This window comes from Mycobacterium sp. NPDC049093 (assembly GCF_040704635.1).
Taxonomy (GTDB): Bacteria; Actinomycetota; Actinomycetes; order Mycobacteriales; family Mycobacteriaceae; genus Mycobacterium.
In genome coordinates, this window is the sequence record NZ_JBEZJS010000005.1 from 502,779 (window position 1) to 556,329 (window position 53,551).

At 65.0% G+C, this 53,551-nt stretch carries 65 protein-coding genes, 11 tRNA genes, 1 pseudogene and 1 other annotated feature (2 of these 78 only partly in view); of the genes and pseudogenes, 32 read left to right on the forward strand and 45 right to left on the reverse strand.

Annotation, left to right across the window (positions count from 1 at the left end):
* Positions 1–827, forward strand: partial view of a serine hydrolase domain-containing protein gene (locus tag AB0876_RS22645; RefSeq protein WP_526043052.1) — the 3' portion only. The gene continues 691 nt to the left of window position 1, outside the view; only the last 827 of its 1,518 coding nucleotides appear in the window; its start codon lies beyond the left edge, outside the window; the stop codon is at positions 825–827.
* On the opposite strand, the gene AB0876_RS22650 is transcribed toward AB0876_RS22645, so the two are convergent.
* The gene (locus AB0876_RS22650) at positions 824–1,195 is read right to left on the reverse strand and encodes a DUF2834 domain-containing protein (RefSeq protein ID WP_526042983.1); all 372 of its coding nucleotides are present in this window, start codon (positions 1,193–1,195) and stop codon (positions 824–826) included. The two genes, AB0876_RS22645 and AB0876_RS22650, sit on opposite strands and share 4 nt — an antisense overlap.
* A 106-nt stretch (positions 1,196–1,301) precedes the next feature.
* Here AB0876_RS22650 and AB0876_RS22655 point away from each other — a divergent pair, with 106 nt between their 5' ends.
* Positions 1,302–1,898: a TetR/AcrR family transcriptional regulator gene (locus AB0876_RS22655; RefSeq protein WP_055111709.1), complete on the forward strand. Its 597-nt coding sequence runs from the start codon at positions 1,302–1,304 to the stop codon at positions 1,896–1,898.
* Positions 1,899–1,932: 34 nt separating this feature from the next.
* A complete protein-coding gene (locus AB0876_RS22660) occupies positions 1,933–3,144 on the forward strand; it encodes an acyl-CoA dehydrogenase family protein (protein ID WP_491842147.1) in 1,212 nt (403 codons plus the stop codon).
* A gap of 10 nt (positions 3,145–3,154) precedes the next feature.
* Here the strand turns inward: AB0876_RS22660 and AB0876_RS22665 are convergent, their stop codons facing one another.
* The gene (locus tag AB0876_RS22665; protein ID WP_491842148.1) at positions 3,155–3,421 is read right to left on the reverse strand and encodes a YdeI/OmpD-associated family protein; all 267 of its coding nucleotides are present in this window, start codon (positions 3,419–3,421) and stop codon (positions 3,155–3,157) included.
* Between the two features lie 199 nt (positions 3,422–3,620).
* Between AB0876_RS22665 and AB0876_RS22670 the strand changes: the two genes are divergently transcribed.
* Positions 3,621–4,289: an SDR family oxidoreductase gene (locus AB0876_RS22670; protein ID WP_491842149.1), complete on the forward strand. Its 669-nt coding sequence runs from the start codon at positions 3,621–3,623 to the stop codon at positions 4,287–4,289.
* A gap of 12 nt (positions 4,290–4,301) precedes the next feature.
* On the opposite strand, the gene AB0876_RS22675 is transcribed toward AB0876_RS22670, so the two are convergent.
* The 3 genes from AB0876_RS22675 to AB0876_RS22685 form a co-directional block, all read right to left on the reverse strand.
* Positions 4,302–5,396: a tartrate dehydrogenase gene (locus AB0876_RS22675; RefSeq protein ID WP_526042984.1), complete on the reverse strand. Its 1,095-nt coding sequence runs from the start codon at positions 5,394–5,396 to the stop codon at positions 4,302–4,304.
* Between the two features lie 83 nt (positions 5,397–5,479).
* The gene (locus tag AB0876_RS22680) at positions 5,480–5,647 is read right to left on the reverse strand and encodes a hypothetical protein (protein WP_088305190.1); all 168 of its coding nucleotides are present in this window, start codon (positions 5,645–5,647) and stop codon (positions 5,480–5,482) included.
* 189 nt (positions 5,648–5,836) lie between these two features.
* On the reverse strand, positions 5,837–6,580 hold the full coding sequence (locus AB0876_RS22685; protein WP_526042985.1) for a helix-turn-helix transcriptional regulator: 744 nt from the start codon (positions 6,578–6,580) through the stop codon (positions 5,837–5,839).
* A gap of 109 nt (positions 6,581–6,689) precedes the next feature.
* Here AB0876_RS22685 and AB0876_RS22690 point away from each other — a divergent pair, with 109 nt between their 5' ends.
* Positions 6,690–7,853, forward strand: a complete 1,164-nt coding sequence (locus tag AB0876_RS22690; RefSeq protein WP_526042986.1) for an LLM class flavin-dependent oxidoreductase — start codon at positions 6,690–6,692, stop codon at positions 7,851–7,853.
* A gap of 154 nt (positions 7,854–8,007) precedes the next feature.
* Entirely contained in the window at positions 8,008–8,559 is a 552-nt protein-coding gene (locus AB0876_RS22695) for a VOC family protein (protein WP_526042987.1), read from the forward strand.
* A gap of 9 nt (positions 8,560–8,568) precedes the next feature.
* Here AB0876_RS22695 and AB0876_RS22700 read toward each other — a convergent pair whose 3' ends face one another.
* Positions 8,569–9,732, reverse strand: a complete 1,164-nt coding sequence (locus AB0876_RS22700) for an aromatic ring-hydroxylating oxygenase subunit alpha (protein WP_526042988.1) — start codon at positions 9,730–9,732, stop codon at positions 8,569–8,571.
* A 69-nt stretch (positions 9,733–9,801) separates the two neighbouring features.
* On the opposite strand from AB0876_RS22700, the gene AB0876_RS22705 reads away from it, so the two are divergent.
* Positions 9,802–10,422: a TetR/AcrR family transcriptional regulator gene (locus AB0876_RS22705; protein WP_491842154.1), complete on the forward strand. Its 621-nt coding sequence runs from the start codon at positions 9,802–9,804 to the stop codon at positions 10,420–10,422.
* Here AB0876_RS22705 and AB0876_RS22710 read toward each other — a convergent pair.
* Positions 10,398–10,904, reverse strand: coding sequence for a hypothetical protein (locus tag AB0876_RS22710; protein WP_526042989.1), 507 nt, complete (start codon positions 10,902–10,904; stop codon positions 10,398–10,400). The genes AB0876_RS22705 and AB0876_RS22710 overlap by 25 nt on opposite strands.
* Before the next feature lie 486 nt (positions 10,905–11,390).
* Here AB0876_RS22710 and thiD point away from each other — a divergent pair, with 486 nt between their 5' ends.
* Positions 11,391–12,197: a bifunctional hydroxymethylpyrimidine kinase/phosphomethylpyrimidine kinase gene (gene thiD / locus AB0876_RS22715; protein WP_055110875.1), complete on the forward strand. Its 807-nt coding sequence runs from the start codon at positions 11,391–11,393 to the stop codon at positions 12,195–12,197.
* A gap of 6 nt (positions 12,198–12,203) precedes the next feature.
* Here the strand turns inward: thiD and AB0876_RS22720 are convergent, their stop codons facing one another.
* Positions 12,204–13,085: an LLM class F420-dependent oxidoreductase gene (locus tag AB0876_RS22720; RefSeq protein WP_526042990.1), complete on the reverse strand. Its 882-nt coding sequence runs from the start codon at positions 13,083–13,085 to the stop codon at positions 12,204–12,206.
* Positions 13,086–13,245: 160 nt separating this feature from the next.
* Between AB0876_RS22720 and AB0876_RS22725 the strand changes: the two genes are divergently transcribed.
* Entirely contained in the window at positions 13,246–13,911 is a 666-nt protein-coding gene (locus AB0876_RS22725; RefSeq protein WP_526042991.1) for an FMN-binding negative transcriptional regulator, read from the forward strand.
* Here AB0876_RS22725 and AB0876_RS22730 read toward each other — a convergent pair.
* Together AB0876_RS22730 and AB0876_RS22735 are read right to left on the reverse strand one after the other, a co-directional pair.
* Positions 13,892–14,176 (reverse strand): hypothetical protein, encoded by a 285-nt coding sequence (locus AB0876_RS22730; RefSeq protein ID WP_491842157.1) that lies wholly within the window; start codon positions 14,174–14,176, stop codon positions 13,892–13,894. The two genes, AB0876_RS22725 and AB0876_RS22730, sit on opposite strands and share 20 nt — an antisense overlap.
* Positions 14,177–14,272: 96 nt before the next feature.
* Positions 14,273–14,854: a TetR/AcrR family transcriptional regulator gene (locus AB0876_RS22735; RefSeq protein ID WP_526042992.1), complete on the reverse strand. Its 582-nt coding sequence runs from the start codon at positions 14,852–14,854 to the stop codon at positions 14,273–14,275.
* 117 nt (positions 14,855–14,971) lie between these two features.
* Between AB0876_RS22735 and AB0876_RS22740 the strand changes: the two genes are divergently transcribed.
* Positions 14,972–15,910, forward strand: a complete 939-nt coding sequence (locus AB0876_RS22740) for an SMP-30/gluconolactonase/LRE family protein (protein ID WP_526042993.1) — start codon at positions 14,972–14,974, stop codon at positions 15,908–15,910.
* Here AB0876_RS22740 and AB0876_RS22745 read toward each other — a convergent pair.
* Both AB0876_RS22745 and AB0876_RS22750 read right to left on the reverse strand, forming a co-directional pair.
* Entirely contained in the window at positions 15,903–16,190 is a 288-nt protein-coding gene (locus AB0876_RS22745) for a RidA family protein (RefSeq protein WP_526042994.1), read from the reverse strand. The two genes, AB0876_RS22740 and AB0876_RS22745, sit on opposite strands and share 8 nt — an antisense overlap.
* A 170-nt stretch (positions 16,191–16,360) precedes the next feature.
* Entirely contained in the window at positions 16,361–16,843 is a 483-nt protein-coding gene (locus AB0876_RS22750) for a VOC family protein (protein WP_491842161.1), read from the reverse strand.
* A 188-nt stretch (positions 16,844–17,031) separates the two neighbouring features.
* Between AB0876_RS22750 and AB0876_RS22755 the strand changes: the two genes are divergently transcribed.
* Positions 17,032–17,661, forward strand: a complete 630-nt coding sequence (locus AB0876_RS22755; protein WP_491842162.1) for a hypothetical protein — start codon at positions 17,032–17,034, stop codon at positions 17,659–17,661.
* Between the two features lie 6 nt (positions 17,662–17,667).
* Here AB0876_RS22755 and AB0876_RS22760 read toward each other — a convergent pair whose 3' ends face one another.
* The 3 genes from AB0876_RS22760 to AB0876_RS22770 form a co-directional block, all read right to left on the reverse strand.
* Entirely contained in the window at positions 17,668–18,645 is a 978-nt protein-coding gene (locus AB0876_RS22760) for a glycoside hydrolase family 6 protein (protein WP_491842163.1), read from the reverse strand.
* A 63-nt stretch (positions 18,646–18,708) separates the two neighbouring features.
* Positions 18,709–19,971 carry a sulfotransferase gene (locus AB0876_RS22765; protein ID WP_526042995.1) on the reverse strand — a complete coding sequence of 421 codons (1,263 nt, stop codon included), beginning with the start codon at positions 19,969–19,971 and terminating at the stop codon, positions 18,709–18,711.
* Complete coding sequence (locus tag AB0876_RS22770) at positions 19,968–21,077, reverse strand: DUF1214 domain-containing protein (protein ID WP_491842165.1); 1,110 nt, start codon at positions 21,075–21,077, stop codon at positions 19,968–19,970. Before AB0876_RS22770 ends, AB0876_RS22765 begins: the two co-directional genes overlap by 4 nt.
* A gap of 67 nt (positions 21,078–21,144) precedes the next feature.
* Between AB0876_RS22770 and AB0876_RS22775 the strand changes: the two genes are divergently transcribed.
* Positions 21,145–21,807 carry a TetR/AcrR family transcriptional regulator gene (locus tag AB0876_RS22775; protein ID WP_491842166.1) on the forward strand — a complete coding sequence of 221 codons (663 nt, stop codon included), beginning with the start codon at positions 21,145–21,147 and terminating at the stop codon, positions 21,805–21,807.
* Here AB0876_RS22775 and AB0876_RS22780 read toward each other — a convergent pair.
* Complete coding sequence (locus tag AB0876_RS22780; protein ID WP_491842206.1) at positions 21,747–22,310, reverse strand: TetR/AcrR family transcriptional regulator; 564 nt, start codon at positions 22,308–22,310, stop codon at positions 21,747–21,749. The genes AB0876_RS22775 and AB0876_RS22780 overlap by 61 nt on opposite strands.
* 117 nt (positions 22,311–22,427) lie before the next feature.
* Positions 22,428–23,687, reverse strand: a complete 1,260-nt coding sequence (locus AB0876_RS22785) for a lipase family protein (RefSeq protein ID WP_491842207.1) — start codon at positions 23,685–23,687, stop codon at positions 22,428–22,430.
* Positions 23,688–23,859: 172 nt separating this feature from the next.
* Between AB0876_RS22785 and AB0876_RS22790 the strand changes: the two genes are divergently transcribed.
* The 3 genes from AB0876_RS22790 to AB0876_RS22800 are packed head-to-tail and all read left to right on the forward strand — an operon-like array spanning position 23,860 to position 25,209.
* A complete protein-coding gene (locus AB0876_RS22790) occupies positions 23,860–24,552 on the forward strand; it encodes a DsbA family protein (protein WP_526042996.1) in 693 nt (230 codons plus the stop codon).
* Positions 24,553–24,598: 46 nt separating this feature from the next.
* Positions 24,599–24,829, forward strand: coding sequence for a type II toxin-antitoxin system Phd/YefM family antitoxin (locus AB0876_RS22795; RefSeq protein WP_491842168.1), 231 nt, complete (start codon positions 24,599–24,601; stop codon positions 24,827–24,829).
* An 11-nt stretch (positions 24,830–24,840) separates the two neighbouring features.
* Positions 24,841–25,209: a type II toxin-antitoxin system VapC family toxin gene (locus AB0876_RS22800; protein WP_526042997.1), complete on the forward strand. Its 369-nt coding sequence runs from the start codon at positions 24,841–24,843 to the stop codon at positions 25,207–25,209.
* Between the two features lie 8 nt (positions 25,210–25,217).
* Here AB0876_RS22800 and AB0876_RS22805 read toward each other — a convergent pair whose 3' ends face one another.
* On the reverse strand, positions 25,218–25,595 hold the full coding sequence (locus AB0876_RS22805) for an ArsR/SmtB family transcription factor (protein WP_526042998.1): 378 nt from the start codon (positions 25,593–25,595) through the stop codon (positions 25,218–25,220).
* Between the two features lie 67 nt (positions 25,596–25,662).
* On the opposite strand from AB0876_RS22805, the gene AB0876_RS22810 reads away from it, so the two are divergent.
* On the forward strand, positions 25,663–26,082 hold the full coding sequence (locus AB0876_RS22810) for a DUF5313 domain-containing protein (protein WP_491842170.1): 420 nt from the start codon (positions 25,663–25,665) through the stop codon (positions 26,080–26,082).
* A 7-nt stretch (positions 26,083–26,089) separates the two neighbouring features.
* Here the strand turns inward: AB0876_RS22810 and AB0876_RS22815 are convergent, their stop codons facing one another.
* The 4 genes from AB0876_RS22815 to AB0876_RS22830 all read right to left on the reverse strand — a co-directional run bounded on the left by AB0876_RS22815 (position 26,090) and on the right by AB0876_RS22830 (position 29,059).
* Positions 26,090–27,028, reverse strand: coding sequence for a M56 family metallopeptidase (locus AB0876_RS22815; protein ID WP_491842171.1), 939 nt, complete (start codon positions 27,026–27,028; stop codon positions 26,090–26,092).
* Positions 27,025–27,399, reverse strand: a complete 375-nt coding sequence (locus AB0876_RS22820; RefSeq protein WP_491842208.1) for a BlaI/MecI/CopY family transcriptional regulator — start codon at positions 27,397–27,399, stop codon at positions 27,025–27,027. Before AB0876_RS22820 ends, AB0876_RS22815 begins: the two co-directional genes overlap by 4 nt.
* Before the next feature lie 86 nt (positions 27,400–27,485).
* Positions 27,486–28,325, reverse strand: a complete 840-nt coding sequence (locus tag AB0876_RS22825) for a cytochrome c biogenesis CcdA family protein (RefSeq protein WP_526042999.1) — start codon at positions 28,323–28,325, stop codon at positions 27,486–27,488.
* Positions 28,322–29,059 (reverse strand): DsbA family protein, encoded by a 738-nt coding sequence (locus AB0876_RS22830; protein WP_526043000.1) that lies wholly within the window; start codon positions 29,057–29,059, stop codon positions 28,322–28,324. Before AB0876_RS22830 ends, AB0876_RS22825 begins: the two co-directional genes overlap by 4 nt.
* A gap of 107 nt (positions 29,060–29,166) precedes the next feature.
* On the opposite strand from AB0876_RS22830, the gene AB0876_RS22835 reads away from it, so the two are divergent.
* A complete protein-coding gene (locus tag AB0876_RS22835) occupies positions 29,167–30,081 on the forward strand; it encodes a L,D-transpeptidase (protein ID WP_526043001.1) in 915 nt (304 codons plus the stop codon).
* Here the strand turns inward: AB0876_RS22835 and AB0876_RS22840 are convergent.
* Positions 30,073–31,677 (reverse strand): FAD-binding protein, encoded by a 1,605-nt coding sequence (locus AB0876_RS22840; RefSeq protein WP_526043002.1) that lies wholly within the window; start codon positions 31,675–31,677, stop codon positions 30,073–30,075. The two genes, AB0876_RS22835 and AB0876_RS22840, sit on opposite strands and share 9 nt — an antisense overlap.
* A 90-nt stretch (positions 31,678–31,767) precedes the next feature.
* On the opposite strand from AB0876_RS22840, the gene AB0876_RS22845 reads away from it, so the two are divergent.
* From AB0876_RS22845 to AB0876_RS22870, 6 genes are all read left to right on the forward strand, one after another.
* The gene (locus AB0876_RS22845; RefSeq protein ID WP_237165885.1) at positions 31,768–32,367 is read left to right on the forward strand and encodes a TetR/AcrR family transcriptional regulator; all 600 of its coding nucleotides are present in this window, start codon (positions 31,768–31,770) and stop codon (positions 32,365–32,367) included.
* Between the two features lie 54 nt (positions 32,368–32,421).
* Positions 32,422–32,931, forward strand: coding sequence for an RNA polymerase sigma factor (locus AB0876_RS22850; protein WP_526043003.1), 510 nt, complete (start codon positions 32,422–32,424; stop codon positions 32,929–32,931).
* 56 nt (positions 32,932–32,987) lie between these two features.
* A complete protein-coding gene (locus AB0876_RS22855) occupies positions 32,988–33,539 on the forward strand; it encodes a methylated-DNA--[protein]-cysteine S-methyltransferase (protein ID WP_526043053.1) in 552 nt (183 codons plus the stop codon).
* Positions 33,536–34,258, forward strand: coding sequence for a 2OG-Fe(II) oxygenase (locus tag AB0876_RS22860; protein WP_526043004.1), 723 nt, complete (start codon positions 33,536–33,538; stop codon positions 34,256–34,258). The genes AB0876_RS22855 and AB0876_RS22860 overlap by 4 nt, the downstream gene beginning before the upstream one ends.
* Complete coding sequence (locus AB0876_RS22865) at positions 34,255–34,536, forward strand: Ada metal-binding domain-containing protein (RefSeq protein ID WP_491842178.1); 282 nt, start codon at positions 34,255–34,257, stop codon at positions 34,534–34,536. The genes AB0876_RS22860 and AB0876_RS22865 overlap by 4 nt, the downstream gene beginning before the upstream one ends.
* Before the next feature lie 119 nt (positions 34,537–34,655).
* Positions 34,656–36,125 (forward strand): glyceraldehyde-3-phosphate dehydrogenase, encoded by a 1,470-nt coding sequence (locus AB0876_RS22870; protein ID WP_526043005.1) that lies wholly within the window; start codon positions 34,656–34,658, stop codon positions 36,123–36,125.
* On the opposite strand, the gene AB0876_RS22875 is transcribed toward AB0876_RS22870, so the two are convergent.
* The 17 genes from AB0876_RS22875 to AB0876_RS22955 all read right to left on the reverse strand — a co-directional run bounded on the left by AB0876_RS22875 (position 36,101) and on the right by AB0876_RS22955 (position 42,402).
* Positions 36,101–36,793, reverse strand: coding sequence for an MspA family porin (locus tag AB0876_RS22875; RefSeq protein WP_526043054.1), 693 nt, complete (start codon positions 36,791–36,793; stop codon positions 36,101–36,103). The genes AB0876_RS22870 and AB0876_RS22875 overlap by 25 nt on opposite strands.
* A 63-nt stretch (positions 36,794–36,856) precedes the next feature.
* Positions 36,857–37,537, reverse strand: coding sequence for an MspA family porin (locus tag AB0876_RS22880; RefSeq protein WP_491842180.1), 681 nt, complete (start codon positions 37,535–37,537; stop codon positions 36,857–36,859).
* A 317-nt stretch (positions 37,538–37,854) separates the two neighbouring features.
* Complete coding sequence (locus AB0876_RS22885) at positions 37,855–38,421, reverse strand: hypothetical protein (protein WP_526043006.1); 567 nt, start codon at positions 38,419–38,421, stop codon at positions 37,855–37,857.
* Between the two features lie 82 nt (positions 38,422–38,503).
* A complete protein-coding gene (locus AB0876_RS22890; protein WP_526043007.1) occupies positions 38,504–39,418 on the reverse strand; it encodes a ribonuclease Z in 915 nt (304 codons plus the stop codon).
* Between the two features lie 50 nt (positions 39,419–39,468).
* Positions 39,469–39,542, reverse strand: a tRNA-Arg gene (locus tag AB0876_RS22895).
* A gap of 11 nt (positions 39,543–39,553) precedes the next feature.
* Positions 39,554–39,627, reverse strand: a tRNA-Arg gene (locus AB0876_RS22900).
* An 11-nt stretch (positions 39,628–39,638) separates the two neighbouring features.
* Positions 39,639–39,715 (reverse strand) — tRNA-His (locus AB0876_RS22905).
* Positions 39,716–39,717: 2 nt separating this feature from the next.
* Positions 39,718–39,806: transfer RNA gene (locus AB0876_RS22910), tRNA-Ser, on the reverse strand.
* An 11-nt stretch (positions 39,807–39,817) separates the two neighbouring features.
* Positions 39,818–39,888: transfer RNA gene (locus AB0876_RS22915), tRNA-Glu, on the reverse strand.
* A gap of 10 nt (positions 39,889–39,898) precedes the next feature.
* Positions 39,899–39,969 (reverse strand) — tRNA-Glu (locus AB0876_RS22920).
* 4 nt (positions 39,970–39,973) lie between these two features.
* Positions 39,974–40,047 (reverse strand) — tRNA-Gln (locus AB0876_RS22925).
* Between the two features lie 7 nt (positions 40,048–40,054).
* Positions 40,055–40,139 (reverse strand) — tRNA-Tyr (locus tag AB0876_RS22930).
* A gap of 107 nt (positions 40,140–40,246) precedes the next feature.
* The gene (locus tag AB0876_RS22935) at positions 40,247–40,741 is read right to left on the reverse strand and encodes an HNH endonuclease (RefSeq protein ID WP_491842183.1); all 495 of its coding nucleotides are present in this window, start codon (positions 40,739–40,741) and stop codon (positions 40,247–40,249) included.
* 35 nt (positions 40,742–40,776) lie between these two features.
* Positions 40,777–40,852 (reverse strand) — tRNA-Gly (locus AB0876_RS22940).
* 8 nt (positions 40,853–40,860) lie between these two features.
* Positions 40,861–40,935, reverse strand: a tRNA-Lys gene (locus AB0876_RS22945).
* Between the two features lie 54 nt (positions 40,936–40,989).
* Positions 40,990–41,074 (reverse strand) — tRNA-Leu (locus tag AB0876_RS22950).
* 518 nt (positions 41,075–41,592) lie between these two features.
* Positions 41,593–42,402, reverse strand: coding sequence for an alpha/beta fold hydrolase (locus AB0876_RS22955; protein ID WP_526043008.1), 810 nt, complete (start codon positions 42,400–42,402; stop codon positions 41,593–41,595).
* Positions 42,403–42,607: 205 nt separating this feature from the next.
* Between AB0876_RS22955 and AB0876_RS22960 the strand changes: the two genes are divergently transcribed.
* Positions 42,608–43,156: an orotate phosphoribosyltransferase gene (locus tag AB0876_RS22960; RefSeq protein ID WP_526043009.1), complete on the forward strand. Its 549-nt coding sequence runs from the start codon at positions 42,608–42,610 to the stop codon at positions 43,154–43,156.
* 29 nt (positions 43,157–43,185) lie between these two features.
* On the opposite strand, the gene AB0876_RS22965 is transcribed toward AB0876_RS22960, so the two are convergent.
* A complete protein-coding gene (locus AB0876_RS22965) occupies positions 43,186–43,710 on the reverse strand; it encodes a hypothetical protein (RefSeq protein ID WP_526043010.1) in 525 nt (174 codons plus the stop codon).
* A gap of 88 nt (positions 43,711–43,798) precedes the next feature.
* On the opposite strand from AB0876_RS22965, the gene AB0876_RS22970 reads away from it, so the two are divergent.
* The 4 genes and pseudogenes from AB0876_RS22970 to AB0876_RS22985 all read left to right on the forward strand — a co-directional run.
* The gene (locus AB0876_RS22970; RefSeq protein ID WP_491842188.1) at positions 43,799–44,494 is read left to right on the forward strand and encodes a response regulator transcription factor; all 696 of its coding nucleotides are present in this window, start codon (positions 43,799–43,801) and stop codon (positions 44,492–44,494) included.
* Positions 44,487–45,617 carry a sensor histidine kinase gene (locus AB0876_RS22975; protein WP_526043011.1) on the forward strand — a complete coding sequence of 377 codons (1,131 nt, stop codon included), beginning with the start codon at positions 44,487–44,489 and terminating at the stop codon, positions 45,615–45,617. The genes AB0876_RS22970 and AB0876_RS22975 overlap by 8 nt, the downstream gene beginning before the upstream one ends.
* Before the next feature lie 34 nt (positions 45,618–45,651).
* Complete coding sequence (locus AB0876_RS22980; RefSeq protein WP_526043012.1) at positions 45,652–45,867, forward strand: HVA1 family protein; 216 nt, start codon at positions 45,652–45,654, stop codon at positions 45,865–45,867.
* Positions 45,860–46,360, forward strand: a pseudogene (locus tag AB0876_RS22985) (DUF488 domain-containing protein); the annotation flags it as partial. The gene AB0876_RS22980 and the pseudogene AB0876_RS22985, both read left to right, overlap by 8 nt.
* Positions 46,361–46,397: 37 nt before the next feature.
* Here AB0876_RS22985 and AB0876_RS22990 read toward each other — a convergent pair.
* A protein-coding gene (locus tag AB0876_RS22990) for an IS3 family transposase (protein ID WP_526043013.1) occupies positions 46,398–47,650 on the reverse strand; the annotation gives its coding sequence in 2 pieces (ribosomal slippage) (positions 46,398–47,368 and positions 47,368–47,650; 1,254 coding nt in all).
* Positions 47,241–47,369 (reverse strand) — a sequence feature (AL1L pseudoknot). (Overlaps the previous gene by 129 nt.)
* Positions 47,651–47,734: 84 nt before the next feature.
* On the opposite strand from AB0876_RS22990, the gene AB0876_RS22995 reads away from it, so the two are divergent.
* Positions 47,735–48,079, forward strand: a complete 345-nt coding sequence (locus tag AB0876_RS22995; protein ID WP_491842192.1) for an MGMT family protein — start codon at positions 47,735–47,737, stop codon at positions 48,077–48,079.
* Between the two features lie 24 nt (positions 48,080–48,103).
* Here the strand turns inward: AB0876_RS22995 and AB0876_RS23000 are convergent, their stop codons facing one another.
* Positions 48,104–49,879, reverse strand: a complete 1,776-nt coding sequence (locus AB0876_RS23000; RefSeq protein WP_491842193.1) for a molybdopterin-dependent oxidoreductase — start codon at positions 49,877–49,879, stop codon at positions 48,104–48,106.
* Between the two features lie 282 nt (positions 49,880–50,161).
* Positions 50,162–50,410 carry a hypothetical protein gene (locus tag AB0876_RS23005; protein WP_526043014.1) on the reverse strand — a complete coding sequence of 83 codons (249 nt, stop codon included), beginning with the start codon at positions 50,408–50,410 and terminating at the stop codon, positions 50,162–50,164.
* A 598-nt stretch (positions 50,411–51,008) separates the two neighbouring features.
* On the opposite strand from AB0876_RS23005, the gene AB0876_RS23010 reads away from it, so the two are divergent.
* Together AB0876_RS23010 and mbp1 are read left to right on the forward strand one after the other, a co-directional pair.
* The gene (locus tag AB0876_RS23010; protein WP_526043015.1) at positions 51,009–51,701 is read left to right on the forward strand and encodes a response regulator transcription factor; all 693 of its coding nucleotides are present in this window, start codon (positions 51,009–51,011) and stop codon (positions 51,699–51,701) included.
* A gap of 320 nt (positions 51,702–52,021) precedes the next feature.
* Complete coding sequence (gene mbp1, locus AB0876_RS23015; RefSeq protein WP_064937164.1) at positions 52,022–52,264, forward strand: microaggregate-binding protein 1; 243 nt, start codon at positions 52,022–52,024, stop codon at positions 52,262–52,264.
* Between the two features lie 393 nt (positions 52,265–52,657).
* On the opposite strand, the gene AB0876_RS23020 is transcribed toward mbp1, so the two are convergent.
* Positions 52,658–53,227, reverse strand: coding sequence for a TetR/AcrR family transcriptional regulator (locus AB0876_RS23020; RefSeq protein ID WP_491837050.1), 570 nt, complete (start codon positions 53,225–53,227; stop codon positions 52,658–52,660).
* Between the two features lie 94 nt (positions 53,228–53,321).
* Between AB0876_RS23020 and AB0876_RS23025 the strand changes: the two genes are divergently transcribed.
* Positions 53,322–53,551: the beginning of an alpha/beta hydrolase gene (locus tag AB0876_RS23025; RefSeq protein WP_526043016.1), read on the forward strand. The gene runs 625 nt beyond the window's last position; 230 of the gene's 855 nt are visible here — the first part of the coding sequence; the start codon lies at positions 53,322–53,324; its stop codon lies beyond the right edge, outside the window.

A 53,551-nucleotide genomic window follows, 5' to 3' on the forward strand; every position in this document is an offset into this window, starting at 1 on the left:
GTGCACTTCTCGAGAAGATCACCGGCGAACCCGAGGACACCTACATTCAGAAGAACGTGTTCGCACCGCTCGGGATGGCAGATACTCGCTATCTCCCTGTCACCAAAGCATGTGGACCACACCAAGTTCGGGGAACCGCGATCGCCCTCGATCCACACGCACCACAAGTCGCCGACTGTCCGGCGGGCACGTGGAACACCGACCTTCTGGCGCGCGTCGCACCCACGGCGCTCGACGAAGACACCCCAGGCCTCAACCCGGACTTCGGGCACCCCCTGCGCGGCACCGTGCACGATCCGACGGCCCGCCGCATGGGCGGAGTGGCGGGCAGCGCCGGGGTGTTCTCGACGGTGAACGACGTCGGCCGGTTCGCGCAAGCGCTGCTCGACCGCCTCGCCGGCCGGCCGAGTTCCTTTCCGCTGAAACAGTCGACCCTGGAATTGATGACGACTCCGCAGCAGCCCGGGCACAACCCGGCTCAGGTCGAGGCGGCCAACAACGCCACCCGCGAAGCGGTCGAGAACACCCCTAACACAACACATCCCCTGCTCGCACCGCACTATCCCGCCATTGCCGGGCAAGACCTCCGCGGATTCGGTTGGGACATCGACACGGAGCAGTCCCGCCCGAGGGGCATGGTGTTTCCGATCGGCAGCTTCGGGCACACCGGCTTCACGGGAGTGACGTTGTGGATGGACCCCGGGTCGGACACCTACGTCGTGGTCCTCGGTAACGTGATCCATCAGCGCGGCGCGCCGCCCATGGCCGGGCTGAGCGGTGAAGTGGCCACGCTGACCGGCCGGGCCTTACATCTGTATGGGACCTAGCTTGCTGCCGCTGAGCCGACCACCCGCCCCTCCGCCAGCACCAACTGCCGCCGAATCAGGAACAGCGGAAACGCCACGCTTACTGCGATCACCGCACTGAGCACGATGTAGATCCACACCTTCGGGATCCCGATCCGACGCGCCTCGACGACCATGAACACGAACGCGGCCAGCCCGAACAGCAGTAGGTCGTTGGTGAGCGAGGACGACGCGTAGTTGGCGTAGCCGCTCAGGAAAAAATCGATCGTGCTCGTACTTTCCGTAGTGAAGTAGCGGATGTTGTTCCACCAGGTCGCAACCAACGCGACTACCGCGATCACGGCATAGACGCCGCACAGAATCTTGTCGTTTCTCGTCAGCTCCGCCATCGTCACGCCTCCCCGTCGGACCGATCAGTCCAGGTCAACCTATCGATCCGGCGGCCGTGCGGGGGCCCGTTTGCGCCCAAAATTGGTGAGTGAGTACTCTCTCACCATGTCATCCGGACGCGACCGGCTCCTGGCCACAGCGCTGAAGCTGTTCGCCGCCAAGGGGTATGCCGCCACGTCGGTGGCTCACATTCAGCAGGCCGCCGGCCTGGCACCCGGCTCGGGGGCGCTCTACAAGCACTTCGGCTCCAAGCGGGAACTGCTCGAGTCCGCGGTCTCGCACCGCATCGACGCGATCGTGAGTGCGCGGGAGCAGTACGACGCGGGCCACCCGAAGACCACCGAGGAGGCGGTCCGTAGCGCCGGGCAATTGATCTGGGCCAATCTGACCCAGAGCGAGGAACTTCTGCGGGTCATGCTGCGGGAACCCGACGAACTCGGCGACCTCGACGAGAAGACGTGGCAGGTCATCACCGACAACGCCTATCAACGATTCGCCGATGAACTGGCCGCGTCGAATCGCTCGGGCCGTACCCAGATCCCCGATCCCGAGGCCACCGCGGCCGTCGCGATCTCCGCACTGTCCTATGCCGCGACGCTGCAGGCGCTGACCAAACGCTCGCCGGGCAACGTCGACAACGATCGCTTCTTCGAGGCCTGGGTCACCCAGACCGTCAGCGTGATCGAACAGCACCGCTCGTAAATCACCGAACATCAACATATTTCAGGAGCAAACCGTGACGTTCTCCATGCAACTGAGCGACGACGTGATCGAGGTCCGCGACTGGGTGCACCAGTTCGCCGCCGAGGTGGTGCGTCCGGCCGCCGCGGAATGGGACGAGCGCGAGGAGACCCCGTGGCCCGTCATCCAGGAGGCCGCCAAGGTCGGGCTGTACTCGCCCGAACTGTTCGCCCAGCAGGCCGCCGAACCCACCGGGCTCGGCATGCTGACCGTGTTCGAGGAGCTCTTCTGGGGTGACGCCGGCATCGCCCTGTCGATCCTCGGTACCGGACTGGCCGCAGCGGCGTTGGCGGGCAACGGAACTCCCGAACAGCTGGGCCGCTGGCTGCCCGAGATGTTCGGCACCGCCGACGCGCCCCACCTGGGCGCATTCTGTTCGTCCGAACCCGATGCGGGATCCGACGTCGGCGCCATCCGCACCCGTGCCCGCTTCGACGAGGCGACCCGCGAGTGGGTGCTCAACGGCACCAAGACCTGGGCCACCAACGGCGGCATCGCCAACGTCCACATCGTGGTCGCCTCGGTCTACCCCGAACTCGGGTCCCGCGGCCAGGCCACGTTCATCATCCCGCCGGACACCCACGGCTTCACGCAGGGCCAGAAGTTCAAGAAGCACGGCATCCGCGCCTCCCACACCGCCGAGGTGGTGCTCGACAACGTCCGCCTGTCCGAGGATCTGATCCTGGGCGGTCGGGAGAAGTTCGAGGAGCGCATCGCCCGCGTGAAGTCGGGCGCCTCCGCCGGCGGCCAGGCAGCGATGAAGACCTTCGAGCGCACCCGGCCCACCGTCGGCGCCATGGCGGTCGGCGTCGCCCGCGCCGCCTACGAATACGCACTCGACTACGCCTGCCAGCGTGAGCAATTCGGCCGCAAGATCGGCGAGTTCCAGGCCGTCGCGTTCAAGCTCGCCGACATGAAGAGTCGTATCGACGCGGCCCGGATGCTGGTGTGGCGCGCGGGTTGGATGGCCCGCAACAACCAGGCATTCGACAACGCCGAGGGCTCGATGGCCAAGCTGGTGGCCAGTGAGACCGCGGTGTACGTGACCGATGAGGCCATCCAGATCCTCGGCGGCAACGGCTACACCCGCGACTACCCGGTCGAGCGGATGCACCGCGACGCCAAGATCTTCACGATCTTCGAGGGCACCAGCGAGATTCAGCGCCTGGTGATCTCCCGGGCCATCACCGGTCTGTCGATCCGGTAGGCAGCAGCGGCTACTTGCCGGTGCGCTCGCGGTGTTTGCACCCGGGCCAGCAGCAGGGTCGCCGCTGCCCTTCCTCCAACTCCTCCTGCGTCCGACGGATCCGTCGCTCGCGCGTCACCTGCTGCTTGGCGTCCTCCACCCAGCAGATGAACTCGTTGCGCGCGAGCGGCGTGATGTCTTTCCACGCGGCCATGGCCGTGTCATTGCCGATCAGCGCCTCACGCAGGTCCGCCGGCAGCTTGTGCACCACTCCACCGGGCACTCGTTGGCCAGTCACCCGGCCAGGTTAAGCCCCTCAGCTCAGCAACACAGTTGCGACACGACATTGCCCTTACCGTGACCTTAGAAGGGCCTTATTTTTCTTAGAGTTGGTGTACGGTGGGTTCCCAGGGGCGGTTGTGAGCACGGCCACACCGTGTCATCGCAGGTCAGAATTTCCCGACCAGCCGCCTCGCAGTGACGGAAAGGAACCCGACATGCAGCCTGCAGCAGCCACCCGGATCGCTCTTGTCACCGGTGCATCGCGGGGTATCGGCGCCGACGTCGCACAGCAGCTCGCCGGCCCGGACACCCACGTCGTCGTCAACTACCGCGAGAAGGCCAAACGCGCCAACACGGTCGTCGACGCCATCCGCCGCGCGGGTGGCCGCGCCTCCACTCTGGGGGCCGACATCACCGACGAGGCTGCCGCCGCCGCGATGATCGAGCGCGTGGGCCGGGAGTTCGGCCGCCTCGACGTCCTGGTGCTCAACGCGTCGACCGGGCTGCAGCTGGGCACCGATCCGGGCTACGCCATGCGGCTGAACCGCGATGCCCAACGCCGGCTGGCCAAGCTGGCGCTGCCGCTGATGCCGGTGGGCGGTCAGATCGTGTTCGTCACCAGCCATCAGGCCCACTTCTACCCGAACAAGGCCGTGCCGAAGGGTTACGCGGCGACCGCTGCAAGCAAGCGCGCCGGCGAGACCGCCCTTTATGCCATGCGTTCGGAATTCGACCGGCGGGGAATCGATTTCACTGTGGTCTCCGGCGAAGTGATGTCCGACCGCGAGTTGGCGACGACCATCGCACGGGCCGCGTCCGCGCCGTACCCGTCCGGGATCGTCTACGCCGGCGGGTCCGACTTTCTGTGCCAGATGTCGGCCTGACCTGTAGCAGAACTACTGCGAAGCAGCGAGATTCGACTGCAGCTGATCGCGGACGGCAGTACCGAGCGTGCTCGTCGTCGCGGTTCCGCCCATATCGGGGGTCAGGACGTCCCCTCCGTGGGCCAGCACGTCTTCGACGGCTTTCAGGACCGCTGCTGCGGCGTCAGGTTCACCCAGATGGTCGAGCATCAATGACGCGCTCCAGATCTGCCCGATCGGATTGGCGATACCACGTCCGGCAATGTCGGGCGCGGAGCCGTGAACCGGCTCGAACAGACTCGGAAATCGCCGTTCCGGGTTGATGTTTCCGCTGGGAGCAATGCCGATGGTGCCGGTGCACGCGGGCCCCAGGTCGGACAGGATGTCACCGAAGAGGTTGCTCGCGACAACCACGTCGAACCAGTCGGGATGCAGGACGAAATTCGCGGCGAGGATGTCGATGTGGAACTTGTCCACCTTGATGTCGGGAAACCGCTCACTCATCTGCCCGACGCGCTCGTCCCAGTACGGCATCGTGATCGAGATACCGTTGCTCTTCGTCGCCGAGGTCAGGTGCCTGTCGGGCCGGTGCTGGGCAAGCTCGAACGCATACTTGAGGATCCGGTCGACGCCGACTCGGGTCATCACCGTCTCTTGCAGTACCGTCTCGCGGTCGGTGCCCTCGAACATCCTGCCACCGATACTCGAGTACTCACCCTCGGTGTTCTCCCGGACGACGACGAAGTCGACGTCGCCGGGCTCTCGGCCGGCCAGCGGACTTCGCACCCCCGGCATCAATTTGACCGGCCGCAGGTTGACGTACTGGTCGAAGTGCCGACGGAACTGCAGGAGGCTGCCCCACAGCGAAATATGATCGGGGACAACGTCCGGCCAACCGACGGCGCCGAAGAAGATCGCGTCGAACCGGCTGAGTTCGTCGAACCACCCGTCGGGCAGCATGGCGCCGGTGTCGGTGAAGTACTCGGCGGACGCGTAATCGAACTGCTCATAGTCGACGGCGAAACCGAAGGCGGCCGCTGCCGACTCCAGCACCTTGAGGCCCTCGGGGACCACTTCCTTACCGATACCGTCGCCCGGGATCACTGCAAGCCGGTGGGTGGTGGTCATTCCGCCACCTTACGTTTCGGCGATTGGCTGCCAACGAAAGCGAGGGGCACCCGGTGTGGGTACCCCTCGCTCGTTGTCGGGTGTCAGCGGCCGTTGCCGAATGTCGGTGTGACGGCGCCAGTGCTCGCATGCTGCTGGATGTCGTGCACCCACTGATGATGGGTGATGTCGGCTTGCGCCGGCGCGGCCAGGCCGACGATGGCGGCGGCGAAACCGGTGGCGATCATGCTCGCAAAACCAAACTTCTTCATGTCGAAGCCCTTCGTCCTGGGCGTTCGAGCCGTGGCGTGAGTGTCGCGGTTCGGACGTCTCGTCCACCGGTTCGGGGAATTCCTACCCGGTCTGGCTCTCACAACGCACTGGTCAAAGCGGTTAATTCCGCTGGCAGAAATTGACCGGCGGTTGGCAGCAATGACCAACCCACAGGTTCGGGCAGGACCTCAGCGCGTCGCGGCCAGGACCGCGAGCTCCGTGCGCGACCGACAGCCCGTCGTCGCCAGCGCCCGGCTGACGTACTTCTTGACGGTGTCCTCGGTCAGGCACAACGTCGTCGAGATCTGCGCGTTGGTCTGCCCGCGGGCCAACAACGCGACCACATCGCGCTGCCGCTGCGGCAGTTGCGCCAGCGGATCCACCCGGGCCGCGGGCATCAGCGGGCGCGCCAGGCCGCGTAGGCGCCGGCACAGTAATCGCAGCGCCGAGGCGTCGCGCGCATCGACCGCGTCCGGGTCCGGATCGAACAGCCCGAGCAGACCGTGCGCGGTACCGCCGATCGGGAACGTGAACGCGTTGCACGACTGCAGGCCGGCCCGGTGCAGAAACTGCTCGACGTAGGCCGCGGCGGACGCGGGCACAGCCAGCTCTCGCAGGCTGACCGACCCCGCCGTATTCAGCTGCTGCAACGCGATCGGGGTGGCGAAGACGTCGTGCCCGCGCCATCTGGCCATGTAGTCGTCCAGCAGCGCATTGTCGTAGTCGGTGGTGATGGGATCGGTATCCGCGAACGCGTCCGCCACGGTCGGTCCGGCGAAGAACGTGACCCCGCGGACGTCGAACACTTCACTGATCGCGTCCACGACCGCCCGTCGGAACTCAGGGAAGTCAGCCGCGTCGTCGCAGGCGTCGAGCACCGCGAACACCTTCTCGTAGTCCGCGACCTGCAGCTCGGCTGTGGCTCGCCTCACCCGACGAGTAAACGACGGCGGGCGCCGAATTGTCCACCTTCGTGCACTGTTGGCGACGGAGCCGCGGGACTAGCTTTCTGGCAAGCACACTTCGCGGCAAGGAGGCCCCGTGTCCCGACTCCGGTTCGGTTATTTCATCGCCCCGTTCCATCGGCCCGGCATCAACCCCACGTTGGCGCTGCACCGGGATCTGGAGTTCGTCGAGCATCTCGACGCCCTCGGGTACGACGAGGTCTGGATCGGTGAGCACCACTCGGCAGGTAGCGAGATCATCAGCTCGCCCGAGGTGTTCATCGCCGCGGCGGCCGCCCGGGCCAAGCGGATCACGTTCGGCACCGGCGTGATCTCGCTGTCGTACCACAACCCGCTGTGGGCAGCCGACCGGCTGATGCTGCTCGACCACCTCACCCACGGCCGCATCATCGGCGGCGTCGGGCCGGGCTCCCTGCCCACCGACTCGGCCATGATCGGGCTGAACCCCACCGACACCCGCGAACTCCTCGAGACCAACCTGGACATCATGGTGCGTCTGCTCGCCGGAGAGACGGTGAGCGCCAAGACCGCCACGCACGAATTGTTCGATGCCAAACTGCAATTGGCCCCGTACTCCGAGGGCGGGATCCCACTGTCGGTCGCTGCAGTAGCGTCTCCGACCGGCGCGCGGCTGGCGGGCAAGCACGGCATCGGGTTGCTGTCGATCGGCGCGACGTTGAGCGAGGCCGGTTTCGACGCACTGGCCCACCACTGGAACATCGCCGAGGAGCGCGCCGCGGCGTTCGGCAGCACGATCGACCGCCGCAACTGGTCGCTGGTCGGACCGTTCCATGTCGCCGAGACCGATGCGCAGGCCCGCGCCGAGGTCCGCCACGGCATCGAGGCGTGGTTCAACTACTTCCAGAAGGTCGCGGCCTTCCCGCAGATGACCATGCCGGGAGACACCATCGACGGAATGATCGACACGATCAACGAACGCGGTGCCGGCGTGATCGGAACGCCGGAACGGGCGCGCGCGCAGGTACAGCGGCTATGTGAGCAGTCGGGCGGTTTCGGATCCATGTTGCAGATGGCCGCGGACTGGGCCAATCCCGCCGCCACCCGACGCTCGGCGGAACTGTTCGCCGAAGAGGTCATGCCGCACTTCCAGGGACAGGCCCAGCCCACCCTGGACGCCGCGGCGCGTGCCGGGCAGGTGCGTGACGGGCTGGCCCAGTCTCAGATCGATGCGATCGCGCATATGGCGCAGAAGTACGAAGCTGAAAAGGCGGACAACTAAACAGGTTTGATGCAGTTGTCGGCGCGCCGTTTCTACCGCTGGGCCGTTTCTCCGTAGGCATCGCGACCCGGAGGTGGAAAACGGCGCGCGCAGCCCCTTCACAGCGCGGCTCCTGAGTACTACATTCGGTAGTAGACAACTCTTAGGGGGCCGGATGCGGTGGCGGGGTGTAAGTCATGTCGAGTTCGCGGTCTTGGACTACGACGAATCGATCAAGTTCTACGACGCGATGTTGGGCTGGCTCGGATACCACAGCTTCTCCTCGCTGAACATGGAGTACCAGTCGATCTACTACATGACGCGATTCCTCAACCCGCACAGCTACATCGGGATTCAGCCCGCATTCACCGGCGACAAGCTCACCCATACCGACCAGGCCGTCGGGATCAACCACATCGCACTGTGGGCCCGAAACCGCAAGGAAGTCGACCGCTTTCATCGCGAGTTCCTGATCGCCCGGGGCATCCCCGTCACCGATGAGCCCAAGGACTACCCGCAATACTGGCCCGGCTATTACGCGGTGTTCTTCGACGACCCGATCAACGGCATCCACTGGGAGTTGGCCTGGGTGCCGAAAGTTCCATCCCCGCGCCAGGCCTGGTCTTTCTACCGGACCATGCGGGCCTTCGGTAAGCAGCGTCCCGACCTCGCAAACTCGGTGCCCGGCATCACGCTGCAGGCGATGCGGACGCTGCCGGGAAAGTGACCGCCGCACTCACGCCAGCGCGACACCCAATTCCTGGGCGAACACCTTGATCATGTGCTGGACCGCAATTTCGTTGCGGCCGATGATCATATGGTCATGCTGACCATGCCGGACACCTTCACCGCACTGCGGCAGCATGGCGAAGTCCTCATCACGCACCGCAGCGTGGACTCCTTCGTAGACCGCGTCATAGCCGGCCCGCATGTCGTCGGTCGTCGCCGGGACTCGGCCCATCCAGCTGTGCCGGACCGTGCAGCGGGTGGGCTCCCCTTCGGGCAGCATGTCGATGATCTCCACGCCGACCGGGCTGTTCGCCAGGATGAGGTTGGGATACACCCAGTAGATGACACCCATGTTGGCCGACGGGTCGAATGAGCCACTCGGATCATCGGAGAGATTCTTGATCCAGTTGAACGGGAAGCCAATTCGGTGATGCTTGCCGAATTCGTCATAAATGGCGGTGTTCGGCAGGGTGTTCTGCCCGATCAGGCTCTCACCGTGGACGAACGGGAAGTGATACCCCTCCGCGAACGCCTCGAGCGCACCTTTCCACGACACTTCCGAGGAGAACTCGCGGTCGGTGTGATAGCCATAGGCCTCGTAGTTCCATTGCGCCAGTTCGGGACCCAGCGGCCCCAAGTGAGCGTCGAGGTCGATGGCCGCATCCGCGGTCAGCACCGCCCAGACGAAGCCGTGACGCTCCTCGGACGGCAGTTCCACCAGTCCGTATTCGGCGGTATCCATCGTGTCGAAGCCGACCTTGCCCGGCACCATGAACAGCTCACCGGTGTTGCGGTAGGTCCATGCGTGATACGGGCAGACGAACCGGGACGCGTTGCCTGATCCACAGGCCGGCATGGCACCGCGGTGACGGCAGTAGTTGAGGAACACGTGGCTGGCGCCGGTGCGGTCCCGGGTGACCAGCAATGAGTCCCCGAGCACGGAGCGGACGACGAAGTCGTTCTTCTCGGCGATCTGAGCCGACGGCACGATCGCCAGCGGGACCCGGCGCAGGATCTGGGATTCCTCGATCTCGGTGATCTTCGGGTCGCGGTAGTAGTGGAGAGGCACCTTCAGCACCCGGTCTGCCATATCCGTCGTCCCCTCGACGGCATGCCGCAGAGCGCGACGGGTCAGTTCTTCATCGGTGCTGCTCACCGGGCCGACAGTCATGAGCTGACCATACAGTGACCATAGACTGTATTGTCAAGATTTTTGTGCCAACCGTGCGACGATCAACGGATGCGCAGGCACGGCTGGTCGGGAGACATTCCCGCCGACGACGACGAAGCCGTCCGCCGCATCATCGGTGCGGCCCGGCAGGCGATCGATGCGCGCGGCACCGTGAGCGTGTCCGAAGTGGCCCAGGCACTCGGGGTGACGCGCCAGACGATCTACCGCTACTTCCCTACGCTGGAGAGCCTGATGGCCGCCACCGCCGTGTCGTCAGTGGACGGCTTCCTCGATCGCCTGGCCGAGCAGCTGGGTTCGATCACCGACCCCAGCGAAGCCGTCGTCGAAGGCATCGCCTACACGGCGGAGCAGATTCCGCACGACCGATATCTCAGCCTGGTCCTGCAGCCCGGCAAGGCCAGCGCGTTCACGGCGGGAGTTACCTCTGACCTCGCCATCGAATTCGGTAAGTCGATTCTGCGCCGATTCGACATCGATTGGGCCACAGTCGGATTCGATGGCGATGCGCTCGATCAGCTGGTCGAGTTCATGCTGAGGATCCTGCAGTCGTTCATCATCGACCCGGGTGGACCATCGCGCCACGACAGAGGACTGCGTACCTACCTACGAGACTGGGTGGCGCCGGCAGTGTCGGCCCGTACGACCTATCCGTCGTCGCCGGCCCCGTGATTCGGATTGGTGCAGATGGTGCCTTCACACGGCACGTCTGAGCCGTCACCGTTCGGGTTGGGCATCACCGCCCCGCCGTTCTCATCCGGATTGTCACCAGCCCCGTGATTCGGATTGGTGCAGATCGTGCCTTCACACGGCACGTCTGAGCCGTCACCGTTCGGGTTGGGCATCACCGCCCCACCGTTCTCATCCGGATTGTCACCAGCCCCGTGATTCGGATTGGTGCAGATCGTGCCCTCACACGGCACCATCGAGCCATCCTCATTCGGATTGGGCATCATCCGCTGCGTCGTTTGCCCAGGCCCGGCGGGCGCCGGCGCGGTAGCCGGAGATTTGACCGGGCCATGCTGACTGGACGTGGACTCGGCAGGGACGGGGCTGGTGGTCGGGGCCTGATCAGTCGACGAGCTGCTGCATGCGGCGGCACCAAAGACCGCCAGTGCAGCCGCGGCTGCGGCCATACGTTGCACGAGCTTCATGAGCGCGACGGTATCAGCTAACTACAAAACACACTGCCGATTGCCGGTAAACTTCCGAACAAAGAACCGAACGGGTGGTTTCACAACCCAATTCGGGATCAGATCGGACGAGACCACAGCGCGACCCGGTCTTATACAGCAACCGACGAGATCCCCACTGGGATCTGAGCCACGCCGCGCGAGATAACAAGCGGTCACCCGCCACGCTTTCGAATAACTGTTGAATTGTCAACAACCTTCGTACCCGACGCACCGTCAAGCGCGCGGATGCTGTGACCAATCACCTTGGGTCGCAACATGGAACATCGCCTGCAGCCAATACGTTGCCACCGTCATCAAGTTGGATTCCTTCTGGCAGTGGACGAACCGATCATGCACCGACACATTGCGGGCTCATTCGTCCCACCACTTTCGAACCCAGCAACGTACGCCGATATCCGCTGGGTTCATGTCGGATGTCCGTAGCGCAGGCGTACGCTCACCCACGTGGTCGACCTCTCGTATGTCATCGCCGGATCCGAAGCCACCGGCGGCGCCGGCCTGCAAGCCGACCTGCGCACGTTCCAGGAGTTCGGCACCTACGGTGTGGGCACGGTGACCTGCATCGTGTCGTTCGACCCCAAGGCGGACTGGGGCCACCGGTTCGTCCCGGTCGATCCACAGGTCATCGCCGATCAGATCGAGGCGGCGACATCGGCGTACAACCTCGATGTCGTCAAGATCGGCATGCTCGGCACCCCCGCAACCATCGACGTCGTCGCCGAGGCTCTCGCCCAGCAATCGTGGCGGCACATCGTCGTCGACCCCGTCCTGATCTGCAAAGGACAAGAGCCCGGTGCGGCTCTCGATACCGACACCGCACTGCGCAGCCAGATCCTGCCGCTGGCGACGGTCACCACGCCGAACCTGTTCGAGGCACGCACCCTCGCCGGGATGGACGACATCTCCTCCATCGACGATCTCGTCGAGGCAGCCCGGCGCATCGCCGACCTCGGGCCCACGTATGTCCTGGTGAAGGGCGGGGTCGAATTTCCCGGCGACGACGCGGTCGATGTTCTCTTCGACGGCAAGGACGCCGAGGTTCTACGTGCGCCGAAGGTCGGCGACGCCCGCGTCGCCGGTGCGGGATGCACGCTGGCGGCAGCGATCACCGCCGCCCTGGCCAAGGGATCCAGTGTCCCGGAGGCGGTGCGCCTGGCCAAGGACTTCACCACCGCCGGAATCGTCGACCGGATCAGCGGCAATGCTCCGTTCGACACGGTGTGGCAGGGTGCGGGCCGCGCACCTCGCTGATGCCGGTCACCTGGGCGCGATGTCCAACGCCCCGGCCAGGGATTCGTAGATCCTGAACGTGTCCTCGTCATAAACCTGCAGCAGAACCTCGGGCATCTGGGGGTGCGGCGCCGAGTGCTCACCTACCACCTGGATCTGCACGTGATTCGCCCCGGCCGCCAGATGCGCGCGCAATCCGTGCGCAACCGTCGCCGCGTCACCGTGGACGGCGAGCTGGTCGATCAACCGGTCGCTGCCGTCGCCGGCCAGATCCTCATCCGTGAAGCCGAGTCGCCGTAAGTTGTTGGTGTAGTTCACCAATCCGAGGTACGGATGCTTGATTCGCGGACGGGCGAGAGCCCGGGCCCGTTCAGGGTCGGACTCCAGAACCACCTTCTGCTCAGGCGCCAATAGCCGCTGAGACCCGAGCGCCGCCCGCGCCCGCCGGGAGTGCTCGGGCGTGACGAGGTACGGCACTGAACCGGCCGCCCGCTCCGTCGCCAGCGCCAGCATCTTGGGCCCCAGTGCGGCAAGCATCCGCTTCTCGCGGGGAATGCCGTGCTCATCAAGACCATCGAGGAACCCGTTCAGGGCAGCCATCGGGCTGCGGTAATTGCCGACCTGTTCAGGGTGTCCCACGCCGAGGCCCAACAGCAGGCGGTCCGGATATGACCGCTGGACACGGCGGTACGCTGCTGCCAACGTGACCGCATCACCGCGGTAGATGTTGTAGATGCTGCTGGCCACCACCAAATGGTCCGTGGCGCCGAGCAGTTCATCGATGCCCGACAGGTCAGGTTCCGGGCCACCCAGCCACAGCGTCGTGTAGCCCAGGCCCTCGATCTGCTTTGCCATCTCGGGCGTTGTGGCATATGCCGGTTGCCAGACACCGAATTCACCGAGATTCACTGCATACCTCCAGTCACGCGTCGTTACGTCACGAGCGTGCCTGGATAAAAATGGACCAGCAAGTCCAAACAACTTCTACCAACTCGCGGGTGCGATCAGTCGAAGGAGTCGGCCAGGCCATAGCCTTGAAGCAGGGGACGCCGACGACAAGGAGAATGACATGTTGATCCACCCGTGGGACGCCGCACTCGGCGAGGCCGAATGGCAGAGCTGGCTGGCCGGCACCGATCGGTTCGGGATTCTCGCGGTCAACAACGTCGACCCGGCCGCCGCACCGCCGATGGTGCCCACGCACTTCACTCACATCGGCCGCGAGCTGCTTATGCACCTGGCCCGGCCCAACCCGGTCTGGCCACACCTGGAGGCCGCCGCCGAGGTACGCCTGACGGTGATCGGCGACTACGCCTATATCCCCACCTACTGGCGTGCGAAAGCCGGTGGGCCCGACGAGGATGGGGTGCCGACCAGCTACTACTCCTCGGTGCAGTTCGTCTGTCGCCCAACGATTATCGATGATCCCGAGGGCAAGGCCCGCATCCTGGCCACTCAGCTCGACGATTTCCAGCCCGAAGGACGCCATGCCGACGTCGCAGTCGGCGAAGACCCGTACGGGCGCATGCTGCCCGGCATTCGCGGCATACGTCTCGAAGTCCTGCGCGTGGAAGCCAAGTTCAAGTACGACGATGCCAATCCGGTCGAGCACCGCGAGCGCGTCATCGCCAACCTCGAAGAGCGCCGACACGGCCTGGACACCGCCGCCGCGGCCCAGCAGCGCCGTCGCCTGGCTGCGATCGGCGACTGGAAGCTCAGGCGGAAGGAAACCTGAAGATGAGGCCGTCGAGCAGGCGTCGCACCTCATTGAGCCGCGCCCGCACCACGCTTTGATGATGAAGGGCTCCTGGACGCCCCTCGTTGACACGTTCATCGATGGCCGTCAATTGTTCTTGGAGGTCGACCATTTCGGCCTCTAGGAGCACCATGAACTCCTGCGCCTGACGGACGTCGGCACTGTGGCGCACCGCCAGATTCGGAAGAGCAGCCGGCAGTGCCACCGGCCGAAGCCAGAGTGGATCAACAGGGTCTGCGGTCATCGTCCCACGGTCTCAGCACCCGTCGCCGATCCAGTTTCCCGGCAGTATCCGTCCGGTAAGGAGCCGTTCACACTGTCGTCAGGCGGTGTGTGAGTTCTACCGGAGCAGCGCACTGGCAATGTCGGCGAAGTGCTTTCGCACCGCCGCCTCGTCCATGTCGAGGATGAGCCGGGAGATTGCCCCGTCATAGACCGTGACCAGCGCCCGCGCCATCTCGTCCGGCGTGGGTAGCGACGCCGGAAGGTCCGGTGCCCGATCGCGGATGTGGTCAGCGAGCATGCGGGCGAAGCCCTCGCGCATCTGCGACCGTTCTGTCGCGAGTTCCAGCTGCACCTCTGGCCGGCGGGCGGCGTACAGGACAAAATCTGTGTTGATCAGCAGCCAGTCCCGGTCGATCGGCAGACCCTGCGCCCAGGCCTGGATCGTGGCCTCGACCGTGTTGAACGGTTCGGCAGCCAGGAATCCGATGGTGTACTCGGCGGCCTGACGTGACTGCTCGCGATAAAGCGCAAGGAACAATTCATCGAGAGTTCCGAAGTTCGAGTAGAACGCCCCCTTGGTATACCCCGAAGCCTGACAGATGTCGTCGATTCGGGTGCGCCCGAACCCTTTTGAGGCAAACACCGAGAACGCGGCTTCCAGCAGCCGCTGACGGGTCTCGACGCGTCGGCGTGTCATCGGCCGTGACTGTTCGACCGATCGACCGTCGTCCTTTTCCACGGGTTCATGATACCTTTTAGAATCCGATACCAAAAGGTATCAAACTTGGTGGGGGAATGACTGAGGGGTGACTTGATGCTGCAGAAGACAATTGGCGCCGCGACATGCGCCATCGCGATGCTTTTCGTGGCGGCTACGCCGACCGCGAGCGCAACGCCCGGCGCGGAAGCTCGGACGGGTACCTGCCAGCGTTGGCAGATCACCACGGTGGCCAGTGGACTGGGCGCTCTGGAGAACCTCGAACCGGACGGCCGCGGCGGGTTCTACCTGAGCGCGATCAACGACGGTCGACTACTCCATGTCGATGATCACGGAACCAGCTCCACGGTGCTGTCTGGTCTCGATCATCCAGCGGGCCTAAGGCTTTCGGGCAACAGCCTGTACTTCCTGACCGGAAACAACCCCGGCACGGCGCGCGGCACGCTGCAACGCCTGGACGTGCACACGGGTGAATCGACGACGTTGCTCACCGGGCTGCCCGCGCCGAATGGTCTGCTGTTCCTCCCGGACGGTGATCTGATCTTCTCGCAACTGACCGTCCCGCCCCGGGGAATCGACCGCTACAGCCCCGCCACCGGACGGCACACGAAGTCCTGGTCCGGCACCCCGTTACCCAACGGACTCGCACTAACTCCCGACCGCAGCGCGCTCTATACCGAGAATGTAGCCCTGTCAACGGTTTTGCGGCTCCCACTCGACAAGCCAAACGCCACCGCGACAGTGGCACGTCTGCCCGGCCTGATCGCAGGCTCCGACGACATGCAGGCGACCCGTGACGGAACGTTGTACGTGGCCGGCGATACCGCGGGCGAGGTCTACGCAGTGAACCCCGACACCGGCCGCATCTGCACGATAGCCAAAGGGCTCAGCCAACTTTCCCTGCCGCCCAACGGACCCACTTCGGTGCGGGTAGGCCCGGGGCCCGACGGCAATGCCCTGTATGTCACGGCCATCGACGGCAAACTGCGGCGGCTGCAACCCCCGGCCGGGACGGACCTCACGCCGGTCACATGATCGGGAGCACCGCGATCGCCTCGATCTCGACGAGTTGATCGGGGTACCCGAGGACTGCCACACCCAATAGCGTGCTCGGCGGCCGATGGTCGGCGAAAGCCGACACCACCTCGTCCCACGCCGCGACGAGGTCGTCACGCTGACCACTGGCGACGTAGATCGTCGTCTTCACCACGTCGCGTAACTGGGCACCGCACTCCTGCAAGGTAATCCGGAGATTGCCCATTGCCTGGCGGGCCTGGGCGGCGATGTCACCGGGAGCGACGACCTGCCCCCCCATCGTCGAGTGGGCAGGCGCCGGCGGTGAAGATCATGCCGTTTCCGGGTGTGATCGCCGCGTAGGCGTAAGGCACGCCCGCGAACAACCGAGAACCCCGCACCAGCTCGATGGCCATGCCCCAGTGTCGCAGTCCGTCCAACCCTCGGTGGGGTGGAACGAAGCAGTGACCGTTACCTTTCTGCGCTGATGTCTGCCCCGCGATGCATTTCATAGCTGCTGCGGGCGCCACCGGGAAACTCGACGAACTCCACCGCGGTGCCATCGGGGTCGTTGACGAAGAACATCCGGACGCGGTCGATCGGGAACGGCTCCTGAACGGGCTGAAAGCCCGCGTCGATCACGGCGCGATAGGTGGCGTCGAGATCGGTGACCGACAATGCGATGTTCTGGTTGCCGACGATTCCTCGTTTCCCGGGTCCAGGCGGGGTCGACGAACCGAGGCTGACCAGTTCGAGCATGACTCCGCCCACCACTCCCCCGACCACACGGCCTTCCTGTTGGCGAGAGGAGTGCAGGACCGCGTCGAACGGCTCACCCGAAATCAACTGGTCGAACACCACATCCATGCCCAACAGGCCACGGTAGAAGCCCAGGGCCCGGTCCATGTCGGTCACGCCGACGACCAGATGGCAGAAACGTAGGTCACTCAACATGGTGTTCCTCGACTTCCTCGTCAGCGCTTGATCATATGAGTTTGCGTGCCAAAATCCGGGCAGACCCTGCTCGCCGGCGGCGGAGCCGGTTCCTTCCGCTAGTTTCCGAACCCGGCCAAATCGCTTGGTCACCCTTGTAGCTTCGGAATTGGAGACCGAAAAGCACGAGCGAACAAGGAGGAAGACCAATGACGAATCGTTCAGGAAGTGCGTTCTCCCGACGCACGTTCATCCGCGGCGCCGCATTCACGGTGCCCGTAGTGGGCGCTGCGGTGCTCGCACCAAGTGCCCTGGCGGCACCACAGGAATGCGGTGATCCATCCGGCAAGGTCGGCAATTGCGCGGCTCACCTGCCGCAGGAGTTCACCTCGACGAGCTTCAGCACGACGGCCATCGCCGGCGGGACCAACTACTCGATCCTGTTCAGCACGAACATCAGACGCGGTCCGCTGATCCCGTCCGGCACCACCGGCTATCGCATCAGAAGTGTCAGCGTGTCCGGCACCAAACTCGACGGCGCCCCGTTCTACCTGACGCCGGGAATCGGTGAGGTCGGCCCGAGGTTGCTCAACGCCCGGTCCGGGTCGTCCCTGGGCTTCGCCCTCGATGTGCCGTGGGATGCGAACCAGCTCGTGCGTTCGTTCCTCTACACCTACGACGTCGAGTTCCTCACCGGGCTGACGGTCAATCAGACCTGCCGTTACACGACGACGATGACGCTGCGCGACAACGGCATGACCCTCGGCGGGGTCGGATCGGTCGACTTCACCACACCGATGCTCGCTGAGTGCGAGGCGGAGGCTCCCCCGCCCCAGTAGGCCGCTCTACCCGTGCGCCTTGCGAACCAGGTCGATGGCGTACTGGTTGACGAAGGTTCCCGCAGAGGCCTCGCCGGTACCGCACGCGCCGTCGGACTCGCCGGGACGCTTCACCCACAGGAACGCGTCGACATTGCCGTTTCCGGTTGCCGTGGTCGGTGCCGCGCCGAGGGCCCGACCGCTCGGGTTGCACCAGTACATCTCGCCTTCGGCCGGTCCGGCACCGTTACGCGAGGTGTCGATGACGTAGGGCTTGCCACCCGTCTGGCCCGAAATCGCGTCGCCGTAACCGATTTCCTCTTCGGTGGTGAAGAAGTTCGCGGTGTTGAGGCTGAATCCGCGCGCCTTGGCGACGCCGACGCGGTTGAGCCTGTTGGCCATCTCGTCAGCGGCCGTCCACCGGGAGTGCCCCGCATCGACGTACACGGCGGTGCCCGGATTGCGGGTCAGCGTGTCGACGGCGTAGCTCATCAGGTTGTAGCGCTCCTCGCGCTGATCACCCGACAGGCAGTCCGCCATGGCGAGCGCGTCGGGTTCGAGGATGACCGCGGCCGGCCCTCCGCCGATGGCGCCGGCGACACCGTCGATCCAGCCCTTGTACGCAGCAGCAGACCCGAAGCCGCCCGCGGCATAGCTACCGCAGTCGCGGTGCGGGATGCCGTAGAGCGCCAGGATCGGCATGGTGCCGGCGGCCTGTGCCGCGGCGATGTACTTGGCGTCCACCGCAGGGCTGGAGACGTTGTCCATCCAGTACGCGGTGGGGGTGTTGGCGATCGCCTGCAGTTCAGGGCTCGGGTTGCCCTGCGCGGCGCGCGCGGCCTTCGACGAGGGGTTGACGTAGAACGAGTGCCCCTCGAGCGGGTTGCCGTCGCTGGCCAGACGGACCGTCGGCCCCGGAGCAGTAGCGAGGCCCGCGGCGACCACCGAGGCGACTGTCAGAAAGGGAGCGATCGACCGCGCGACTGCGCCAACGGCTGAGGACATCACCTCAGGGAAAGTAATGGGGCGACGCGATTAGCGCCAGTCGCTCCCCGACGGGATGGCCCGTCAAGCCTCGATCCGATGCGCGCCGGACGGGTCGAGCGTCCGGGTGTAGAAGTGCATCCGCTCGCGTAACTCGGCAGGGTTGATACCGAATTCCTCGGGCCGGTATCGGTGCGCGCCCTTTCCGCCGCGGGGTTGGGCGCGGTGATGCTCGGCCAGCATTCCCGCGATGTCCGGTGGCTCCATCTGCGCCGCGGCGTAGATACCCCGCACCGTCGCCTCCGGGTCGGCCACCAGGTCGCGGTACTGGACGTCGAGCCAGGTGACAGTGGACGCCGCGGCCCGGGCATCGAGGGCGCGGCGCAGCCACAGTTCCGTCTGCGCGGTCTGAAACCGGCCCACGTCGACCCCGTCGACGTCGTCACTGTAAGTGGACCGGTACGTCGCGAACAGGCTCGCGCCCGACGCCACCGTCTCCACGATGTCGCGGTGCAACTGCACGATGCAGGCGCCCGGATACGTCGCGATGACATGGCGGAGCTCGGCGGTGTGGGCCGGCGCTTTCAGGACCCAACGGCGACCATCCCCGGCGTCGAGGATCTGCAGCATCCGCCGGTGCTGAGCGTACTCGGCGGCGAAGTCCTGGCCGGCGAGCCAGGACGCGTAGCCATCGAGGCGCGTGGTGGCGGTGAAGCCCCAGTTGCGCAGGGTGGTGCCCATGCCGAGCACGCACTCCTCGGGCAGATTCGGGCCGGAGTCGTGCACGGCCGCCATCGTGGGGTTGAGAACGTGCAGCAGGTACTGGCCGGCGGCGGACGCCTCGAGGCGGCGGACGCGTTCGTCGCCGTCGAGGTCGCCGGGTAGCCGCCACGGCGCACCCAGCTCGGCGGGCAGCGGCGCGCGGAATCGGGGGTCGCGGTCGAGTAGCCGGTACAAGAAGGTGGTGCCGGTGCGCCAGCCGCCGGTGATGATCACCGGGGGCAGCAGCGGACGGTGCTCGGCGCTGGGATGTTCCTTCAGATACCGCGCCATCGCGATCCGGGCTGCAAGCCGCCCGGACGCGGTTCGCTGGGCGGTCAACGCGCCGAGGGCGTTGAGCCGTCCGTCCTCCTCGGCCGAGGCCAGGTACTGCTCCACACCCGGACGCCACTCGCCGGGGTCGCCCAGAATGCCCACGCCGGCACCACGGGTGCCGCGGTCGATGACGATGTCGATGGCGTCGGCACCGAGCTGGTAGCGGTCCGGGCGTGCGGCCCGATCCTGCTCGGCCGCCGCGTAGGCGTTCAACGCCTCCGGTGTGCGGGCGGGCGCGATCCAGCCGGTCATGCGCGCTCCGCCAGATCGGTCAGGGACACGATGCGCGTCGTGGGCAGGTCGGGCTGCTGTTCGGGTTGCAGGAACCGCATCACGACGATGCCGAACGCGCGGCCCTCACTGTCGATCCAGTCCCCGGCGGCCGGCCCAGGATCGGTGGCCGAGACCACGAACCGGTAGCGGCCACCATCGAGGTTCGCGGTGGCACCGGTGTAGGAGACCCGCCGGTGCCGGTAATCGAGCGAGTTGAGAAATCTGCTGTACGCCAAGATGTTCCAGTACCGGCACGGCACCAGATCGCCTTCGATGAGCAGCGCTTCGTCGGGACCCAGCTGCCAGACGCCGCGCAGATAGTGGATGGCCGGTTCGGTGAACACCGCTCCCCCGGCCATCTCGGTCCAGTGGTGCAACTGGTTCGGCGACTCGCGATCGGCGGCCACCGCGCCATGCCAGATGCGCGGCAGCACGGCAATGGCCGCCGAGGCTTTCGCCAGGTGCTTGCCGAACCTCAACGGGTCGATCGCCGCCGGGACCGGGGCCGGCTCGGCCGGCTCGATGGCACACCACCCGATGCGATCGGCCTGCGCGTCATTGTGGAAGTGACGCACCCAGATGACGATCGCGCGATCGGGCAGGTCCAGCCAGTCGTTCGCCTGACGGTCACCGCCGACCGTCACCTGGTAATCACCGTTGGCGTCGAACGTGATTGCATCACTGTCGATCCGGGAGTTCGCCTTGGCGGCCGCCCCGCCCGAACCGGAATAGGCGGTGATCGACACGTACGCGGCGTCGCCGCGATTGCCACGGATCAGGTAGCGGCCGCCGGGGCGGACATCAGCGACCCAGTACTGGAAGTCGGGGTTGTCCATCAGGAATTTCTGACGCCAGCCGTTGAATGCGACGAACTCAGGCTTGTCGCGATCAACTTCCCAGCGGCCCAGTTGATTTGACACTGCCCGCAACAGGGCGCGGAATCCGTCGGCGCGTTCAGATTCCGGCAGACCGGCGGTGTCTGCCGCGAGTTGCGCACCGGCCGTGCGCAATCCGTCGACGAACGCGGTCCACGCCGCGACCTCGGGACGAGCCCGGTCTGCGTCACCTTCACTGGGCGCGGTCACTGGGCATCCCCTCACAATCCGGAAGCGGTTGCTTCCCGAATTGGATCGTGCTCGCTATGCTCACGGAATGTCAAGGCCGTACCGTGGCCAGGCCGCCGAAGCACGGTCGGCGGACCGCCGCGCCCGACTGATCCAGGCAGGCGCCAACCTGGTCGGCACCCAAGGGGTCGCCGCCATGACCATGCGCGCCGTCTGCCGCGAGGCAGAGCTCAGCCAGAAGTTCTTCTACGAGAGCTTCACCGACACCGACGACCTGCTCCGCGAGGTCTACCGCAGCACGTTCGAGCACGCGCGCCAGGTCATCTATACCGCCGCCGACCCGGACGCCGATCTGCCCGCCCGGACCCGCGCGGGCGTCGGAGCAGCAGCGCAACTGGCCAAAGCCGATCCCCGGATCTGCCGAATCCTGTTGGTGGAGCCGATCGCTGACGTCAGGCTTCGCCATTTCGTACGAGACGCCGTCGGGGCGATGAGTGGACTGACTGCCCCGACCGATCGCGCGGACACCGCCGCGGCGGCGCGGGTCAAGATGCAGTACGCCACCGTTTTCGGCGCCATCATCTCGCTGTTCATCGAATGGACGGAAGGCAACCTCGGTTCCGACGACGACGTGTTCGTCGACCACGTCAGCGCCATGCTGTTGTCGTCGCCGTTGTTCGACAACGCCGTTCAGGCAGTTCCCTCGGCCGGCCAGCCCGCCAGAACCCCTCGGATCAACCGGTCTAGCTGATCGGCGTTGTCCACCAGCGGTTGTCCGATGACGAACGTCATCATCACGCCGTTCACGAACGAGAACAGGGTTTTGGCCTGCTCGTCGATGACCTCGGGCGCCATCGGATTCTCGTCCGTGGCATGCCATTCCGTCACGACTGCGCGCGCAACCCCGTAGAACCCCTCGACGGACGCGCTCAGCGTTGCCGCCAGTTCATCGTCACGGCCGGCCTGCAGGGCCAACTCGTAGCGGGCCTTGGCCCGGGTGAGCCATGGTTCGGTCGCCGAATACATGACCAGTGTGGCGAACCCGAGTGTGCCGGCGAACTCCGTCGGATCGGCATCGGTGAGCTCGGTGAGCAGGGAGAGGTCGGCGAGGTCGAGTTCGTTGAGGCGTGCGGCAATCGCGTGCATCAGCGCATCTCGGGTCCGGAAGTAGAACGACGTCGTGCCGTCGGGAACCTCGGCCTTCTTGTCGACCTTGGGGTGACTGACGCCGCGCGACCCGTCCTTGCCGAGCAGTTCGATGGCAGCGTCAGCCAGTTCGCGGCGACGCTGGGCGGCGTTGTACTTCCTGCGTTCAGCGATGCCCGCAGTGTATCGAGCGGGCGTTCGAGGACCCGGGAACCCGCCCGACCGTCAGAACTGCCCGCAGTTGGGTGTGGTGGGTTCTCCGTTGAAGCGGGCGGCGATCCACTGCATGGCCGGCTCTCCGTCCACGAGCATGGGGAGCGCGTGGTTGATCACCAGCTTGTTGAGGAACGGCGGTTCCTCGTTGGTGCGGAATTCAACGTCGGCGCCCTGCGCGCACCAGTCCCGGCCCAGCTGGTTGGCCGCGGTCCACGGCACCAGCGGGTCATAGCGGTTGCTGTTGATCAGCACCGGCGCGTTCGGCTTGAACCGGCCGAGCTTCTGCAGGTCGAACAAGCTGCTGAACGGTTCCTCGTTGACGAGTTTGTTGATGTCCTCGTTGAAGTAGGGCTGCAGGTGCCGGAAGGCGAAGTCGACGATCGTCTGCCCCACACACTGGCGTGACACCGACTCGAGCATATCCTTGCCGCGCTGGGTGAGCTTCGACCGGATGGCGTCGGCGGCTTCCGGGTAGGCGGCGATGACGCCGTTGAGTGCATAGCCGACGACGCCCACGAGCGCACTACCGTCGGCGTAGGGCAGCAGTTCCTTGAGGTCGGCCGGCGGCGCACCAGCATAGGTGCCGACGATGTTCAGTTCGGGTGCGTAGGCCGAGGCCAGCTCCGCCGCCGACGCGGTTGCCCCACCGCCCTGCGAATATCCCCAAAATGCCACGGGGCCATGCGGATCCAGCGATGTCTCGGGCAATTTCATGGCGGCGCGAGCGGCGTCGAGGACGGCGTGGCCTTCGGCCAGGCGGTTCACGTAGGTGTGCATCGAGTCGGTGCCGAGACCCTGGTAGTCGGTCATCAGGATGGCAAAGCCGCGGGCCACCAAGGTCGCGACGAACGCCTCCTCGTAGTTGACCATGATGTCCCAGCCACCCGAGTAGTGGATGCCCTGGTTGAACTGGCGCGACGGTGCGCACTGATTGCCCTGCCCCTGAGTGCCGGGGGCATAGACGATCAGCGGGCGCGGCCCCTTTCCGGGCCAGTCGTTGTCCGGTTCGAAGTAGGTGCCGGTCACGGCGATCGGATTGTTCCGAGAGTCGATGCTGCGGTACATGATCCGGGTTCCGGTCGCCATGATGGCGCCCAGCTGACCGGACGGCTCGAGCACCAGCCGGCTCGGTTCGGTGCGGATCACATCGCCGGGCGCACCGGCCGGCAGCGGGTCCGGCGGGAGATAGAAATCGGCGTACTGCGGCTCGTCCCCCGTGTCGGCAAAGGCCACCGTCGTAGATCCGACGAGCGACCCGATGATCAGCATGAGGACGACCACAATCCCCCCGGCATTGCGCATTACCGGACAGTAACAAGAAACTGTCTCGTTCTGCCACTTTTCCTCTAAGTAACTAGAGAAATACAGCAAACCTGCAGGTGATAGCGGTGCCCGCCCCTGACCTGAGTAGCTTCCGTCTCGGTCAGAGAGGATGGACGCCATGAACGCGAACCCGCATGGACCCGGCACCGCGAATCGCTCGGCATACCGAACGATTCACCTCCTGCTACTGGCCGGCCTGCTCACGATGGCGTTCATATGGGGTCCCGGAGCCGGTCGCGCGCAGGCCGCCCCGGCGTCGTCAGCCGGGGACGTTCTCTCCATCGGCGACCCCGCGGCGCCGGGCCAGATCGACCTCTACCTGGACCCGCTGTGCCCCTACAGCGGGAAGATGGTGCGCGACCAGGGCGCCGAGATCGGCCGGCGCATCGAGGACGGCAAGCTCCACATCAATCTGCGTCTCGTCAACTTCCTCGAAAAGTATTCGGCGAGCGGCAATTACGACAGCCGCGCCATTTATGCCGCCCACATCGTCGGCGACCACTCGCAATCGAGCGACGTCACCTGGAAGTTCGTCGAGCAGATCTTCGCCGCCGATCAACAGCCGAAAGAGGAAGGCGAGACGGATCTGAGCAACGATCAGCTGGCCGGGTTGGCCGACCGCGCCGGCGCACCGCCGTCAGCCCAGGACATGATCAAGCTCGGTCTCCCGATTCCCTACGACGGCCACACCATCGGGGCGAACAACCTTCCGCTGCTGCGAGCATTCCCCGATCCCGGGGTGCCGCTGGTGGCCATCGACGGCGAAGCGGTCGACGGAAACTCCGACTGGCTCGATCTGCTTCCCCACTGATCGTCGAGACCTAGTCCAACTAGACTAAGTCCAGTAGGGTGGCTTCATGTCGACGGTCAACATCCACGATGCGAAGACACACCTGTCGCAACTACTCACGCGCGTCGAAAACGGCGAGAAGATCACGATCGCGAGGGCGGGCAAACCGGTGGCAGACCTGGTCCCACATACGCGCATCGACATCGCATTCGGTGGGCTGGCCGGCCAATTCGGTTACGACACCGAACACTTCGACGACGTCGACACCGACCTCAACGCCTTGTTCGGCATCGAATGAGGGGCGTGTTGGTGGACACCCACGTCCTGATCTGGCTACTCGAAGACAACCCGCGCTTGGGGGCTGCGGCGCGCGATCGCATCGCGCAAAGCCCCGCGGTGTTCGTCTCCGCGGCCAGCACGTGGGAGCTGGGCATCAAGGCGGCGATCCGCAAGATCACCCTGCCCGACGCCCTCGACGATGCGATCGTCCGATCCGGCCTACAGGACCTCCCCATTACGCGACGCCACGCCCTCGCCTCAGACATCACCGCGCTGCCGCACAAGGATCCGTTCGATGCGATGCTGCTCGCCCAGGCGACCGTCGAGAGCCTCACCCTGCTCACTGCCGACGCGAAGCTACTCGCGGCAGTACCCGAGGCGGTCGACGCCAGGAAGTGAGGGTTTCGCTATCGCGCCGTGCCGATCGGCGGCAGCGACCCGATGGCGTCGATCTGATCGCGCTGGGCGGCGAGGGTGTCGGCGAGGAACGTCCGGGCGATGAGCAGGAGTTCAGCGATCTTCGGGTGCGCAAGGGTGTAGTACACCGCGTTGCCGGCCCGGTGTCCGCTGACCACGTGATGGCGCTTGAGAACCGCGAGGTGCTGTGACAGCAGGGTCGGTTCGATATCGCTGGCGGCCAGGATCTCGCTGACCGGAGTCGGGCCGTCGCGCATCGACAGGATCTCCAGCACCCGGATCCGGGCCGGATGCGCCAGCGCCTTGAACAGGTTGGCCTTGATCTCGTACAACGGCCGCTCGGGACCATCTAGGACGCTGTCGGTCACCGCTGCCCCAATGATTGATGGATTGATGAAATTCGCAATCCATGATACCGAGCGTTACCCTGCTGCAATGCCCACCGGCCAAGCCTCCCGCACAAAACCGGGCCCGCTGCAGTACATCGCGTACTGCTACGGCAAGCGGCTACCCGACTCCATGCGCGAGTGGGTGGCCAACGACCTTGCAGGTCCCGGCGCCACCGTCCGGATGATGGTCCGTGTCGCGATCCCGGCAATCCTGGTTCTGGCGCCGATCTGGTTCATCCCGATGTCGCTCTACCTGCACGCCAGCATGACCGTGCCGATCTTCATCCCGTTCGTCTACTTCTCCCATGCCCTGAACAAGGTGTGGCGGCGTCACATGCTCGTCAAGCACGGGCTGAACCCCGCCCTCATCGACGAGCTCTCGCGCAAGAAGAACGCGCACATCCACCAGGCCTACGCCGAACGCTACGGCCCCCGGACGGGGCCGAGGAGCAGCGGCGACATCTGACCGCCGGTTACGGCTGCAGGGTGCACAACGTCAGAGCGAAGGCGGGTGCAGCAGCCGTCGCGACGACGATGAGCACCATCGCCAGGGACTGTGGGCGCCACCAGATCGCCCGCTGAGGTTGCAGGAGTCGGGCGACCCGGTCGGCCACCGCCGTCCCCGCCGCCGCCAGCACGCCGTCGGGGAGCCGATGCCGGGTACTCAATGCGACGAGGCTGGCCAACAGCGGCTCACGACCGTGTCTGCGGGTGGCCGCGTCGTCGGCGCACATCTCCAGTAACGCCGGCACCGACCGGGCCGCCGCCCGCATCAGGGGCAGCCGCGGCAGCGCCGCGGCGAGGGTGTTCAGCGTCGCGATGACGTGATGATGGCGGCCCCGCAGGTGCGCTCGCTCGTGGGCAAGGACCGCTGCGAGCGCGGGCGGCCTCAGCAACTCCAACGCAGCCGTCGTGACGACGATCGCGCGGTGCCGGCCGCCGGACACGCAGTATGCCGCGGGCTGGTCGGCCGTGATGGCGATGACGCCATCGTGGCCGGTGGGCCGGCCGATGATCCGGACCGCTTCTGCGTGTTCACGATTGGCGCGCCGCGTTCGGTACAGCGTGACGATCACACGGCGCGTGGTGTTGGTCGCCACTGCGGCAGTGACTGCAAGCAGGGCGACGACCAACACCGTCGCCACGGTGGGCGGTAACGTCACCGCGCCGGCGATCCCCAGTGCCTCGACGCAGAACGTCGGTGCGGTGTGAGTGATCAGGCTGTGGGCGGCACCGGCGATCAGGATCACCAACGCCGCCACCCAGGCGAATGACGCGGTGGCGACGACCACCAGCCAGCCTGCCACCGACAGTCTGGGATGCACGTTGGCCGAGATCGGGCCGGTGAACACCACCGGCGCCAGCCAGCTCAGCGCCATCGCGTAACCGAGGAGAAACGTGACCGCGTTCATCGTGACTGCTCCTCGGTGAACCGCTTGAGCGCCTGCCGGAGTTTCTTCGAGTCGTCGTCGACGATCTGCTCGAGGAAGAAGTTGAGGATCAGCTCACTGTCGCCGCCGGATTCGAACACCGTGCGCATCAGCTGCGCGGAGTGCTCCTCACGGGTCATCACCGGCCGGTAGCTGTACGCCAGACCGATCTTCTCCCGCTCCAACCAGCCCTTTCGGAACAGGTTGTCCATGGTCGACATGACCGTGGTGTAGGCGATCTGTCGCTTGGTGACGAGCTCGTCGTGCACGCTGCGTACTGTCGACGGCTCCGCACGTGACCAGAGCACTTCCATCACCACAGCTTCGAGATCGCCAAATCCTTTGATTCCCATATTCATTTACCGCCTGCGTGGGTGCGCCGTCACCAGTTGGTGGTTCCGCGCATCAAACCTATGTAGCGCGATAGTAGCTTCTCGGCTCATCTGACCGTGCTCTCAGTCTCGGCGCGCTTCCGCCACATCCGGATCGACCTCCACACGATCAGTGCCAGCACGACGCCCAAGATCAGCCGGAGATCACTGACCCCCGACGACAGCTTGCCCAGCCAGACTTGCAGGTCGTACTGCGCGTCGACGGACAGCAGGCCGCCGAGATTCGCGGTGCCGTCGGTGAACAGGAACAGCCCGCCGAGAACGATGAAGATCGCCCCGGTGAGCAGCGAGGTGGTGTGGGTCTCCAGCGGGCCCAACCGCACCGGCCGGCCCCGCAGCCAGGTGCGTTTCGACAGGTTGAAGCGGTCCCACAACCAGGCGAGTAGGAACAACGGTGCCGCCATGCCGAGGGCGTAGACCGCCATCAGCAGTGCCCCGTAGGCCGGGTCGGCGCCCATCGCCGACATGGTCAGGACCGCGCCCAGCAGTGGGCCTGCGCAGAAGCCCGCCAGTCCGTACACAGCTCCCAATGCGAGCACCGACACGGTGCTGGAGATGTTGATCCGGGCCGTCATCCGTTGCACACCCGAAAGGCCGAATCCCTTGCCCAGCAACGTCATCAGGCCGAATCCGATCAGGACCAGGCCTCCGACCATGGTGACTTCACTGCGATAGCGAGTGACGACGCTGCCCAGCGCCCCGACGCCCGCGCCCAACGGCACCAGCACCACACAGAGACCCACCCAGAACGCCACAGTGCGCTGGACCAACAAGCGCGTCCGATCGAAGGCGTAGGCAAAAAACGACGGCAGCAGCAGCGCCGAGCACGGGCTGAGCAACGAGGCCAACCCACCGAGGAAGGCTCCGAGCAGACCGACGCCGCTCATCGCTTGGCCAGCGCCCCGTCGATGGCCCGCACGAAATCGTCTGTGGGCTGCGCGCCGAGCATGGGCACGTCGTCGATCAGGAAGGCCGGGGTGCTGGGGACGCCGATCCCGGTGCCCTGCGCCAGATCGGCATTGATGGCGTCGTCGAAGGTGCTGCCGCGCATTGATGCGGTGAACCGGTCGATATCGGGGACACCGGCCTGCCTGGCGAAACCGATCAGGTCCTCGTCCGTCAGGTCGGCCTTCGACCGCTCCGGCGCGGCCGCATAGACGGCCCGGTTGAACTCCCAGAACCTGCCCTGCTCGGCCGCCGCGCGCCCGGCGCGTGCTGCCGCCATGGACTGCGGGCCGAAGATCGGGTAGTCACGCCACTCGATGCGGAGTTGGCCGGCGTCGACGTAGCGCTTGACGAGTTCGGGCTCGGTGTCCCGGCTGAACTTGGCGCAGAACGGGCATCGATAGTCGGAGAACACCACCAACGCCACGGGTGCGTCGGGATCCCCCATCGCCAGCGGGTCGCCGGGCTGGCGGCGTTCCACCGGACTGTGCCCCCGGTCGGCGCCGCCCGCCGCCCCGGGCGCCTGCGACGTCGCCGCCGGGTCCGCCGCGGGTGCCGCGGTGACGGAGTCAGTGCCGGGACGTATCAGCAGGTAGGCGATCAGCGCGGCGCCGATGACAATCAGGACTCCGATGAAGATGAGGTCCTTCTTGACACTCTCTCGCCGTCCACTCACTGTGCACCTCCATGCTAGCCTCGCCCTACGTAGCTACGCCGTAGCTACGTATTCCGTTCTAGCACACTGCGCCGCCGGGATGCGGCCGACAGATGGGAGGCGCCGAGATGTTGGCGGCTGCACCGCGGAGGCGACCACTACCGATCCTGTCGCTGGCCTTCATCGTCGCCATCGGCGCGACCCTCTGGCTGACCCGGCCGACGTCGATGCCCACCGAACTCACCGCCGGCGAACAGGCCCAGGTCAGCTTCACCGCGACATCGGGTGCCACCTTGGTCGACGGAGGGACCTACGGTGTCGGCACGGTGATCGTCGCCAACTTCGACGAACCGGTCGCCGACCGCATCGCAGCGGAAAAGCGGCTATCGGTGAAAACCGATCCGCCCGTTGACGGTTCGTGGTACTGGATGGACAACCGGCACGCCCACTGGCGGCCGCAGAGCTACTACCGTCCCGGCACCGAGGTGGTCGTAGCCGCCGACGATAGGGGTGCCGGCCGGGTTTCCTTCCGGATCGGAGAGTCGCACGTATCCGTCGCCGACGACGCCACCAAACAGATTCGCGTCTACCGCAATGACGAGCTGGTCCGCACAATTCCGACCTCCATGGGCATGGGTGGATCAGAAACCGTTGCCGGAAAGACCATTTCGTTCTGGACTCAGCCCGGCGTCTATACGGTGATGGACAAGTCCGACACCGTGGTCATGGATTCCTCGACCTACGGCCTGCCCGTCGCCTCACGGCTGGGTTACAAGGTGACCGTCAACAACGCGGTCCGGCTGACCAACAGCGGTATCTACGTCCACCAACTCGACAGCACCATCTGGGCGCAAGGCAAGACGAACACGTCGCACGGATGCCTGAATGTCAATGCGGACAACGGGCGGTGGTTCTACGAGTTCTCCCAACCCGGAGACGTATTCGAGGTCCGCAACACCGGCGGCGACCCGCTGCCCATCTGGCAGAACGGCGACTGGGGCGTGCCGTGGGACAAGTGGCTCGACGGCAGCGCCCTACGGTGACGGCGTGGGTTCCATCGCGACGGCATGTTCTGCGGCGCGACGGCCCGAAAAGACACAGTCGGCGATCGACAACCCACTGACGTACGAGTTCACGCACAGTCCGATGGCCGTGCGTCCCGCCGCGTAGAGACCCGGAATCGACTCGCCCGCAGGAGTTGTCACCGCACCGGTGAGTTCGTCGACGATCAGCCCGCCGAGGGTGAACATCGGGCACGGGTTGAGCAGGCTGCGTCTGATCGATATCGAGATCAGTGAGAACGGTCCCTGTTCAACAAGTTTGACGAACTCGGCCGGCTTGCCCATCGGATCCTGCAGCCCGCCCGAGGCGGCGGTGTTGTGGGCCGCGACGGTGGCCACCAAACCCGCCGGGTCGACGCCGGCCTTGGCGGCAACCTCTTCCAAGGTGTCGCCCACGACCCGGTCGGTGCGCAACATGGCTTCCATCTGCAGGCGCTGGAACCAGATGGCCTGCTCGGGAAGCTGGGCTCGCGCCTGCTTGAGCAGCCGGTCGTCGGCCAGGATCCAGCCGCGACCACCGTGGTCGGCAATCATGGCGTGCCCGACGGCGGCGCCGTAACGGGTCTCGTCGATGAATCGTTGTCCGTGTTCATCGACCACGAGGGCACCCAGGAACGCGCTGGGCGGGGTGATGAAGCGCCATGCCGATACGTTGTCGAGGCGATCGACCGCGGCGCCGACCTCGGCGGCCAGCGCGATACCGGAGCCGTCATCTCCGGTGGTGCCCAGCTGCAGTCCTTCGCGGTACGCCGGTGCATGCTCGGCGATGAGCTCGCGGTTGGCGATGTATCCACCCGCACTGAGAATGACCGCCTTGCGCGCATGGATGTCGACGGTGCGGGCATACCGACTTTCCAAGCGGTTCAACCGCTTTTCCATCGCGGCGCGCAGCGGCGGATAGTAGATGCCCGGTTTGACCGCCAGCTCGGCGTACGCGCGGTAGCGGCGCCGAACCCACGCCGGTGCGTGCGCCAGGGTGCTCGTCCGCACACCCACCACCCGACCGCTGGGTTCGGTCAACAAAGCGACAGCGCGGGTGAGGAACTGTGTGCGCACGCCGTGTGCTGCTGCCGAGGCAGCGAGGGGCTGATAGATCTTCTTGCCCGAGGCCCCCGGCCCCTTGGCCCGGTGACCGCGTTGCGCCGGCGGGGTGATCTCGCGAAAGCGCCCGGAGTTCTCGCTGCCCGAGTAGTACAGGTAGTACTTGTTGTTCGGATACGACGTCTTGTACGGACAGACCGAAGCCTCGAACGGCACGCCGTGTTCGGTGAGCCAGTCGATCATCGCGGGACTGTCGTCGACGAAGCGTCGCAGCGTCTCGGGACGCACCGCGTCGCCGATCTCGGCCTGCAGGTAGGCGTACATGGCATCGGCGTCGTCGTCGACCCCGGCCTGGCGCTGAACCCACGTGCCGCCACCGGCATAGATGATGCCGCCGGATACCTGCGTCGCGCCGCCGCCGTTGAACCGGTCGATGGCCAGGACATCGGCGCCTCTCGAACGCGCCTCCAGTGCTGCGCAGACGCCCGCGGCTCCGTATCCGACCACGAGGACATCGGTTGTCTGCGCCTCTGCCATGACTCTCCTGCACATCGTTATCACCGAACTAGACACCTAGTTTGTACTCAAAGTACAAACTCTGCGCAAGGAGGCTCGTAGACTGCGCTCGTGGCTGAACTGACCGGACGCACCGTGCCTCCTGCGGTGGCCGAAAAGCTGTACGCAGCGACGGACCTCATCGCCACCCGTGGGCTGCAGAAGACCAAGATCGAGGACATCGCTGCGGCATCGGGCGTCCCGAAGGCCACGCTGTACTACTACTTCAAGGGCAAGGACGACATCCTCGCCTTCCTGTTCCGGGATTCTCTCGATGCGCTCGCCCGTGACGTTGCCGCGGCCACCGATGCTCCCGGGCCGGGCAGAGACCGGTTGGCCGCCGTGGTCCAGGTCCAGATTGCCCACACCATGGGCCGGCCGGGCACCAGCCAGGCGCTCGTCGGCGACCTCGGGCGCGCCATCCGCCTGCCCGATCTCGCGTCGGCAGTGCAAGAGGCTTTCTACGAACCCATCGCCCGGGTGCTGAAAGCCGGGGCCGCCGACGGTTCACTGCGAAGTCTTGCCGACCCCGAAAGCTCCGCGATCAGCATCTTCGGGGCGATCATGATGACCGCCGCGCTGCACAGCGTCATCAACTCGACCAAGACCCAGCACGAAATCGCCGAAGAGGTCATGGATTTCATCCTCAACGGCCTCGCGCCGCCGAGTTGACGTCCATTCCAAACTGGGATCTCACGAAACCTGCGGTCGGAGCGTCTACAGAACGTGAAAGCCAAACAGCCCTTCGAGACAGTGGTCGATGACCACGGCCCCACGGTACTGCGGGTGTGTAGGGCCGTCGTCGGACCGATCGACGCCGACGACGCGTGGTCGGAAACGTTCCTGGCCGCGATGAAGGCCTATCCGGACCTTCCGGCTGACGCGAACATCGAAGCCTGGCTGGTGACGGTCGCTCACCGTAAGGCGATCGACATCACCCGAGCCCGGTCGCGGCACGCGATCCCCACCGACACCGTGCCCGAGACACCCACCGCACCGCAGTACGACCGCGACGACGACCTGGCCGACGCGCTCGAGCGCCTACCGACCAGACAGAAGCAAGCCGTGGCCTACCACTACCTGGCCGGACTGCCCTATGCCGACATCGCGGCCATCCTCGGCGGCAGCACCGATGCTGCCCGGCGCGCCGCCGCCGACGGCATCGCGGCCCTCAGACGTACCTATCGCAGCGGCTCCGCCGCCATCAATCCCTCCCGGAGAGGAGAAACCCGATGAACACCGACCACGACCTCATCCACGATCTGGCGCAGATCGCCGACGGCACCGACCGCATGGCCACCCTGCGGACCCGACTGGCCGTTGCCGCCGATCGCGACGGCATTCTCGACGTCGCCTACCGAATCGTCGACAGCCCGGTGGGCCCCCTGCTGGTGGCCGCCACCGACCAGGGCCTGGTGCGTGTCGCCTATGCCAGTGAAGACCACGACGCCGTCCTGCAACAGCTCGCCGACAAGATCAGCCCGCGCATCCTGCGCGCACCGACGCGGCTCGACACCGTGGCCCGGGAACTCGACGAGTACTTCGCCGGTATCCGCCGCACCTTCGACATCGTGCTGGACTGGCGGCTGTCCGCGGGATTCCGCAGCACGGTGCTGCACCACCTCCCGGAGATCGGTTACGGGCATACCGCCAGCTACGCAGCTGTGGCCCAGCTCGCCGGCAACCCCAAAGCCGTACGTGCCGTGGGGACGGCCTGCGCCACCAATCCCCTGCCGGTCGTCGTGCCCTGCCACCGCGTCGTGCGCAGCGACGGTGCGATGGGCGGCTACCTCGGAGGTGTGGAAGCCAAACGACTTCTGCTGGATCTGGAGTCCGCCGCATGAGCGCCGCAGGTGGGCCGTTCGCAGGCCGCGTGGCCGCAGCCGACTGGGACGCGATCCGTTCGGACCTCGACAGCGTGGGCTGCGCCCTCACCGGTCCGCTGCTCACCGCTGCCGAGGCCGACCGGATCGCCGCGCTCTACCCCAACGAGCACCGGTTCCGCTCCACGATCAACATGAGCCGGTACCGCTTCGGGGAAGGCGAGTACCGCTACTTCGCCGATCCCTACCCCGACCCGGTCGTGGCGCTCAAGCACGCGCTCTATCCCCGGCTGTTGCCGATCGCGCGCGACTGGTGGACCAAACTTCGCCGGGGAGCGCCCTGGCCCGACGATCTGGACGACTGGCTGGACATGTGCCACGCAGCAGGGCAGACCAAGACCACCGCGATCCTGCTCAGGTACGAGGCCGGTGGCTGGAACGCCCTACATCGAGACCTGTACGGGGAGCTGGTCTTTCCGCTGCAGGTGGTCATCAATCTCACCAGCCCCGGCGTCGACCACACCGGCGGGGAGTTCCTGCTCTACGAACAGCGGCCGCGCGCGCAGTCGCGCGGTACCGCCACCGTCATCCCGCAGGGGCACGGCCTGGTCTTCACCACCCGGGACCGGCCGGTGCCCTCGGCCCGCGGGTGGTCGGCAGCGCCGGTGCGGCACGGGGTTTCCGTGGTCCGTAGCGGTACGCGATTCACGCTGGGGCTCGTCTTCCACGACGCCGCATGACGTCAGACATCAAGCGGTACACCTTGATGGGAGCGGACGGTCGCCCATACCGCAGCGTCACACCCGGAACCCTGGGCGGGCATCGCGGCGGCAAGCTCTACGGCCGTCTGGACTGCCCGTCGGCCCTGCGAACCATCGCGGCCGGCGGATACGTGCGCAACCGGGTCTTCTTCGCCGACGAGGCAACCGCCGTCTCAGCCGGCTACCGACCCTGCGCGGTCTGTCTGCCCGACGACTACCGGATGTGGAAACAAACGGCGCGCCATTTCGCCCTGTGACCTGGGCCACTGCAAGTTCTCACCGGCGAACCGCGACGCATTGTGAAATCGGACAATGGCTACCATCAAGGCGGTACTCATCCGAGGGGCCAGCCCACACGACCCACAGGACGCTTGATTTGAACTCGCCAGAACTCGCCCATTGGAATGCTCAGGAAGCACTCGCGGAGGCGATGATCCCGATCATCGGCAACCTGTACCGGGCGAAGGGCGTGACAGTCCTGCTGCACAGCCGGTCGCTGGTGAACAGGTCCGTCATCAAGATCCTGCGGACCCACCGGTTCGCGCGACAGGTCGGCGGTGAGGAACTGTCGGTCGAAGAGACCTTCCCCTTCCTGCAGGCACTGGCCGAGCTGGACCTGGGCCCGTCGAAGATCGACCTCGGCCTGCTGATCATGGCGTACCGCGCCAGCGATGCGGGGTTGTCGGTACCCGAGTTCACCGCGCAGGTCCTCAGCGACGTGACCGGCGAAAACAAGAGCGAACCCCAGGGTCCGCGGGATGTGGTGCTCTACGGGTTCGGCCGCATCGGCCGGCTCGTCGCGCGCCTGCTCATCGAGAAGGCCGGCTCCGGAAACGGCCTCAACCTGCGCGCCGTGGTGATCCGCAGCAACGGGGAGGGCGACCTCGCCAAGCGGGCGTCGCTGCTGCGCCGCGACTCGGTGCACGGCCAGTTCGACGGCACGATCAAGGTCGACACCGAGACCAACAGCCTGATCGCCAACGGCAACGTCATCAAGTTCATCCACAGTGACGACCCGGCGACCGTCGATTACACCGAGTACGGCATCGACAACGCGATCCTGATCGACAACACCGGCAAGTGGCGTGACCGCGACGGCCTGTCCAAGCACCTGCGCCCCGGCATCGCGAAGGTCCTGCTGACCGCCCCGGGCAAGGGCGACGTCCCGAACATCGTGCACGGGGTCAACCACCGCACCCTCGACCTCGAACAGCAGATCTTCTCGTGCGCGTCATGCACGACCAACGCGATCGTTCCGCCGCTCAAGGCGATGGACGACGAGTACGGCATCGCCCGCTGCCACGTGGAGACCGTGCATTCGTTCACCAACGACCAGAACCTGCTGGACAACTATCACAACGCCGACCGCCGCGGCCGGTCCGCGCCGTTCAACCTGGTCCTGACCGAAACCGGTGCGGCCTCCGCTGTCGCCAAGGCCATGCCGGACCTGAAGGCCAAGATCAGCGGTAGCTCAATCCGCGTTCCCACCCCGGATGTCTCGGTGGCGATCCTGAACATGCAGCTGCACCGCCCGACGACCAAGGAAGACGCCCTGGAGTACCTGCGCCAGGCGTCCCTGGCGGGACCGTTGAGCCGCAACCTGGACTACACCGCGGCGACCGACGCAGTGTCGAGCGACTTCATCGGCTCACGTGCGGCCAGCATCATCGACGCCAACGCGACGATCGTCGACGAAGACAACGTGATCCTCTACGTCTGGTACGACAACGAATTCGGCTACTCCTCCCAGGTGGTGCGCACGGTGCAGTACCTGTCGGGCATTGAGTACCCGACGTATCCGCAGATTCGGGCCGAAGCCGATCAGACGGTCTTGGTCACGCCGTAGTAGGCGACGACGTCTTGGGACCCCGGGGCGGCGCTGGTCAGCTTTGCGAATGACCGCAGAAAAGACTGGCCGACGCACCCATCGATCTTGATGTGCACGTCTTTGAGCGTGACCCGGGAATCCTTGCCTTTGAACTTCATTTCGGTGACCGAGACGTCGATGACCTCGCCAGGTTTCGGTCGCACTTCGACATTGCCCTGAATCGGTGCACTGATCCCGCCGAGGCCGGTCCGGCTGACCGACGAGGAAAGGCCGAGGCTGCCGGTCAAGCGAACCGAGCTCAGCTCGATACCACAGCCGATCTGGTAGCCCGCCTCGAGCGTGCCGCCCTGCAACGACGCAGTGCCGCTGCCGCTGATGTTGCCGGTGAATGTCCCCCCGGCGAGGTACTCACGCGATGAGGTCGCGGTGGTCAGGGCCGGGATCGGCAATTGCGTCTCGTCCTTGGCAGCGAGCTTCAACACCCAACCATCAGGCGTCGTGACCACGGACGGTTCCGCGGAGCCGACGGCCCCGGTGTCCGGCGGTGTTCCGGATTCGGGAGCGGCGGGCGGCAGAGCATCTGCGCTCGGCTCGTGCGGCACGACGGGTTCGGGAGCGGCGGTCGCGTAGGGCGCCGGCACCACCAGCGCACCGGCCAAAAACAGCGCGGCAAGGATCTTGGTCATGTCGGTTGTTGACACCTCTCGGAACGTAAACGATTGAGCGAGTGCGAATTTGAGGCACGGACGTCACACGGCCTTGGTCACGCCCACGTAGGAGACGACGTCCTGCGTGTCGGCGGTGGAGCTGGTGAACGTCGCGTATGAGCGAATGAAGGACTGACCGACGCAGCTGTCGATCTTGATCCGCAGGCCGGTGATCGTCACGCGTGCCGTATCGCCGTCGTATTGGATCTTCGTCACGGGGACGACGGACGCCGTACCCGGCTTGAGAGTGGGGCGGATCTGCGCGAACAGTCCACCTCCGACGCTCGGCACGCCCACAGAGCTCAGCGAGGGCGTGATATTGCCGCCGAACCTGGCATCTACGACATCGGCACTGATGCCACAACCGATCTGATAGCCGGCCTCCAGCGTGCCACCGGCCAGCGCGGCCTTGCCGGAGCCAGTGACCTCGCCCAGAAACGTTCCGCCCACCAGGTATTCACGCGAGGACATGGCGGTGGTCAACGGAGCTACGTCGAGCTGCGTTTCGTTCACCGCCTTGACCGAAAGCGTCCAGCCCTCCGGTGTCGGCAAGATCCCGGGTGCCGCCGACGGGACGGCGCCATTATCCACTTCGGGTGCAGGTGCGACATCGGGCACCGGCGGAGCTGGAATCGGCTGGGCTCCAGCCTGGTTGGCACCGGAAAGAGAAGCAAAGGCGCCGAGAGAACAGGCGACAGCCAGTGGGACAAGAGTTTTGAGCATGGTACGGCGGCAGGCCTCTCAGTATTCGAAGAATTCTTCCCGAGGGAACGTAGCAGCGCCCGCAAAGCCATGTCACCAGCCATGGACCAGTTACCCATAAACAGTTGGGAGACAGCATTTCCCGTAGGTGAATGACGGGGAAACTGTGCCTGGACATTAACCAGTCGCAACAAATGACAAGCCATCACACTGATGTAATACTGTGCTCCACAGGAATTTTCCGCACCACTGTTGCGAAAACCGTTAGAAATTCAAGTACTGACGCCAGGAAAGACCAGCGCCCACCGAGACAGACGCGGCAAGAGCGCCCGCTGGACCTACGTCCCCAAGCGCCCCGGGGTGACGGCGATCCGGCTGATCGCGATGCCGATGCTCACGGCGATGTACTCGCGGGCCGTCATCGCAGCATCATCGCGGCTGACGGCGGTCACGACTAGATCGAGTTCGGAGATCCGCACCCGGTAGCCGTGCCGCGTGGGTTCGACCTCGATGGTGAAGCGGTGATCCGGTAGCGGCATCGGCCGCGGCCGAAAATACCTCATGTTCAGAGATTCCAGCAGACAGTCGATCTGGTACTGCTCACGGCGTTTGCGTCTGATGGCTTCACGAAGACGTGGCATCCGACGCCGGTGGCGATCGTCGGCCGAGTGTCTGACGAACAGTTCGCAGTCACGGGCCAACTCCTCTTCGATCTCAGCCCGCTGCGACTCCAGGAGTCCCCGGTAGTAGCGAGCCTGCCGCAGCTCCTGCTGACGGGTCAGCTGGACGACCTCGTCACGCTCCGTTGCGGTGTCGAGTCTCTCGGGCCCATCGGCAACGCTCAACGCTCGGATCGATGCAGTGCCGGCACGCTGCTGATCGCAGGAGGGGACCGACATCGTCACCCTGACATTCTGCGGACAATAACGGCGTAGGCCGGTGACTTCATATCAACTTCATGTCATGCGGGCGGGGATCCGTCGCCCCTCATAACCGTCGGGGAACCCGGATCCTGGCCAGGTCCTCGGCCGTGATCACCTCGCCGCCGAATACCTCGGCCGCTTCGTCGTGATGACGCCGAGCGTCGTCGTAGCGCTGAGAGAAATGAGTGAGCACCAGCCGCCGCACGTTGCTCTCGGCTGCGACCTGGCCGGCCTGCCGCGCGGTCAGATGGCCGTAGCGCGAGGCCAGCTCGGCGTCCCCGTTCAGGAACGTCGCTTCGATCACCAGCAGGTCGGCATCCTCGGCCAAGGCGTACACGGCGTCGCACAAGCGCGTGTCCATGATGAAGGCGAAACGCTGGCCCCGCCGAGGCTCACTGACGTCGGACAGCTGTACCTCTCGATCCCCGACGCGCACTTCCCCAGCCTTCTGCAGTTCCCCTACCAGCGGTCCGGCGATCCCGAAACGTGCCAGCGACTCAGGCACCATCCGCCGGCCATCGGGCTCGACGAACCGGTAGCCGACGGAGGACACCGAATGATCGAGCGTGCGCACCTCGAGATGGCCGAAGGGGCCGTCGGCGACCGGGCCGTCGGCGCTGACCGGGTGCTCCTGCACGTCCAATGTGTCGTGGAAGATGCTCGCGTGCCGAAGCCGGGTGAAGTACTCCTGGCCGGAGGCTGGGTAATAGGCGTGAAGCGGATGCGACACCCCGTCCAGCGACATGCGTTGCAGGATTCCCGGAACCCCGAGGCAGTGGTCGCCATGAAAGTGGGTCAGGCACAGCCGGGTGACGGCACTGGCCGAAACCCCTGCGAGGAGAAACTGACGCTGCGTTCCCTCTCCAGGGTCGAACAGCAAGCCCTCGCCATCCCAGCGCAGCAAATATCCGTTGTGATTGCGGTGGCGTGTCGGCACCTGGCTGGCGGTACCGAGCACGATCAACTCGCGGATCGACACGCTTCCGACAGTACGGTGCAGTTCACGCAGTCGGGCACCGATCGCGCGCGCGCCCGCGGCTGGACTCGAACCAGCAACCTCCTGTTTCGTAAACAGGCGCTCTCTCCATTTGAGCTACGCGGGCATCCCGTGCCGTGCCCCTGGACGGACTCGAACCGTCAACCTTCGCCGTCGGAGGACGACGCTCTGTCCGTTTGAGCTACAGGGGCATAGGCATGAGTGGGGTGGCGGACGGGATTCGAACCCGTAACAACCAGGATCACAACCTGGCGCTCTACCGGATTGAGCTACCGCCACAGCGGAAGTGGAGGGAGTCGAACCCCCAAGCCGCGGGGACGCCGCGACGACGGCTTAGCAAGCCGCTGCATTACCTTTCTGCCACACTTCCCGGACTGCGTGTACCCCGCGCGGGACTCGAACCCGCTCCGCCGCCGTGAAAGGGCGGCAGACTACCCATATCCGAACGGGGCCTGTGCAAGGTAGTCCGTAGGAGAGTCGAACTCCTGCCGTCTGGTTGAGAACCAGGTGTGCTGCCATTACACCAACGGACCTGCGCTGCCCGCTCAGGATTCGAACCTGAAACCATCTGGATCAGAACCAGACGCATCTACCAATTGTGCTAGCGGGCAATAAAAGTGGTCTGCGCGGAGGGATTCGAACCCCCTGAGCCGAAGCAACTGGTTTACAGCCAGCCGTGACACACCGTCGTCACCGCGCGCAGATGCCCCCCCGACTGGCTCTACTACGAGGGAGTTGATCGCTCGGGCGGGCGGGGCAGACGACTTCCGCTCATTGCGTCGTCTGCCCCGCCGGGGAGAGCCTCACTGGTCAGGCCATCGCCGGTACGTAGTAGCGGTCCCGCTCACGCGGCTCGTACGGTTCCCAGAACAACCGCATCCCGGCCTCTTCGGGAGTGCGATTCCTCTTGCGGCCGTTACACGGTGCGCACGCGGCGACGAGATTCAGCCAGGTGTTCTGGCCACCACGCGACTCAGGTACGACGTGGTCCAACGTGTCGCCGTATCCGCCGCAGTACGCGCAGGTGTAGCCGTCACGTTCCAGAACCCCGACGCGCGCTGCCCGATGGCCGGGACGGTACGGCACGTGGATGTACTCGCGTAGCGCGACCGAGGCCGGCAGCTCGATGACCGTCGACGGGCTGTGTATGTGTACGGCTGGGCTGTGGCGCTCGATCGCGTAGACCGAACCCCGCAGCAGCAGCCGTACCGCCTCCTGCCAGGTCACGTGGGTCAGCACGCGGTAGTCGGCGTTATATACCGTCACGGCCTGCTGACGGTTTGTGGGTTGACGAAAGTGCTTCATGACCGCGTGCCTCCTCTCTGATTCTCGTTCTTCTGTGGAACCGCTGACGGGGCTCGAACCCGCTCTGCCAGTTTGGAAGACTGGCGTGCAAACCTGTTACACCTCAGCGGCATGAATATTGGTGCGCCGTAGGGGTTTCGATCCTCCGTCCCCAGATTAAGAGTCTGGTGCTATTCCAACTCAGCTAACGGCGCGTGCATGAGTGCCGGTCGTGGAGAGTGGTACACGATTCACCGACGACCTGACAGTGCGCTCGGCAGGAGTTGAACCTGCATGCCCGTGTAGGACACCCGGGTCTGAGCCGGGCGCGTCTTCCAGTTCCGCCACGAGCGCGGATGCCACATTCTGTAGTTTTCAAAGATCCGACGGGACAATGCATTTCGATGTCACGCCGTGTTGCACACGTTCATTCGTGCGCCTTGCCGCCAACAGCATGCGCTGCCGAACTGCAATTGTCGAACCTATTTTTTCCCGTAACTCACTATGCCCCAACATAATTGGGCGCAACAAACCACAGAAACGTCAGGCAACGTTCCTGTCAGCGACAACGGTGAGGTTGAGAGATCTGTGAGATTGTTCTTCAGGCCCATGCTCCCGGCCGGGGCGCGCACCCACTGAGCGAGTGGAAGTCTGCAGACGTGTTGACCGGAAGCAACGGCGATGCCACAGGACAGTGCGCTCGACCGACTGCCGGTCAATGTCTTTGGTGCCCTCGAGGCCCGCGCATGACAAACTCGCCGTGGATGCGTCGCGCATCCCGGCGAGCAGCACATAGGCGTCGCAGAACATGGTCACGACGTGACGGTAACACCGCATCGGGAGAGGTCCCAGCGATTTTTGGGTGGGATGGCTCAGGTGCGGCGCTCGATCACAAACCTGCGGATACTGGCATTGACCTCGTCAGGAAGCTCGATCGGTAGCGCATGTGAGGCGTCCAGCCACAGCTGATACTCCCAGTCAGGCACCACCGCGAGTATCCGCTGGAGCCCTTTTGACGAATTGTGAACCGTGTTGCCTGCCAGGAGAACTTGCGACGGAATACTCACCGAACGTAGGACCCGACCGCTCACGAAGAGCGGAGCCGGCGTTCCCAGGGGTGGCGCGTAGGCCGCGAATCCCGCGAGAAACAGCCCTGCCAGCTGGTCGACAAAGCTGCCCGGCTCGGGGTCACCCGTCACCCACGCCGCAGCGCGTTGAGCACGCACCGACCGCGGCCACGACGTCGCGATCACCAGGTTCGTCCAGAACCTTGCCGAGATACGGGCGACGGTGCTGGCTGGGTCGATCAAAGTCATCGTCGCCAACCGTTGGGGAAAGCGTGCAGCTGTATGTGTAGCGAGCCAACCCCCGTAGGAGTACCCGACCAGATGCACATCCTGCAGACCGAGTCCACCGAGAACGTCGTCAATGCAGCGCGCACAATCAGCTGAAGTGCGCATCGCTTTCGACTGCCTGCTCGCTCCGGGCTGGCCGGGCATGTCGATTGTGTAGACGGTGAAATCGCTTGCCAAACTGGCTACCTGGTACGCCCACATCGCGGAAGTAAGAAAATAGCCGTGTAAAAGCACGATCGGCACTCCACCGACCGGGCCGTGCTGGTACACCCGGACGATGCCGAACTTCGTCGCCACATCGTGCATGGCATCGGCCGGCGGACTCACAGCCCGCAGCTCCTCATACACGTCCAAATAGCACAGCCGGGCAGGTGCGCTCCTGAATCCAGCGTGAGCACTACCCAACAACGCAGCCCCCTCCCACCGACGGTGACACAGTTACAGACGACGCCGTTCCGTACGAGGAATCCAACCCCAGATCTCGCGTGCGTGACAGCCCCACACGCCGCCCCAGTGCTGATCTAGTGCCACGATGAACAATATGGACCGCGAACTGCTCGCCGTGGATGTGAACCGCGCCTGCCGGCTTCAGGGACAATTTCAGCTTCGATCAGGCCAGATCTCTCACGAGTACTTCGACAAGTACCTGTTCGAGTCGGACCCTCAATTGCTCCGACGCGTGTGCGAAGCAATGGTTCCGCTCATTCCCGCCGAAACCGACCTGCTCGGCGGCCTGGAACTGGGCGGCATCCCATTGGCCACCGTCTTGAGCCAATTGACCGGCATACCAACACTATTCGTACGGAAAGCCGCCAAGTCCTACGGCACCTGCAGGCTCGCCGAAGGTGCCGACACCGCCGGAAGAACGATCACCCTCATCGAGGACGTGATCACCACCGGCGGTGCCGTGCGCGATGCAGCTCAGGCCCTACGCAGTGAGCACGGCAGCGTCTCGACCGTAATCTGCGCGATCAACCGAAGTGCTGATCCCAGCACCGTCCTGAACGACGTCGCACTGACCGTTCGAGCTGTCTTGACGAAAGACGACCTCGACGCCGCCCGACCAAGCGCAACAGATTAACTCGACGTCAACCCCGAGCCTCTTGGTTCTCAGCCCGGCCGGCCGGTTCCCTGAGGTGGCAGCGCGGCGGCGAAGAAGTCGTGGCACGCCTCGACCGCGGGCTTCAGCTCGGGAATGCTGCCGGCGCTGACGTCGCCACGCATCCTCGAGGTATCGATGAGCGGATCGCGTGCGGTGGCCGGGTCGGGGAAGTCCGCCACGCCATGGTCGCGCACGCATTGCGCAAACTTGAGTGCCGAAGCTTGCTGCGCGGGCGTGCGCTGGGCGTCGGACCAAACCGAGGGCTGCAGATCCGCACATGCACCGACCGCGTACTCCCACGTAGCCTTCGGCACGGAGATCCCTCCGTAGGGTATTTGACCTTGTGCGTTGGGGTTTGGGAAGTCCGCGACACCGTTGGCCCGCATGCACTCGGAGTACTTCGTTGCCTGTTGCTGACCGTCCGGGTCGGCGACGGCAGGCGCGGCGACGGCCAAACCAGCCGAGCCGATCAAGACGGCCACGGCGAGAGTGACGAGCGGGCGTCGGTTGTGTGCTGAGTTGTTGTTTGTCATGGCCGCCAGTCAAGGCCCGACGGCGTTGTCGGCACGTATGCGATTTTCGATATGCCGACGATATGGACGAGCTCGTAGCGTGGAGAGCATGCGTGTGCTGGTCGTCGAAGACGAGCCCTACATGGCGACGGCCATCCGCGACGGCCTGCGGCTGGAGGCGATCGCCGCCGACATCGCCGGTGACGGGGACACCGCGCTGGAGTTGCTGAGCATCAACACCTACGACATCGCCGTACTCGACCGCGACATCCCCGGCCCCTCGGGCGACGAGATCGCTCAACGCATCGTCGCCTCGGGCAGCGGCACACCGATCCTGATGTTGACTGCTGCAGACCGGCTCGATGACTTGGCCTCGGGCTTCGAACTCGGTGCCGACGACTATCTGACCAAGCCGTTCGAACTACGAGAGCTCGTGCTGCGCCTGCGAGCACTCGACCGCAGACGCGCCCAGAGCAGGCCTCCGGTGTGGGAGATCGCAGGCCTACGGCTGGATCCGTTCCGGCGCGAGGTGTACCGCGACGGCCGATATGTCGCCCTCACCAGGAAACAGTTCGCGGTGCTCGAGGTTCTCGTCGCGGCCGAAGGCGGTGTCGTCAGTGCCGAAGAGCTCCTGGAGCGGGCGTGGGATGAGAACGCCGACCCGTTCACCAATGCCGTGCGCATCACCGTGTCGGCGCTGCGCAAACGCCTCGGCGAACCCTGGATCATCGCGACAGTGCCCGGCGTCGGCTACCGCATCGAGAACGCAGCAGGCTCCGGACCGGGGGAACGAAACGATGGATAGAGCACCAGGATTGAGCCTTCGACTCAAACTCACCCTCAGCTACGCCGGATTTCTGATGCTTGCCGGCGCCCTGCTGCTCGCCGCCGTGTGGATTTTCCTGCTGCGGTACGTGCCAGACCGGATGATGATCATCCCGGGCAGTACTGACATCGAATTCCCCAATGACGTGTTCCCCATCCGGTCCAGGCTCCTGCACGTTTTCGCCCCCAGAGCCGCCGTCGTGATGGCGTTCCTGCTTGTGTTCGGTCTGGTCGGCGGGTGGCTGCTGGCCGGCCGAATGCTCGCACCCCTGACGCGCATCACTGCCGCCACCCGTTTGGCCTCGAAAGGTTCCCTGTCACATCGAATCCGGTTGTCGGGCAGACGAGACGAGCTTCGAGAACTCGCCGACGCCTTCGACACCATGCTCGAACGGCTCGAAGCACACGTCGCCGAACAGCAGAGGTTCGCCGCCAACGCCTCCCACGAGCTACGCACCCCCTTGGCGATCACGCAGACCCTGCTCGATGTGGCCCGCAAGGATCAGGACCGCGACACCGATGAACTGCTCGAACGCCTGCACGCCGTCAACACCCGGGCGATCGACCTCACCGAGGCACTGCTCCTGCTAAGTCGTGCCGATCAACGGTCCTTCGTCCGGGAACAGGTCGACCTGTCCCTCATCGCCGAAGACGCCACCGAAACACTCCTGCCGCTGGCAGAACGACATGCCGTCGTCATCGAGACGTCCGGCGACGTGGCGCCCACCACCGGCTCGGCCACACTCCTGCTGCAGCTGGCCACCAACCTGGTGCACAACGCCATCGTGCACAACCAGCCCGCACGCGGAACCGTGTGGGTCACCACGAGCGTTCACCCCACCTCGGTGATGCTTTCAGTCGAGAACACCGGCGACAAGCTCACCGTGCCAATGGTTTCCACGCTGGTCGAGCCGTTTCAACGCGGCCGTGAACGCACACGTACCCACGACGACGGTGTCGGACTCGGTCTGGCGATCGTCAACAGCATCACCCGCGCCCACGAGGGAACCCTCACGCTCACTCCGCGCCCCGCCGGCGGGCTGTGCGTCGTGGTGCAGCTGCCCACGAAGACAGCGATGACGACGACCGTCAGCCGGCAGTGATGATTGAATGATGCAAGCGTCATAGGGAGTTGCGATGCCTGACACATTCAATGTCGGTGACCACGTGATGTGGAACTCGGAGGCCGGCCACGTCTCCGGCACGGTGACGAAGGTCCACTCGCAGGATTTCGAGTACAAGGGCCACACTCATCGGGCCTCGCCGGAAGATCCGCAGTACGAAATCAAGAGCGACAAGACCGACCACGTCGCCGCCCACAAAGGCAGCGCACTGCGGCTCGTCGATGAGTGAACCCATCTTCACGATCGGACACTCCACGCGAACGTTCGCCGAGTTCGCGGCGCTGCTCCGCGACGGCGGCGTCCAACAGGTGGTTGATGTTCGCAAACTCCCCGGCTCCACTCGGTATCCGCAGTTCGACCGGGACGCACTTTCGGCCTCCCTCGGCGAGGCGGGCATCGGATACCAGTACGCCCAAGGGTTGACCGGGCGTCGTTCCGTGAACACCGAAGTACCCTTCGAGGTCAACGGGTGGTGGAAGAACCGCAGCTTCCACAACTATGCCGATCATGCGCTGTCCGACGACTTCCGCCGCGCCTTCACTGAGCTACGCGGGTGGGGACACGCCTCACGGAGCGCCGTGATGTGCTCCGAGGCGGTGTGGTGGCGGTGCCACCGCCGGATCATCGCCGACTACCTACTCGCCCACGACGAGACCGTGCGTCACATCGTCAGCCCCGGTCATGTCGATACTGCGCAACTCAGCGCCGGCGCCGTCATCGGACCTGCCGACACTGAATCGCCCCGGCATGTCCGGAGACCTACTGGTTTGAGAACTCGGCGGTGTGCTGAGTTCGGTGGTGACGGTAGTACAGGGCCTCGCACTCGGCCGGTGGCATGTCCCCGCAGTACTCGTAGATGCGGCGGTGGTTGAACCAGTCCACCCATTCCAAGGTGGCGACTTCGACCTGGTCAACGGTGCGCCACGGACCCTGGGCCTTGATCAGTTCGGTCTTGTAGAGACCGTTGATCGTCTCGGCCAGGGCATTGTCATACGAGTTGCCGGTAGCGCCGATCGAGGCGTCGATGCCGGCCTCCAGAAGCCGGTCGGTGAACGCGATCGACGTGTACTGGCTGCCGCGATCGTTGTGATGGATCAACCCGGTCAGATCCTCAATGCCCTCGCGCTGGCGGGTCCAGATCGCGTGCTCGATGGCATCAAGCACCAGCTGTGAGGTCATGGTCGTTGCAGTACGCCACCCCACGATCCGACGGGCATAAGCATCGATCACGAACGCCACGTACACCCACCCCGACCACGTCGAAACATAGGTAAAGTCCGCTACCCACAACGTGTTTGGCGCGTTCGGGCTGAAATGTCGGCCCACCAGATCATCGGGTCTGGCCGCTTGCGGGTCGGCGATCGTGGTGCGCTTGACCTTCCCTCGCCGCGCTCCGTGTAGGCCGAGTTCGGGCATCAAACGTTCCACCGTGCAGCGGGCCACCTCGATGCCCTCGCGGCGGCATTGCAGCCAGACCTTGCGCGCCCCGTAGACGGCGTAGTTCTCGCGGTGCACGCGGGCGATCTCGACCTTGAGTTCCTCATCACGCACCTGGCGCTTGGACGGTTGCTGCCGGCGAGCGCAGGCGTCGTAGTAGGTAGACGGCGCGATCTTGCAACCATGTGCGGACAGCACACGGCAGATCGGCTCGACGCCGAAGGCCTGCTTGTGGGTGTCGATGTAGTCGACGATCACCGATTGCGGCGGTCGAGCTCCGCCGCGAAGAAAGTCGATGCTGATTTCAAAATATCGTTGGCGCGCTTGAGTTCTCGATTCTCAGCCCGCAACCGCCGCAGCTCCGCAGCCATGTCACTGCTCACCCCGGGACGGTTACCCGAATCGACCTGCTCTCGGCGCACCCAGCTCAACAGTGTCTGGGGCGTACCGATACCAAGCTTGGCCGCTACCGACTCGATAGCCGCCCACTCCGACGAATACTGATCGCGCACCTCCGCGACCATCCGCACCGCACGCTCACGCAGCTCGGTCGGGTACTTCCTCGAACCTGCCATGACTCCATCCTTCACAAGAGATGAAGTCTCCGGACTCACCGGGGCGGTTCACACAGTCACCTACCCAGCCGCCGGATTAGGGCCATGACCAGGCGAGAAGAACTCAATGAGGCGGTATGCGCGGTCCTGGACGATATCGAGCCGGGCTACGTCGCGACCTACGGCGACGTCGGCCGCCGATTGGGGATCTCGCCACGGCAAGCGGGACGCGAAGTGAGCAGAGTGCCCGACGATGTTCCGTGGTGGCGCGCCGTGCGTGCCGACGGCACGCCCGCAACCTGCCGCGGTGGTAACGCTCTTGCGCTGCTCGAATCCGAAGGAGTCCCGATCCGGGCCGGACGCGTCGACCTGACCCAAGCCCGTTATCCGTGGAATCTTCCACGCGTTGAGGGCCATGCTGCTGATTGCGACGATCCTTCCTCGTCGTAGATGTATCGAGGTCGGTGAACTCGTCTAGATCGGCATGCGGTAACCGTAGTATTCGTGGTCCTCGTTGTAGCCACCATGCCCCCAGCCGACGTCACGGAAGTCGGCGACGAATTCGATGGCTTCGATCCATTTGACCTGTTTGAAACCGAGTTCGAGCTCGTTGCGCAACCGCAGCGGGGCACCGTGAGCTTCGCAGAGCGGCTGTCCGTTCATCTCGTAGGCCAATAAGGCCATCGGCTCACGCATGTGCTCGATGCGGTGGCAGTCGTAGTAGCGCCCGTGACCGGGTTCGGCACCCTCGGCGAACGAGTAGAACACCACCCATTTGGCCTCCGGCAGCGGGTGCACCATGGCCAGGATGTCGGCCATCGCGACACCACCCCATTTGGCCACCCCGGACCAGCCCTGAATGCAGTAGTGCTGGGTGATCTGTTCGTGTTTGGGCAGCGCCAACAAACCTGAATACGACAACTCCAGCGGAGTCTCCACCAGCCCCTCGATGCGCAGCATGTACTGCGACCAGCCACCTTGTTGCAGCCAGCGGTAGTGGTCGGAATCGGGCAAGGTGCCGTTGACCCACAGGTAGGGCGAGATGTCCTTGTCGGTGTACGACGCTCGCGGGTGGGCTCGTTCCATCCAGGCTTTGGCCCACCCCACGATGAAGCGGCCGGTGTTTTGCACCACTCTGGGGTACCGGATGGTGACGGGTGATGCCGCCAACCACAGCGTAGTCACCACCGCAGCGGCCACACCGAATATTGCCAGGGCCCAATATGATTCGGTGTCGGTGCCCAGCGTCATGTGATTGAGGTTTTCCACCGCGCCGGTGGTGAACACCATGGTCACGTGGGCCACAATGAAGGTCACCATCCACAGCCACACGGCGAAGTGCACGGTGCGGGCGGCCTGTCGGTTGAGGGGTCCGCGTCCGGTGCCCAACCGCGCAGCGACAGCTGGCGCCTGCAGCAGGCCAGTGAGAAACGCCAGCGGTGCGGCGACAAACACCGTGATGAAGTAGGCCAGCATCTGCAGCCCGTTGTAGGCGATGAACCCGTGGTTGTCGGGAAAATCCAGCGAGGCGTACTGCACCGCGGTGGACAGCGCATTCGGGAACACCTCCCAGGACTGAGGCACGATCCGCTGCCATTGCCCGGTGCTGAACAACAGCACATAGAACAACACCCCGTTGACCAACCACAGCAGGTCGAAGCTGAGATGCCACCACCGGGCCAGCCCGACTGAGTGACGAAAACCAGGAATTCCCAACCACTTCGGCAGTGTTACCGCATCATCCTTGGAGGTCCACACCTTCGGCGGGTCGCTCTTGTCCCTGCGGTCGGCGGGCACTTCGCCACGCATCCGCAGCCACTCCGTGCCGGGACGGCAGCCTGCGTTCAGATAAAGCCGGGGATGGTCAGCCAGGATCTGCAAGCCTGACCGCAGGATGAACATCATGAAAATGATGTTGAAGAAGTGTTGCCAGCGCAGCCAGGCTGGGAAACCGCTGGTCACCTCGGATGCAAAGCTCGGCGAGGTACCCGGATAGCGGGTGATGAAGTCCTGCATCCAGCCGTACTCGCGCAGTTCCTGGGCCACAGCGACGACCAGTATCAGCACAGTCACACCGATCGGCAGCAGCCACAAGGCGCTGATCCAGTGCCGCCCCAGTCGGACCGTTGGGAATCGGGCCGGCACTTGGGGGATGCCGCCGCCGAACTGACGCTCATCGATGTGGTCACGCAACACAGCCCGGGGCTCATGCGGATCCCACAACGTCGCCAGCCGATTACTCGTTGTCATATCCCCGACCTCCTGCACGCGACCACATATGTCGGCCAATCATGTGGTTTCCCAACCGGGTTGACCTCAAGCGTCCGCCGTCAGATCCAGCCAATCGATCGCAGATCCGGCTGCGTGGAGTGCACGGTCGGCCAGCTTCCATACGTTTTGATACGGCTTCTGCCAGGCTAGTGCTGCGACCTGAGTGTTGCCTGTGGCAAGCCTGGCTGGATGAAAGGGTGCAGGAGGGCGGCGTCCACGACGGTTCCCCCGCCACCGTGGACGCCGCCGCTGGTCAAGCGGTTACAGGATCCACGGGAAGGACCCGTACATCGGGAAGTTGTTGACGAACGGCGGAGCGTCGTTGATCTGCGCGTTACCCGGCGAGACGCAGACACTGCCCGCATTGGTGAAGTTGCAAGTCTGCGGGGCCGGCTGGATGTGCTGGACCGCCGCCGGTGCATCGCCCGGCGTGGCGCCGGCCAGCGGAGCCACAATGACTGACCCGGCCACGCTGACCGCGCCCAGCACGGACAGAACGGTTATTCGCATAATGAGCCACCTTCCCTATGCCAGCAAGGTCTCACCGCCCGCCAGGCTCGGACGTTGCGTGTGCCGTATTAGCGCAGCGGCGGTACGTTGCCCCACGATCCGTAGGGACCGTTAGCGCCGACGCCCATTCCGGGGCTCGTACTGGGCGGCTCTGAGTACACCTCAGCATTGCCCGGACTCTCGCACACCACTGAGCCGCCACCATGCGTGCAGTTGGACGCGGGTTCTGCCAAAGCACTTGGTGCGACGGCGATTCCCATTGCCAAACCAACACCTGCGACTGCCGACGCCACGGCAACCGGCATCATCGATCGTTTGGGCACTGTGTTCACAATCCACGCTCCTTCGTCGATTTTGCCTCTGCCATCCAGGGTTCCCATCGAGGGCGTCGAAATCACTGGTGCTGGCCCCCGACTCGGACCCGGCTAGCAGGTAGAGCACCACCAGGTGACCCGGCAGTCGTCCGCCGCCACGCCTGCGGTGATCGCGCGAACCGGCGAGTGGGCGACACCGTGGCGCGGGGAGGAGGAAAATCGTTCGAAACGGGTATTCCCAGCTCAACCAACTGGGGACACGGTCTGTCGTGGAGGGGGGTGCGATGACGGTCCCAACCGATGACTCGTCCTGCTCGACGACGCCTGCAACCGCTGCGCGGGTGATCGTGGCCGGAGACGACGTGCTGGTTCGCGAAGGGCTCGCATGCCTTCTGCAGCATTGGGGTTTCGACGTTGTAGCCAAGGCCAGCTGCGTCGCCCAATTACCACCGCTGGTGCGCATGACTGCGCCTGAACTCGTGGTGATCAGCATTCCCGTGCCGGCCGATCACCCAGACGAATATGAGGCGGCGCGGCTGATCCGCAGCGAATTCCCCCGCGCCGGTGTGCTGGTCCTGTGCGCTCACGTCGAAGTGCAACACGCCATCGATGCACTGTCCGGCGGTGGCGGGATCAGCTACCTGCTCAACAGCCGGGTAGCCGATGTCGAGGATTTCGTCGACATCCTCAAGCGTATCGCCAAGGGCGCCTGCATCATTGGCCCCGCGGTCGCCCAAGCGCTGGTCGCGGCACGCGAAAATCAGGATCCGCTTGCCACTCTCAGCGCGCGAGAACACGAGGTGCTGCGACTGATGGCCGAAGGCCGCTCGAACGCCGGCATCGCCCGCCGGCTCTACCTGGCCGAAGGCACCATCGAAAAACATGTGCACAGCATCATGACCAAGCTCGACATCGTCGAGGCTCCAGATGACCACCGGCGGGTCCAGGCAGTCATCGCCTTCCTTCATGGCCGCTGACCGCCCGGCGTCAGCCAGCCAACTTCCGGCTTAACCGGCGTCGCCATAGGTACCGCACCACGCGTTCGGCACGGGCTCGGTAAGGATTGGCGCAGATGTCACGGCGGTATACCTACCCCGATCAGCCGCTGAGTAATCGGGATGCTCGGCCGGTTGCCCGGCAGTCGGCGGAACATCGAGGAAATCGCCGACAGCAGTGTGAACCCCGTCGCAGCGGAATGGGACGCCGTTTACCACGGCCCCATTTGGGCAATCCTGCTGCCGCTTGGAGAGGCCGAGGCCTCGTGGAACCCGCCAAACACCAGGAACGGAAGGCAAACATGACCGAGAAGAACTCAGGTCCTGAAGAAGGCATCAAGGCCGTCGTCGAGGATGTCAAGGGCAAGGCCAAGGAAGCTGTAGGCACCGTGACCGGTCGCGACGATCTGGTTCGCGAGGGTAAAGCTCAGCAAGACAAGGCCGACGCTCAAAAGGACGTCGCGAAGAAGGAGGCCGAGGCGGAGTCGGCACGGGCCGGAGCCAAGGCGGCCGAGAAGCGGCAAGAGGCTTACCAGCGACCGTAATTCGGGTGTTCGAAGAGATAGCCCAGCCCCCTGCGGGTTGGGCTATCTCTCGCCCAGAGCTTGACGAGTTGCCGATCAAGCTTGTCTGTTGACCAATGCCAAGAGCTTGAGAGGCGCGGCAGCGACGAGGACCGCGACGAGAGCCGAGAGTGTCAACCCCAAGAACGCTGCCGTGAGCGTTATATACATGGCAGTTTGCAGCCGCTCTAGAACACCACTCATGAAGCAACCTTTACGGACGAACTGACGCTCTTGCGGTGCGCTCTCGTCGCGCACAACGCAGACTTTAGGCCGCGCGCCGGCGGGGCCAGGGCTACGTTATGTAACGAACTCGCCGAGATCATTGACACTCTGACGCCGGGTTGTCGGACAGGAACTCCCACGGAAAGCTACTCAACGGACCTCGGTCAAGCGCAGGATCAGGGCAACCGCGTCCTCCGCCTGGCCGGCTGGAGTCAGGACTTCCCGCAAGAGCAGCCCACGCAGCGCAGCGACGGCCACGGTGGCCATGTTCAGCGCCTCCTCGGCGTCGCGGCCTTCGCGTTCCGCGAGCGATGCCAGCATCATGGTTAGGTCGTCGAGCGAGTCGATGAACTCACGAAAGTCCCCCGGACTGTAAGCGGCAAGTCCTACGACGTGAAAGAACCCGCGGATACGGGACAGCCGCTCCGGGTGGGTATAGGCCCGCCAGATCGCCGCGACGAGATCGCCGAAGGTGCCGTGCTGGGCGGTCTCGAAGAACACCTCGTTGTCACGAGATCGCTGCACCTTGAGCATCGCTGCCAAGACGCCCGAGAGTGACCCGAAGTGGTACCGCAGCAGGGCGTGACTGGTCTCGGCCCGGGCGGCGACCTCCCGCAGCGACATCTCCGGCGAGGGAAGGGATTCCCCGAAGGCATCGAGAAGCCGAGCCAGGAGACGGTCGCGTGCGTCGCCTTTGCCTGCCGCGCTTGACAAGATCACTTCCACACTTTATCCATTGGATAAGACTTTTCCAATGGATAAAAACCGCTGAGCGCGCCGTGCTGCACCGCCGGCCAAGTTGTGAAGGACTTTGATGAGCGCCATGTGGCAAGGCTGTCTCGCGGGCACCGACTACTTCGAGATGCGTTCCAGCGGTGGGCATGACTACGGAGTCTGGGTTACCACGCCACCCGACTACGACCGCGCCGCAACACAAGCGCCCATCGTGTACGTGCTCGACGGCAACTTTGCCGTGGGCCTGACGGCTCCGCTCATCGTCACCCAGATGGACCCCATGCAACGGATCCAGCCCTACATCCAAGT

Bases quoted from the DNA above. Each gene is read 5' to 3' on its own strand.
- AB0876_RS22970 (WP_491842188.1), top strand. From the start codon at position 43,799: ATGCGTGTGCTGGTCGTCGAAGACGAGCCCTACATGGCGACGGCCATC.
- AB0876_RS22790 (WP_526042996.1), top strand. From the start codon at position 23,860: ATGAACGCGAACCCGCATGGACCCGGCACCGCGAATCGCTCGGCATAC.
- AB0876_RS22735 (WP_526042992.1), bottom strand. From the start codon at position 14,854: ATGACACGCCGACGCGTCGAGACCCGTCAGCGGCTGCTGGAAGCCGCG.
- AB0876_RS22840 (WP_526043002.1), bottom strand. From the start codon at position 31,677: ATGGCAGAGGCGCAGACAACCGATGTCCTCGTGGTCGGATACGGAGCC.
- AB0876_RS22855 (WP_526043053.1), top strand. From the start codon at position 32,988: ATGGCCACCCTGCGGACCCGACTGGCCGTTGCCGCCGATCGCGACGGC.
- AB0876_RS22980 (WP_526043012.1), top strand. From the start codon at position 45,652: ATGCCTGACACATTCAATGTCGGTGACCACGTGATGTGGAACTCGGAG.
- AB0876_RS22765 (WP_526042995.1), bottom strand. From the start codon at position 19,971: ATGACCGGCTGGATCGCGCCCGCCCGCACACCGGAGGCGTTGAACGCC.
- AB0876_RS22760 (WP_491842163.1), bottom strand. From the start codon at position 18,645: ATGTCCTCAGCCGTTGGCGCAGTCGCGCGGTCGATCGCTCCCTTTCTG.
- AB0876_RS22860 (WP_526043004.1), top strand. From the start codon at position 33,536: ATGAGCGCCGCAGGTGGGCCGTTCGCAGGCCGCGTGGCCGCAGCCGAC.
- AB0876_RS22975 (WP_526043011.1), top strand. From the start codon at position 44,487: ATGGATAGAGCACCAGGATTGAGCCTTCGACTCAAACTCACCCTCAGC.
- AB0876_RS22815 (WP_491842171.1), bottom strand. From the start codon at position 27,028: ATGAACGCGGTCACGTTTCTCCTCGGTTACGCGATGGCGCTGAGCTGG.
- AB0876_RS22680 (WP_088305190.1), bottom strand. From the start codon at position 5,647: ATGAAGAAGTTTGGTTTTGCGAGCATGATCGCCACCGGTTTCGCCGCC.
- AB0876_RS22670 (WP_491842149.1), top strand. From the start codon at position 3,621: ATGCAGCCTGCAGCAGCCACCCGGATCGCTCTTGTCACCGGTGCATCG.
- AB0876_RS22705 (WP_491842154.1), top strand. From the start codon at position 9,802: ATGCGCAGGCACGGCTGGTCGGGAGACATTCCCGCCGACGACGACGAA.
- AB0876_RS22695 (WP_526042987.1), top strand. From the start codon at position 8,008: ATGCGGTGGCGGGGTGTAAGTCATGTCGAGTTCGCGGTCTTGGACTAC.
- AB0876_RS22995 (WP_491842192.1), top strand. From the start codon at position 47,735: ATGACCAGGCGAGAAGAACTCAATGAGGCGGTATGCGCGGTCCTGGAC.
- AB0876_RS23005 (WP_526043014.1), bottom strand. From the start codon at position 50,410: ATGCGAATAACCGTTCTGTCCGTGCTGGGCGCGGTCAGCGTGGCCGGG.
- AB0876_RS22825 (WP_526042999.1), bottom strand. From the start codon at position 28,325: ATGAGCGGCGTCGGTCTGCTCGGAGCCTTCCTCGGTGGGTTGGCCTCG.
- AB0876_RS22700 (WP_526042988.1), bottom strand. From the start codon at position 9,732: ATGACTGTCGGCCCGGTGAGCAGCACCGATGAAGAACTGACCCGTCGC.
- AB0876_RS22725 (WP_526042991.1), top strand. From the start codon at position 13,246: ATGTTGATCCACCCGTGGGACGCCGCACTCGGCGAGGCCGAATGGCAG.
- AB0876_RS22865 (WP_491842178.1), top strand. From the start codon at position 34,255: ATGACGTCAGACATCAAGCGGTACACCTTGATGGGAGCGGACGGTCGC.
- AB0876_RS22965 (WP_526043010.1), bottom strand. From the start codon at position 43,710: ATGACAAACAACAACTCAGCACACAACCGACGCCCGCTCGTCACTCTC.
- AB0876_RS22775 (WP_491842166.1), top strand. From the start codon at position 21,145: ATGTCAAGGCCGTACCGTGGCCAGGCCGCCGAAGCACGGTCGGCGGAC.
- AB0876_RS22810 (WP_491842170.1), top strand. From the start codon at position 25,663: ATGCCCACCGGCCAAGCCTCCCGCACAAAACCGGGCCCGCTGCAGTAC.
- AB0876_RS22740 (WP_526042993.1), top strand. From the start codon at position 14,972: ATGCTGCAGAAGACAATTGGCGCCGCGACATGCGCCATCGCGATGCTT.
- AB0876_RS22750 (WP_491842161.1), bottom strand. From the start codon at position 16,843: ATGTTGAGTGACCTACGTTTCTGCCATCTGGTCGTCGGCGTGACCGAC.
- AB0876_RS22795 (WP_491842168.1), top strand. From the start codon at position 24,599: ATGTCGACGGTCAACATCCACGATGCGAAGACACACCTGTCGCAACTA.
- AB0876_RS22730 (WP_491842157.1), bottom strand. From the start codon at position 14,176: ATGACCGCAGACCCTGTTGATCCACTCTGGCTTCGGCCGGTGGCACTG.
- AB0876_RS22650 (WP_526042983.1), bottom strand. From the start codon at position 1,195: ATGGCGGAGCTGACGAGAAACGACAAGATTCTGTGCGGCGTCTATGCC.
- AB0876_RS22935 (WP_491842183.1), bottom strand. From the start codon at position 40,741: ATGAAGCACTTTCGTCAACCCACAAACCGTCAGCAGGCCGTGACGGTA.
- AB0876_RS22655 (WP_055111709.1), top strand. From the start codon at position 1,302: ATGTCATCCGGACGCGACCGGCTCCTGGCCACAGCGCTGAAGCTGTTC.
- AB0876_RS22880 (WP_491842180.1), bottom strand. From the start codon at position 37,537: ATGCTCAAAACTCTTGTCCCACTGGCTGTCGCCTGTTCTCTCGGCGCC.
- AB0876_RS22755 (WP_491842162.1), top strand. From the start codon at position 17,032: ATGACGAATCGTTCAGGAAGTGCGTTCTCCCGACGCACGTTCATCCGC.
- AB0876_RS22875 (WP_526043054.1), bottom strand. From the start codon at position 36,793: ATGACCAAGATCCTTGCCGCGCTGTTTTTGGCCGGTGCGCTGGTGGTG.
- AB0876_RS23010 (WP_526043015.1), top strand. From the start codon at position 51,009: ATGACGGTCCCAACCGATGACTCGTCCTGCTCGACGACGCCTGCAACC.
- mbp1 (WP_064937164.1), top strand. From the start codon at position 52,022: ATGACCGAGAAGAACTCAGGTCCTGAAGAAGGCATCAAGGCCGTCGTC.
- AB0876_RS22710 (WP_526042989.1), bottom strand. From the start codon at position 10,904: ATGAAGCTCGTGCAACGTATGGCCGCAGCCGCGGCTGCACTGGCGGTC.
- AB0876_RS22820 (WP_491842208.1), bottom strand. From the start codon at position 27,399: ATGGGAATCAAAGGATTTGGCGATCTCGAAGCTGTGGTGATGGAAGTG.
- AB0876_RS22745 (WP_526042994.1), bottom strand. From the start codon at position 16,190: ATGGGGGGGCAGGTCGTCGCTCCCGGTGACATCGCCGCCCAGGCCCGC.
- AB0876_RS22835 (WP_526043001.1), top strand. From the start codon at position 29,167: ATGTTGGCGGCTGCACCGCGGAGGCGACCACTACCGATCCTGTCGCTG.
- AB0876_RS23000 (WP_491842193.1), bottom strand. From the start codon at position 49,879: ATGACAACGAGTAATCGGCTGGCGACGTTGTGGGATCCGCATGAGCCC.
- AB0876_RS22785 (WP_491842207.1), bottom strand. From the start codon at position 23,687: ATGCTGATCATCGGGTCGCTCGTCGGATCTACGACGGTGGCCTTTGCC.
- AB0876_RS22675 (WP_526042984.1), bottom strand. From the start codon at position 5,396: ATGACCACCACCCACCGGCTTGCAGTGATCCCGGGCGACGGTATCGGT.
- AB0876_RS22960 (WP_526043009.1), top strand. From the start codon at position 42,608: ATGAACAATATGGACCGCGAACTGCTCGCCGTGGATGTGAACCGCGCC.